Below are 57,671 nucleotides of genomic sequence, written 5' to 3'. Positions count from 1 at the left end.
CCGCCGCCGGTGAGCGGGACCCGGAGGGAGGTAAAGATTCCGGTGTGACCCGGGTAAGGGGCCCGTCCCTGCGGCCCCCCGGACGCCACGGCCTTCGGCCCGACGTCCCTGCCTCGGTGGCCCGGGCCAGATGGCCCTGCCTCGGCGACCCGGGTCCTGCGGTCCTGCTTCGGCGGTCCCCGGTTGTGCGGCCCCTGCCTCGGCGGTCCTCGGTTGTGCGGCCCCTGCTTCGGCGGTCCTCGGTTGTGCGGCCCCTGCTTCGGCGGCCCTCGGTTGTGCGGCCCCTGCCTCGGCGGTCCCCGGCCTTGTGTCCCCCCGGCCCTGCCTCGGTGGCCCCGGTCTTACGGACCCGCCCGCCCCGGCGCCCGGCCTCACGGTCCCGCTCCCGGCGCCCCGCCCCTCCAGCCCCGGGGGGCCTCAGTACACGTCCCGCACGTACCGCTTCTCCGCCGCGAGCTGCTTCACGTACGCCGCGGCCTCCGCCTCTCCCAGCCCGCCGTGCGTCATCGCGACGTCCCTCAGGGCCCGGTCCACGTCCTTCGCCATCCGGGACGCGTCGCCGCACACGTAGAAGCGGGCCCCGTCGCACAGCCAGTGCCACAGCTCCGGCCCGTGCTCGCGCATGCGGTCCTGCACGTACACCTTGTTGCGCTGGTCCCGGGAGAAGGCGGTGTCCAGCCGGGTGAGGGTGCCCTCGTCGAGCAGAGCCGTCAGCTCGTCCTCGTAGTAGAAGTCCGTCGCCCGGTGCTGCTCCCCGAAGAACAGCCAGTTGGGGGCGCGGTGGCCGAGCGCGCGCCGCTCCTCCAGGAAGCCGACGAAGGGCGCCACACCGGTGCCCGGGCCGACCATGACCATCGGCGTCGTCGCGTCGGCCGGGGGCCGGAAGTGCGGCGAGCGCTGCACGAACACCGGCACCTCCGTGTCCGGTCCGGCGTCCGCGAGGTACGGCGAGCAGACCCCGCCGCGCGCCCGGCCGTGCAGGTTCTCGTACCGCACCACGGACACCGTCAGCGCCACCCGACGGGGGTCGACCAGCGGACTGGACGATATGGAGTACAGCCGCGGCTGGAGCCTGCGCAGCACCCCGGCCCACTCCTCGGCACCCGCCCGCACCGCGTACTCGGCGAGCACGTCCACGGCCTGCCGCCCCCAGCTCCACTGCGCCAGCCCGTCCTTGTTGTCGGGCCGCATCAGCCTGCGCAACTCGTGCTTGTCCCGGGCGCGTTCGGCGACGAAGCGCAGCAGGTCGGGGGTGATCCGGGTGATGTCGAGATGCCGGTGCAGCGCGTCCCCGAACGGCACCTCACCGACACCCTCGACCGTCACGGCCGACCCGGCGTCCACCCCGGTCACCGCCAGCCACTCCGCCACGAGGGAGGGCGCGTTGACCGGCCGCACCCCGAGCGCGTCCCCGGCCTCGTACGCCAGGTCCGTGCCGCTGGTGTCGAAGGTGAACCGCCTGACCTCCTTGCCCGCACCGTCCCTGCTGAGCAGCCGGTTGCCGACCAGCCGGGCGGTGGCGACGGGCTTGGACCTCGTCCTGGGCTTCTCGGCCGGGGCGGCGGGCTTGTCGGCCGGGGCGGCGGGCTTGTCGGCCGGGGTGGCGGGCGTATCGACGGTGGCGGCGGACCTCTCGGCCGGGGCGGCGGGCCGCTCACCCAGAGCCGACAGCACCTGGTCGAGCCACTCCCCGGCGGACGGCTCGAAGTCCGGTTCGCAGTCCGTGCGCGGGGCCAGCCGTACCCCGCCCAGCTCGTCGAGTCGCGCGTCCAGCCGCCGTCCGTGCCCGCAGAAGTCGTCGTACGAGGAGTCGCCGAAGGCCAGCACGGCGTACCGCACCCCGTCCAGCCGAGGGGCCCGCTCGCCGGAGAGCGCGTCCCAGAAGCCGGAGCCGTTGTCGGGCGCGTCGCCGTCCCCGAAGGTGCTGGTGATGAACAGCAGGTCGGCCGTGCGGGCGAGCGTCCCGACGTCGGCGTCGTCCATGCCGAGGAGCGTCGTACGGTACCCGGTCGAGGTCAGCCGCTCGGCGGTGGCGGTGGCGAACTCCTGCGCGTTCCCGGTCTGCGAGGCCCACAGCACGACGATCTCCCGGCCCGCGGACCGGTCGTCCTGCGGCACGGCCGCCCCGGTCCGTGAGTACATGCCGGCCAGGACCCCGTTCACCCACAGCGCGTGCTCGGGCGAGAAGGGCGCGTCGGGCGGCAGCACCGGCACCCCGGGGGCGCCCGAGCCGAGCCCCGCGAGGAAGCCGGTGAGGTACCGGCGCTCCTGGGCGGAGAGCACCGGGGGAGGGGAGGGCACGATCCCGAAGGGGTTCGCGGCGCTCGGCGTCACGGTCGTGGGCGTCGGGGCCGGTACCTCGGGCTCCTGGGGCGCCACCTCCGGTGCGGGCGCCGGCGACGCCACCCTCGTCAGCGACACCGCGCACACCTTGAACTCCGGCTGGAACGACACTGGATCCACCGCGTCGCTCGTCACCGCGTTGATGCTCAGGTACTCGCCGAACAGGTCGTTCCAGTGGAACGGGGCGAAGCAGCCTCCCGGCCGCACCCGGTCGGTCACCACCGCCGGCAGCACCGCCCGCCCGCGCCGCGAGGCCACCTCCACCAGATCGCCGTCGGCGACCCCGAGCGCGGAGGCGTCCTGGGGGTGCATCTCCACGAACGGCCCCGGATTCAGCTTGGTGAGCTTGGCGACCTTCCCGGTCTTGGTGAGCGTGTGCCACTGGTGCTGCACCCGCCCGGTGTTGAGCACGAACGGATAGTCGTCGTCCGGCATCTCGGCGGCGGGCAGATGCGGCCGCGCGAAGAACACGGCCCGCCCGGAATCCGTCGGGAAGCGCAGCCCCTCGTCCCCCACGTACCGGACCGGATTGCGCTCCGGCCCGTCCTCCCGCGCCGCCGGCCACTGCACGGGAGTCTCCCGCAGCCGCTCGTACGTGACCCCACGCAGGTCCCACCCCGTCCTGGGGTTGTGGAACCGCCGGATCTCCTCGAAGACCTGCTCGGCGCTGTCGTAGGAGAACCCCCGCTCGTACCCCATCGCGCACGCCACCTCCGCGATGATCCGCCAGTCGGCCATCGCCTCCCCGGGCGGGTCCGCGGCGGCCCCGGTCAGGGTGAGGTTGCGCTCGCTGTTGACGAAGACGCCCTCCGCCTCGGTCCACATCGCCCCGGGCAGGACGACGTCGGCGTACGCGTTCGTCTCGGTGTCGGCGAACACGTCCTGCGTGACGACGAACTCGGCGGCCTCGAGCCCCTCGATGACCGTACGGCGATTGGCGACCGAGGCGACCGGGTTGGTGCAGATGATCCAGCAGGCCTTGATCTCCCGGTCCGCCATCCGCCGGAACATGTCGACGGTGCCCTGCCCGGACCCGTCGGCCCGCAGTGTCCCCGGCGGCAGCTCCCACACCTCCTCGGTGAACGCCCGCTCCTCCTCGACGAGCACCGACCGCTGCCCCGGCAGCCCCGGCCCCATGTAGCCCATCTCGCGCCCGCCCATGGCGTTGGGCTGCCCGGTCAGGGAGAACGGCCCGGCGCCCGGACGGCAGATCGCCCCCGTCGCCAGATGCAGGTTGACCAGGGCGTTGGTGTTCCAGGTGCCGTGCGTGGACTGGTTGAGGCCCATGGTCCAGCAGCTCATCCACCGCTGCCCGGCCGCGCCGATCAGCCGGGCGGCCTCCCGCAGATCGTCCTCCGCGACCCCGGTGACCTCCGCGACCGAGGCCGGGGCGTAGTCGGCGAGGAACCCGGGCAGCGCCTCCCAGCCCTCGGTGTGCGCGGCGACGAACTCCTCGTCCACGTGCCCGCCGTCGTGCAGCAGCCGCAGCAGGCCGTTCAGCAGCGCGAGGTCGGTCCCCGGCCTGACCTGGAGGAACAGATCGGCCTTCGCCGCGGTCGCGGTCCGCCGCGGATCGACGACGATCAGCTTGGCGCCCGCCTTGACCCGCTCCATCATCCGCAGGAAGAGGATCGGATGGCAGTCGGCCATGTTCGACCCGATGACGAGAAAGGCGTCCGCCCGGTCGAAGTCCTCGTACGACCCGGGCGGCCCGTCCGCCCCCAGGGACAGCTTGTAGCCGGTGCCCGCGCTCGCCATGCACAGCCGAGAGTTCGACTCGATCCGGTTCGTCCCCACGAACCCCTTGGCCAGCTTGTTCGCCAGATACTGCGCCTCCAGGCTCATCTGCCCGGAGACGTAGAAGGCCACCGCGTCCGGCCCGTGCTCGTCGACGATCGCCCGCAGCCGCGCCGCCGTCTCGGCGAGCGCATCGGCCACGGGCACCGGGACCGCCTCGTCGCCCCGGTCGTCCCGTACCAGCGCGGTGGCCAGCCGCCCGGGCGCGGCCAGCATGTCGGCCGTGGTCGCGCCCTTGGTGCACAGCCGTCCCGCGTTCGCCGGATGCGTCTTGTCGCCGGACGCCTTCAGTACCGTGCGCCGCCCGTCCGGACCCGCCCCCACGTCGAGCACGAGACCGCAGCCGACCCCGCAGTACGAGCAGACGGTGCGCACCTGCCGCGTGTCCGGCCGGCTTCCGGGGGTCGAGTTCATACCCCGACGGTACGAATCGCCCGTTACGCCTCTGTCACACGGCTTGATCATCGGGCGTTACGCCCGTCACACAACCGCCTTCCGGCCGTTGTGAGGTGCATTGAGGTCGCGGAGCGTGTCGCTGTTGGGCCGAACGGGTGACTCTGCGCAAGAATTGCCCGATGCAGACAGCACGTACGATCCAGGACGGAGCATGCCGGTGAACAGCCACGATGTCACCGACGAACAGTGGGAGGGGCTCGCCCAGGTCGTACCGCTGCGGGGCCGGGACGCCTGGCCGTCCGCCGTCGGCCACCGGTCCATACCCGAGGCCGAGACGGAGACCCGCCGCCGTTTCGTCGTCCTGCGCGTGAACGTCTTCGCCGACGCCCGCGACGTCGCCGAGCGGCTGATGGCGGGCGTCCCCGTCCTCCTCGACCTCACCGGCGCGGAGACGGAGGTCGCCAAGCGCGTCCTCGACTTCAGCACGGGTGTCGTCTTCGGCCTGGCGAGCGGGATGCACCGGGTGGACCGCAACGTGTTCCTGCTGACGCCGGCGGGAACCGAGGTGACGGGGCTGATGGAGGGAGCGGGCCTCCCCGTAGTGTGACCGCAGACGTGCCCGTGGGTGTGACCGCAGGCGTAGCCGCAGACGTGCCCGTGGGTGTGACCGCAGGCGTAGCCGCAGACGTGCCCGTGGGTGTGACCGCAGGCGTAGCCGCAGGCGTGCCCGTGGGTGTGGTCGCAGGCGTGCCCGTAGCTCGATCGTAGGAAGCCTTCAGAGACGGAACGGTTCGTCCTGTCGGCGGAGCCCTACCGTCCGGACATGACCCAGCCCGCCCTCCCCGACCGTCCCCGCATCACCGAACTGCGCCTGTCCGCCTTCACCGCCCACCGCCGCGCCGCGTTCCCGCTCGGGCCCCTCACCCTCCTCGCCGGGCCCAGCGGCTGCGGCAAGACCAGCGCGCTGCTGGCGTACGAGGCCCTCGCCCGGCTCGGGGGCGGCGCGGAGCTCGGCGAGGCGTTCCCCGACCCCGTCGCCTGCGTACCGGAACGGGCCCGGCCCGACGCGCAGCGCCGCCGCGGCTTCCGCATCGGCTGCACGGCCGACGGTCCCGAGGGCCCGGTCCGGCTCGACATGGCCGTACAGGCCGAACCCGAACTGCGCGTCGTGGGCGAGCGGTTGTCGGCCGACGGACTGGTCCTCCTGGAGACCGCCCTGCGCGACCCGGGCAAGCGTGCCGTGCAGGCCGCCTGGCACACGGCCGGGCCGACACCGGTGACCCGCGGCCCGCTCCCGGACGACCGGCTCGGCACCGCCCTGCTGCCGCTGCGCGTGGCGGGCAAGACACCCGGGCAGCGCAGGGTGCTGGCGGCCGCCGAACAGATGGTCGTCGCCCTGCGCTCCGCCTTCGCCTGCGACCCCGAGCCCGCCCGCATGCGCGGCCCGGTGGCGGCCGGTTCCGGGCGCCTGCTCGGCGGCTGCGGCAATCTCGCCGACGTGCTGTGGCGCACCCGCGCCGAGTGCGGGCGGCGGCACGCGCAGTTCGTGGCGGCGGTGCGAGCCGGCTGTGCCGGACCCGTGGCGGATGTGCTCGCCCGGGCGGAGGAGACCACGGGGACGATCCGCGCCGCGCTCGACCGGGGGGACGGCGTCCGTACGGACCTGTGCCGGCTCGGCGACGGCGAACTGCGCTACGTGGCCCTCGCGCTGGTGCTGCTCACCGGGCCGGGCGTGCTGGAGGTCGACCCGGCGGGCGAGGTGCCCGCCGCGCTCCAGACGCTCACGGTCCTCGCCGACGGCTTCGACCGGGGCCTGGACGGGCGGCAGCGGCTGGAACTGCTGCGGCTGGCGGCCCGGATGTGCGAGCGGGGGCACATCCGGCTGGTCGGCGCGGTCAGCGACGGCTCCTGGGCCACCGGGACGCAGGGAGTCACGGTGGTACACCTGGACCGTGACTGATCCCCTGGACGTGGCCGGACTGCAACGGCGCCTGGCCGATTTCGCGGCCGCGCGGAACTGGCAGCAGTACCACACCCCCAAGAACCTGGTCGCCGCGCTCAGCGTGGAGGCCTCCGAACTGGTCGAGATCTTCCAGTGGTTGACGCCCGAGGAGTCGGCCGGGGTCATGGCCGACCCGGACACCGCGCACCGCGTCACCGACGAGGTGGCCGACGTGCTCGCGTATCTGCTCCAGCTGTGCGAGGTGCTCGGCATCGACCCGTTGGCCGCGCTGAACGCGAAGATCGACCGGAACGAACGGAGGTTCCCGATCTAGCGGCACGCCCCGGCCACTGTTTCCATCACCTGGAGCGAAAGAGTCCACTTGCACGCTGCGTAGCTGAATAGCGGCTCGAATCCGAATCGTTGTCCGCAATTTTCCGCCTTCCTCTGGCTTTTCGTCTCGCACTCCTTCACTCTGGGTAGTGAACAAGGGAGTGTGGGCAGACGGACGCGCGCAGCGCGTCGGACAAGACGGGGGCAGCGCATGGACGCGGTGCGGCTCATCGTGACGAGCAGGCGGTCCCTGGCGGCGGGCGGCGACGCGCGGGAGACCCTGGCCGAGGTGTGGCAGGCGCAGGCCCTCGCGCAAGCCATAGGCAGCCGCCTGGCGGTCGCCGGACCACCCGAACTGCGTGGCGAGGCACTGGGGTTGACGGAGCTTGCGGGCCGGGGCTGTGGCGTCCTCGACCCGCCCGAACTGGGCCCCGGTGAGCTGCGGGCGGGCCAGCTCACCGAGTTGGGCGACGCCCGCCACACCCTGATGTACCTCGGCGGTCTCCTCGGCGAGGTCGGCATCGCCCTCGTCGCCCTGGCCAGCGCCGCCGGCGACGAGGGCACGTACTGGCAGTGCATGGAGGCCATCGACGCGGCGGACGAGTCCCGTGACCGCGTCCTGGAGATGCTCCGCAGACTCGCGGACCGGGAACAGACGCTGCCGGAGAGGGAGGCGGGGTGAGGCGGGGCGGGGAGAGCCCCTGACCCGCCCGCCCCTGACCCGCCCTCTCCTATCCCGCCTGCTCCTCCTCGACGACCCCGCGTTCGGCATCCCCCGCCGACCGAAGATCCGCGTCCAACGCCGACAGGTCCGCGTTCAACGCCGCCATCAGCTCCTCCATCTGCTGCAACAGCCCTTTCGGCTGCCCGGTCCCGCCCTGCTGCGGCACGGTCTCTTCGGACATGACGGCCTCCTCGGCCCCCGGCCCCCGGGGAGGCCGACGCGGGTGACGCCCCGGCGGTCCACCCCCCGGCGCGGAAGCCGGGGGCTCCGGCTCCGCCCGAGCAAACGATCACCGTCGGGGCCGGTCACCGGCCGGGTCGGGCGGCGGCTGCGGTATTGACGTCATTTCACCCGACCGGGGACCGGTGTGGACGGGGGACCGGTCTCGTGATCGTCCGCCGGGGCGGTGCAGGATGGAGGACATGGATCTTCGCATCTTCACCGAGCCCCAGCAGGGGGCCACCTACGACACTCTGCTCGCCGTCGCCAAGGCCACCGAGGACCTCGGCTTCGACGCCTTCTTCCGTTCCGACCACTACCTCCGCATGGGCACCGTGGACGGCCTGCCCGGCCCCACCGACGCCTGGATCACCCTGGCCGGACTCGCCCGCGAGACCAAGCGCATCCGGCTCGGCACCCTGATGACCGCCGGCACCTTCCGGCTGCCCGGCGTGCTCGCCATCCAGGTCGCCCAGGTCGACCAGATGTCCGGCGGCCGGGTCGAACTCGGCCTCGGTGCAGGTTGGTTCGAGGAGGAGCACAAGGCCTACGGCATCCCCTTCCCCAAGGAGAAGTTCGCCCGCCTCGAGGAGCAGCTGGAGATCGTCACGGGTCTGTGGGCGACGGACCCCGGCAAGACCTTCGACTTCCACGGCACCTACTACGACCTCACGGACTCTCCCGCCCTGCCCAAGCCGGCGCAGCGGAAGATTCCCGTGCTCGTCGGCGGCCACGGCCCGTCCCGCACCCCGCGGCTGGCAGCCGAGTACGCCGACGAGTTCAACATGCCCTTCGGCTCCGTCGAGGACAGCGAGCGCCAGTTCGGCCGGGTCCGTGCCGCCGCGGTGGAAGCCGGCCGCGGCGACGAACTGACGTACTCCAACGCCCTCGTGGTCTGCGTGGGCCGGGACGACGCGGAGGTCGCCCGCCGGGCCGCCGCGATCGGCCGCGAGGTGGACGAGCTGAAGCTCAACGGCCTGGCCGGCTCCCCGTCCGAGGTCGTCGACAGGATCGGCCGCTACGCCGAGGCCGGCTCGAGCCGCGTCTACCTCCAGATCCTCGACCTGGACGACCTCGACCACCTGGAGCTGATCTCCGCGCAGGTGCAGTCGCAGCTGTCGTAGGGGCCGCCGAGGCGCCCTCGATAAACGAAGGCGCTGGTGGGCACGGGTGTGCGAAGCTGAGGGCGTCGTCCTGCCGGGCCCCCAGGATCACCGTTCCTGGGGGCTCGCGCACGTACGGCACGGAAAACGTCCACCCAGCCGGAGAGGCCCTCCGCATGTTCCTGACGATCACCACCACCGGCACTCCCGAACGCCCCGCCACGGACCTCGGCTACCTGCTGCACAAGCATCCCGACAAGGCGCAGGCGTTCTCCACCTCCTACGGCACGGCTCACGTCCTCTACCCCGAGGCCGAAGCCGGGCGCTGCACGGCGGCGCTGCTGCTGGAGGTCGACGCGGTGGCACTGGTCAGGCGCGGCAAGGGCAAGGGCCGCGGCGGCGCCCCGGACGCGGCACTCGCGCAGTACGTCAACGACCGCCCCTACGCGGCCTCCTCCCTGCTCGCCGTGGCGCTGAGCGGCGTCTTCTCCAGCGCGATGAAGGGCGTCTGCCATGCCAAGCCGGAGCTCCCCGGCCAGGTGAGGCCGCTGCGCGTCGAGGTGCCCGCGCTGCCCGCCCGCGGCGGCCCCGACCTCGTACAAAAGCTCTTCGATCCGCTCGGCTGGACGGTCACCGCCGAACCCGTGCCGCTGGACACCGAGTTCCCCGCGTGGGGCGATTCGCGGTACGTGCGCCTCGTCCTGGAATCGGACGCGCTCACCCTCGCCGAGGCCCTGCGCCACCTCTACGTCCTGCTCCCGGTCCTCGACGACGCCAAGCACTACTGGGTCGCCCCCGACGAGGTCGACAAGCTGCTGCGCGTCGGTGAGGGCTGGCTGCCCGGACACCCGGAGCAGCGGCTGATCACCAGCCGCTACCTCTCGCGCCGCTGGGCCCTGACCCGGCAGGCCACCGAGCGCCTGGAGCTGGTGCGGCTCGCCGAGACCGACGACAGCGAGGTCGAGGAGATCGACAACGCCGTCGAGGCGGAGACCGAGGCCGAGGAGAAGCCGACCCCGCTGGCCGTGCAGCGCCGCGAGGCGATCGTCACGGCGCTGAGGCAGTCCGGAGCCGCCCGGGTCCTCGATCTCGGCTGCGGGCAGGGCCAGTTGGTGCAGACGCTGCTCAAGGACCCGGCCTTCACCGAGATCGTCGGCGTGGACGTGTCCATGCGCGCGCTCACCATCGCCTCGCGGCGCCTGAAGCTGGACCGCATGGGCGAGCGGCAGGCCTCCCGCGTCCAGCTCTTCCAGGGCTCGCTCGCGTACACCGACGCCCGGCTCAAGGGCTACGACGCCGCCGTGCTCAGCGAGGTCGTCGAGCACCTAGACCTGCCCCGGCTGCCCGCCCTGGAGTACGCGGTGTTCGGCTCGGCGCGCCCGAGGACGGTCCTCGTGACCACCCCGAACGTCGAGTACAACGTGCGCTGGGAGTCCCTCCCGGCCGGCCACGTCCGGCACGGCGACCACCGCTTCGAGTGGACCCGCGCGGAATTCCGCGCCTGGGCCGAGGCGGTGGCCGAACGGCACGGCTACGGCGTCGCGTTCGAGCCCGTCGGCCCCGACGACCCCGAGGTGGGGCCGCCCACCCAGATGGCCGTATTCACCCTGACCACGCCGAAGGAGGCGAAGGCGGCATGACCGACACACAGCAGGGGCGCGTGCTGCCCGTCACCGACCTGTCCCTGGTGGTGCTGGTCGGGGCCACCGGCTCCGGCAAGTCCACCTTCGCCCGCAGGCACTTCAAGCCCACCGAGGTCATCTCGTCCGACTTCTGCCGCGGCCTCGTCTCGGACGACGAGAACGACCAGGGCGCCACCAAGGACGCCTTCGACGTCCTGCACTACATCGCGGGCAAGCGCCTGGCCGCCGGCCGCCGCACGGTCGTGGACGCGACCAGCGTGCAGTCCGACGCCCGCCGTCAGCTGATCGACCTGGCCAAGCGGTACGACGTGCTGCCGATCGCGATCGTGCTCGACGTGCCCGAGGAGGTGTGCGCCGAGCGCAACGCGGCCCGCACCGACCGCGCCGACATGCCCCGCCGGGTCATCCACCGCCACACCCGCGAACTGCGCCGCTCCCTCAGGCACCTGGAGCGCGAGGGCTTCCGCAAGGTGCACATCCTGCGCGGCGTCGACGAGGTCGAGCACGCCACGGTCGTCACCGAGAAGCGCTTCAACGACCTGACCCACCTCACCGGCCCGTTCGACATCATCGGCGACATCCACGGCTGCGCCGCCGAACTGGAGGCGCTGCTCGGCAAGCTGGGTTACGTCGACGGGGTCCACCCGGAGGGCCGCACGGCCGTCTTCGTCGGCGACCTGGTCGACCGCGGTCCGGACAGCCCCGGCGTGCTGCGCCGCGTCATGGCGATGGTGAAGTCCGGCAACGCCCTGTGCGTGCCCGGCAACCACGAGAACAAGTACGGCCGTTACCTGCGCGGCCGCAAGGTCCAGCAGACCCACGGCCTCGCCGAGACCATCGGGCAGATGGCGGGCGAGAGCGAGGAGTTCATCGCCGAGGTACGGGAGTTCCTCGACGGCCTCGTCAGCCACTACGTCCTCGACGGCGGCCGGCTGGTCGTCTGCCACGCCGGTCTGCCCGAGAAGTACCACGGCCGCACCTCCGGCCGGGTCCGCAGCCACGCCCTGTACGGCGACACCACCGGCGAGACCGACGAGTTCGGCCTGCCCGTGCGCTACCCGTGGGCGGAGGACTACCGGGGCCGGGCCGCGGTCGTCTACGGCCACACCCCGGTGCCGGAGGCGACCTGGCTCAACAACACCATCTGCCTGGACACCGGCGCGGTCTTCGGCGGCAGGCTCACCGCGCTGCGCTGGCCAGAGCGCGAACTGGCCGACGTCCCGGCGGAGCAGGTCTGGTACGAGCCGACGAAGCCGCTGCGCAGCGAGGCGCCGGGCGGGCAGGACGGCCGTCCGCTGGACCTGGCGGACGTGCGGGGCCGCAGGGTCGTCGAGACCCGGCACCAGGGCCGCGTCTCGATCCGCGAGGAGAACGCGGCGGCGGCCCTGGAGGTCATGAGCCGCTTCGCGGTGGACCCGCGGCTGCTGCCGTACCTCCCGCCGACCATGGCCCCGACGGCCACGAGTCACGTCGGGGGCTATCTGGAGCACCCCGCGGAGGCGTTCGCCCAGTACAAGGACGACGGTGTCGCGCGCGTCGTGTGCGAGGAGAAGCACATGGGCTCGCGGGCGGTGGCCCTGGTGTGCCGCGACGCGGAGGCGGCCCGCAAGCGCTTCGGCGTGGACGGCCCCACGGGGTCCCTCTACACCCGCACCGGACGCCCCTTCCTCGACGACGACGCGCTCACCGAGGAGATCCTCGGCCGGGTGCGCACGGCGGCCGGCGAGGCCGGCCTCTGGGACGAGCTGGAGACGGACTGGCTGCTGCTGGACGCCGAGCTGATGCCCTGGTCGTTGAAGGCGTCCGGGCTGCTGCGGTCGCAGTACGCGGCCGTGGGCGCCGCGTCCGGCGCGGTGCTCCCGGAGGCTCTGAGTGCCCTCCAGGGCGCGGCGGCGCGCGGCGTCGACGTGGCGGGCCTGCTGACCCGCACCGGTGAACGCGCCACCGACGCGGCCGCGTTCACCGAGGCGTACCGCCGCTACTGCTGGACCACGGACGGCCTGGAGGGCGTGCGCCTGGCACCGTTCCAGATGCTCGCGGTCCAGGGACGCAGCCTCGCCGGCCTGCCGCACGACGAGCAGCTCGCCCTGCTCGACCGGCTCGTCGAGCACGACGGCAGCGGCCTGCTCCAGACCACCCGGCGCCTCTACGTCGACACCGCCGACCCGGAGTCGGTGCGGGCCGGCGTCGACTGGTGGCTGGAGATGACCGGACGCGGCGGCGAGGGCATGGTCGTCAAGCCGGTCGGCGCGCTCGTCCGCGACGGCCAGGGACGCCTGACTCAGCCCGGCATCAAGTGCCGCGGACGCGAGTACCTCCGGATCATCTACGGCCCGGAATACACCCGCCCGGAGAACCTCGCCCGCCTGCGCTCGCGGTTCCTCAACCACAAGCGGTCCCTGGCGATCCGCGAGTACGCCCTGGGCCTGGAGGCCCTGGACCGCCTGGCCGAGGGCGAGCCGCTGTGGCGGGTGCACGAGGCGGTGTTCGGGGTGCTGGCGCTGGAGTCGGAGCCGGTGGACCCGCGGTTGTGAACCGGAGGGGCACACGATGCCGGCCGGGCTTGTCCCGCCTGGGACGCTCCTGGCCGGACGTCGCCCTTCCGGTCCCATTCGTCCCTGGTTGACCGCTGGTTGCCGCACCAACTTCGCTGGTCGGTCAGGCAGGTGTACCGGCTCAAGGGGGAAAGTCGGTGGAGACACACGCGGTGTTCGGCGAACCCGGGGGCGAGTCCGGGCGTGCGGACGGCTTTCGGCTGCTGCTCGGGCTGACCTACGCCCTGTGCGGCCTCGGCTGTATGGAGGACGCCCAGGAGCGGCTGCACTTCGGTGTCGTTCTCGGGGACCTGCTGGGACGTCAGATCGACCTGCACCCCCGACTGACTGCCCCTGCGCACGCTCACCCACCGCACCCCCGGCGGCCCGATCGCCATCCCGCTGGAAGACCTCGACCCGTACCGCGACCTGGACCATCCCCGCCCGCCCGCCCGCCCGGCTCGACCTCGACGAAGCCGAGGCCTGGCGGCGACCGTCAGACGAGGCCGCCGCGCTGCTCGCCGCGCCGGGCGGTGACGGGCCCGGCCGGTTCGACCCCGCGAGATCCGGGCAGTGGTGCCCTGGGGGCGTACCGGCACGCTGCCGCCCGCCCCGGCCGCCGACCCTTCCGATCTCCGCTTACGGCGCGACCGCACCGTCTGGCCGGACGGGCGCACCCACGCCTTCGCCACGCGGCCCGCCGTCCCGCGCACCGCCGACGAGCACCTCGGCGCCGGGGACGCGGCCGCCGCGCTCGTCCGGTACGCCGACGCCTTGGCCGACGCCCCGGCCGGGCAGCATGCCCTCGCTGGCTGGATCGTCGCCCGGAGGATCCTCGAGCCGGGCCGCGCCGCCCGCCGGATGCCGGCCCGGCCGGAGGAACTGCTGGAGCCGGCGCCCCGGGTATGAGGCCGGTCCCGCCGCTTGTCGTCGGAGCGACGAGAACTGGCGGTGACGGAAACGGTCGAGGAGCGCGTCAATCCGCCCTCCGATGGTGAGGATGGAGGCATGGCATACCACGTCCACTCCGAGGCCGGGCGGCTGCGCCGCGTCATCCTGCACCGGCCCGATCTCGAGCTCAAAAGGCTCACCCCCAGCAACAAGACCTCGCTGCTCTTCGACGACGTGCTGTGGGTGCGCAGGGCCCGCGCCGAGCACGACGGGTTCGCCGACGTGCTGCGCGACCGCGGCGTCGACGTCCACCTCTTCGGTGACCTGCTGGCCGAGACGCTCGAGGTCCCGGCGGCCAGATCCCTCGTCCTGGAGAGGGTCTTCGACGAGAAGGAGTACGGCCCGCTGGCCACCGACCCGCTCAGAGCCGCCTTCGAGAACATGCCCGCCCCGGAGCTGGCCGAGGTCCTGATCGGCGGCATGACGAAACGCGAGTTCCTCGACGTGCACCCGGAGCCGACCTCCGTGCGCTTCCACGTCATGGAACTGGACGACTTCCTGCTGGGCCCGCTGCCCAACCATCTCTTCACCCGCGACACCTCCGCCTGGATCTACGACGGCGTGTCCATCAACGCCATGCGCTGGCCCGCCCGGCAGCGCGAGACCGTGCACTTCGAGGCGATCTACCGGCACCACCCGCTGTTCCGCGACGAGACCTTCCACGAGTGGTCCGAGGGGCAGAGCGACTACCCGTCCACGATCGAGGGCGGGGACGTGCTGGTCATCGGAAACGGGGCGGTGCTCATCGGCATGAGCGAGCGCACCACCCCGCAGGCCGTGGAGATGCTCGCGCACAAGCTGTTCGCCGCCGGGTCCGCCGAGACGATCGTGGCCCTCGACATGCCCAAGCGGCGCGCCTTCATGCACCTCGACACCGTGATGACGATGGTCGACGGCGACACCTTCACCCAGTACGCGGGCCTCGGCATGCTCCGCTCGTACACCATCGAGCCGGGCGTCGGCGAGAAGGAGCTGAAGGTCACCGATCATCCGCCGGAGCACATGCACCGCGCGATCGCCGCCGCCCTCGGCCTGAATCAGATCCGTGTGCTGACCGCCACCCAGGACGTGCACGCGGCCGAGCGCGAGCAGTGGGACGACGGCTGTAACGTCCTCGCCGTCGAACCCGGGGTCGTGGTCGCCTACGAACGGAACTCCACCACCAACACCCACCTGCGCAAACAGGGCATCGAGGTGATAGAGATCCCGGGCAGCGAACTGGGCCGGGGCAGGGGCGGTCCACGGTGCATGAGCTGCCCGGTCGAACGCGATCCCGTATAGGCATGCTGGAGCTCGTATAGTATTCCAGCGTCCCGTCCTCGTATCCCTGGAGTGCCCTCATGGCGACTGTCCCGACCGCCCTCGCCGGCCGCCATCTCCTCAAGGAGCTGGACTTCACCGCGGAGGAGTTCCGCGGTCTGGTCGAGCTGGCCGCCGACCTGAAGGCCGCCAAGAGGGGCGGGATCGAGCCCCGGTACCTCCAGGGCCGGAACATCGCGCTGATCTTCGAGAAGACCTCCACCCGCACCCGCTGCGCGTTCGAGGTCGCGGCCGTCAACCAGGGCGCCTCGACCACGTACCTCGACCCCTCCGGCTCCCAGATAGGGCACAAGGAGTCGGTCAAGGACACCGCGCGGGTGCTGGGCCGGATGTACGACGCGATCGAGTACCGGGGCGACAGCCAGCAGAAGGTGGAGGAGCTGGCGGCGTACGCCGGGGTGCCCGTCTACAACGGGCTCACCGACGAGTGGCACCCCACCCAGATGCTCGCCGATGTGCTGACCATGACCGAGCACTGCGCCAAGCCGCTGACCGAGGTCGCCTTCGCCTACCTGGGGGACGCCCGCTTCAACATGGGCAACTCCTACCTGGTCACCGGCGCCCTGCTCGGCATGGACGTACGGATCGTCGCGCCGAAGGCGTACTGGCCCGCCGAGGAGATCGTCGACCGGGCCCGCGCGCTCGCCGCGACCAGCGGCGCCCGCATCACGCTCACCGAGACCGTGGACGAGGGCGTCCGCGGCGCCGACTTCGTCGCCACGGACGTCTGGGTCTCGATGGGCGAGCCGAAAGAGGTCTGGGCCGAGCGCATCACGGCCCTGGCCCCCTACGCGGTGACCATGGACGTCCTGCGCGCCACGGGCAACCCGGACGTGAAGTTCCTGCACTGCCTGCCCGCCTTCCACGACCTCGGCACCAGGGTCGGCCAGGAGATCCACGCGGCCTACGGCCTGGACTACCTGGAGGTCTCCGACGAGGTCTTCGAGTCGGCCCACTCGGTGGTCTTCGACGAGGCGGAGAACCGGATGCACACCATCAAGGCGGTCATGGTGGCAACCCTCGCCTGAACAGGCCTTATGCTGACCGGCGGCCCGGAACCACCCCTCCTTCGCGGCCGCCGCGCGACGAACCCGTCGCACTCCCGCACCACCAGAAACGAGCACCACCCGCATGCCCGCTCCCCGTATCAAGCCCCCCGCCCTTCTCGTGGCGGAGTCGGGCGCCGACCGTGAGGGTCACGGTCTGAAGCGCACGATGGGTCTCTTCCAGTTGGTCTGCTTCAGCGTCGGCGTACGAGACGGGCGCGACGACCTCGATCCAGTTCGCGGGATTCCTGCTGGTCGGGATCGCCCTGTACCTGCTCTACGGGCGCCGGAACTCCCGGCTCGCCGCGGTCACGCCGGCGAACGCCGCTGAGCGGGAACCACAGGCAGTCTGAACCAGACCGCCTTGCCGGACTCGGTCGGGCGGTGCCCGCAGGAGGAGCTCAGGGCGCGGATCAGCAGCAGCCCGCGTCCGTGCTCCTGCCAAGGGTCGGGCGGCCCGCCGGCCGGACGGGTGAGGTCGCCGGGCGGGGCCGGGTCGGTGTCGTGCACCTCGACCTGACATCCCGACGGCATCAGCTCCACGACCAGCTCTATCGGCGTCCCGCCCGTGGTGTGCTCCACGGCGTTCGCCACCAGCTCCGCCGTCAGCAGCTCCGCGGTGTCGCAGTCCGCCCCGTGCTCCAGCTCGGCCAGCGCCGTACGGACCAGGGCACGGGCCACGGGCACCGCCGCTGCGGTGTGCGGCAGCGCGATGCGCCAGGAGGCGGGGGCTGAGGAGAGTTCGTACACGGCGGGTCCGTTCATGGAGCAGGACATCCTGCTTTCAACCTTATGAATGGTACGGCGCCGCTCTTCCGAGGCGTCGGAGGGGCACCGTCGGAGGCGCCCTCGCCTCCTTGTCGGACGGCTTACCCAGGTGAACGCGCCGCCGCGCACAGCTGCTCCCGCCGTTACGCCGGTGTGGACGATCTGTGACGGATGTAACCGGCCCAGGTCACGCCGGGCCCACATGCGAGTCCTACCCGGACGGCCTATCGCGCACTCCTGACGACAGTCACGGATGAGTGATAGCTTCGGGGGGTAGAGCTCTGTGAGGCAGTGCCCGCCCGAGGAGGCCGCACGTCATGAGTCCCTTCACCGGCTCCGCCGCCCGCACCCCAGGCTGGGAGCATCTGCGCGTCGGCCTCGCCGACGGCGTCGCCACCGTCACCCTGGCCCGCCCCGAGAAGCTCAACGCGCTCACCTTCGGCGCCTACGCCGACCTGCGCGACCTGCTCGCGGAGCTGTCCCGGGAACGGTCCGTACGGGCCATGGTGCTGGCCGGGGAAGGCCGCGGCTTCTGCTCCGGCGGCGACGTCGACGAGATCATCGGCGCCACCCTCGGCATGGACACCGCCCAGCTCCTGGACTTCAACCGGATGACCGGCCAGGTGGTCCGCGCGATCCGCGAGTGCCCGTTCCCCGTGATCGCGGCGCTGCACGGCGTGGCCGCGGGAGCGGGAGCGGTCCTCGCTCTGGCCGCGGACTTCCGCGTCGCCGACCCCACCGCCCGCTTCGCCTTCCTCTTCACCCGCGTCGGCCTCTCCGGCGGCGACATGGGCGCGGCCTACCTGCTGCCCCGGGTCGTCGGCCTGGGCCACGCGACGCGCCTGCTGATGCTGGGCGACCCGGTCCGGGCCGTCGAGGCCGAGCGCATCGGCCTGATCAGCGAACTGACGGAGGAAGGCGCCGCCGACGAGGCCGCACAACAGCTGGCCCGCCGCCTGGCAGAGGGCCCGGCTCTGGCCCACGCCCAGACCAAGGCACTCCTGACATCCGAACTGGACATGCCCCTGGCAGCCTCGATCGAACTCGACGCCTCGACCCAGGCCCTCCTGATGACGGGAGAGGACTACGCCGAGTTCCACGCGGCGTTCACGGAGAAGCGCCCCCCGAAGTGGAGCGGACGATAGTGGATGCACCCGAAGGGGCGCGGCGAACTGCGCGACAGGCCACCGAGGACCCGCACCCGCACACGGGTGAGGACCACCCCCTACGCGTGGCCGTCATCGGCGGCGGCCCCGGCGGCCTCTACGCCGCCGCCCTCCTCAAACGCCTCGACCCGGCACGGGAGATCACCGTCTGGGAACGCAACGCCCCCGACGACACCTTCGGCTTCGGCGTGGTCCTCTCCGACGAAACCCTCGGCGGCATCGAACACGCCGACCCCAAGGTCTACGAGGCCCTCCAGCGGCACTTCACCCGCTGGGACGACATAGACATCGTCCACCGCACCCACCGCCACATCTCCGGCGGACACGGATTCGCGGCCCTGGGCCGCAAGCGGCTGCTCGAGATCCTCCACACCCGCTGCCGCGAACTCGGCGTCGACCTCCGCTTCCGCACCGGGGCCCCGCACGACCTCCCGCACACCCATGACCTGGTCATCGCCGCGGACGGCATCCACAGCGCCACCCGCGAGACCCACGCGGACGTCTTCCGCCCCCGCGTGACCACCCACCGCTGCCGTTACATCTGGCTCGCCGCCGACTTCCCCTTCGACTCCTTCCGCTTCGAGATCGCCGAGACCGAACACGGCGTGATGCAGCTCCACGGCTACCCCTACGCCCCCGACGCCTCGACCGTGATCATCGAGATGCGCGAAGAGGTCTGGCACGCGGCCGGCTTCGACGAGCTCGGTGAAGCGGAGTCGATCGAGCGCTGCGGCAAGATCTTCGCGGAGGCGCTCCGCGGCCGCCCTCTGAAGTCGAACAACTCCACCTGGACGACGTTCCGCACGGTCGTCAACGACCGCTGGTCGCACGGCAACATCGTGCTCCTCGGGGACGCCGCCCACACCGCCCACTTCTCCATCGGCTCCGGCACCAAACTCGCCGTCGAGGACGCGCTGGCCCTGGCCGCCTGTCTGGAGGAGCGGGATTCGCTGCCCGAGGCCCTGACCGCCTACGAGGAGGAGCGGCGCCCCGTCGTCGCCTCCACGCAGCGCGCGGCCCGGGCCAGCCTGGAGTGGTTCGAGAACATCGCCCTCTACCTGGACCAGCCGCCCCGCCAGTTCGCCTTCAACCTGCTCACCCGCAGCCGCCGCGTCACGCACGACAACCTGCGGCTGCGCGACGCCCGCTTCACGGAGACGGTGGAGCGCGAGTTCGGCTGCCCGCCCGGCACGCCCCCGATGTTCATGCCGTTCCGGCTGCGCGGCTTGACTCTGCGCAACCGGGTCGTCGTCTCGCCCATGGACATGTACTCGGCCGTCGACGGCGTCCCCGGCGACTTCCACCTCGTCCACCTGGGCGCGCGGGCGCTGGGCGGGGCCGGGCTGGTGATGACGGAGATGGTGTGCGTCAGCGAGGAGGGCCGGATCACGCCCGGCTGCGCCGGCCTCTACACCGGCCGGCAGGCCGAGGCGTGGAAGCGGATCACCAACTTCGTGCACGACCGGGCCCCCGGCACCGCGATCGGCGTGCAGCTCGGCCACAGCGGCCGCAAGGGCTCCACGCGGCTGATGTGGGAGGGCATGGACGAGCCACTGGACGAGGGCAACTGGCCGCTCGTCGCCCCCTCGGCGCTGCCGTACAAGGAATTCAGCCAGACGCCGCGTGAGCTGTCCCGCGCTCAACTCACCGACATCCGTGAGCAGTTCACAGCGTCCGCGGTGCGCGCCGCCCGGGCCGGTTTCGACCTGCTCGAACTGCACTGCGCGCATGGCTACCTGCTGTCCGGGTTCCTCTCCCCGCTGACCAACCGGCGCACCGACACCTACGGCGGCTCTTTGGAGGAGCGGCTGCGCTTCCCGCTGGAGGTCTTCGACGCCGTACGGAACGTGTGGCCGGGGGAGCGGCCCATGACTGTCCGTGTCTCCGCCACCGACTGGGCCGAGGGCGGCACGACCGCCGAGGACGCCGTCGAGATCGCGCGGGCCTTCGCCGCGCACGGCGCCGACGCGATCGACGTGTCGACGGGCCAGGTCGTGGCCGACGAGCGGCCGGAGTTCGGACGGTCGTACCAGACGCCGTTCGCGGACCGGATCCGCCACAGCGCCGGCATCCCGGTGATCGCGGTCGGCGCGATCTCCTCCTGGGACGACGTCAACTCCCTGATCCTCGCGGGCCGAACCGACCTCTGCGCCCTGGCCCGCCCCCACCTCTACGACCCTCACTGGACCCTGCACGCGGCGGCCGAGCAGGGCTACACCGGCCCGGGCGCGCCCTGGCCGGCCCCGTACCGCGCGGGAAGCCGCCGCCCCCAGACGGGCCGAACCGACGCCCCGAAACCGCGACTGAGTCTGGGAGGCGGCGCCGCCGACGGCGGTTGAGATCCGTGGCATGGCCCTGACCATGGACGACGTGGACCGGTTCGAAGCCTTCAGGCCGCGCCTTGAGACGGTGGCCTATCGGTAGCTCGTGTCCCCCATCGGCGACGCGGCCCTGGTGATGGGCCCCGGGGACAAGCCGCTGCGGATGTCGTGCGCCTCGGGCGTCCCCACCGCCTGGCAGGCCGCCGACGCCATCGCGGCCCGGCTGACCGGCGGGAAGGTTCCCAGCGTGCCGGTGCGCTACCTCACCCAGTGCATCTCCCCGGGCCGCAGGGACGGACTGATCCAGTACGTCACCGCCGACGACCGCGCGGTGTCGGCGGCCCTGACCGGCCGGCTCGCCGCGCTCTGCAAGGAGATCATCTGCAAGGGCGCGGCCTGGGGCGTCGCCCACCCGACACTCCTGCCGGCCCGGCGCCGCCGCCTCGTGCGGGAGACAGCCGTCGTCCCGGAGGGCGCGCCGGCCGGGACGACGGCCTGACCCGTGGGGACGCCGACCGCCTCAGACCGGATAGGCGTGGGTCTGCGTCGCCTTCACGGTGGCCCAGACCTCCGCGCCCGGGTGGAGGCCGAGTTCGGCCGCGGCGAGTGTCGTGAGGTCGGCGGCGAGGGGGAGTTCACCGGTGAGGTCGGCGCGGATCTGGTCGCCGTGGGTCTCCAGGCCCGCCACCTCACAGCGCCACAGGTTGCGGGCGCTGGAGCCCGAGGGCCGCTCCCGGTGCAGGGTGACCGCGCTGGGCGGGAACGCCACGAAGACCGGGCCGGACAGGACCTCCGTGGTGGTCAGGCGCGGGCCGTCGGCGAGCCGCACGGTATGGCCGTCAGCCTCGCCCCGGTAGAGGTTCAGGCCGACCAGCTGCGCGATGTAGTCCGTACGGGGATGGCGGGCGATGTCGCCCGGGGTGCCCTCCTGGACCACCCGGCCGTGCTCCACGACCACCAGCCGGTCGGCCAGCACCATGGCGTCGAGCGGATCGTGGGTGACGAGCACGGCGACCGCCTCGAAGTCGGCCAGATGGCGCCGGAGCCGGGCACGGACCTCCAGCCGGGTACGGGCGTCCAGGGCCGCCAGCGGCTCGTCCAGGAGCAGCAGCCGGGGGCGGGTCGCCAGGGCGCGGGCGAGGGCGACGCGCTGGGCCTGGCCGCCGGAGAGCCTGCGCGGCTTGGCACCGGTGTGCGCGGCGAGGCCGAGGCGGTCGAGCCACTCGGCGGCCTGCGCACGGGCCTCGGCCTTGGTGGCGCCCTGGCAACGGGGGCCGAAGGCGACGTTGTCGAGGGCCGTGAGGTGCGGGAAGAGCAGGTAGTCCTGGAAGACGACGCCGACGGGACGGGCCTCCGGCGGCGTACGGTCCAGCTCGGCGCCGTCCAGCCGCAGATGGCCGCCGGAGAGCGGGGTCAGACCGGCGAGGGCGCGCAGCGCGGTGGTCTTGCCGGCGCCGTTCGGCCCGAGCAGGGCGACGACCTCGCCGGGCGAGACGGTCAGTTCCACGTCGAGACGGAAGCCGCCCCTGTCCACGACGAGACGGGCGTCGAGTCCGTCCATGGAGGGGCCGGTGGCGGCGTGGGTCTGGGTCATCCGGCGCTCATCCATCGGTCACGCAACCCGGCGAGCACCGCGATCGACACCGCCAGCAGCACCAGGCTGAGGGCGATCGCGGCCTCCGGGTCGCTCTGCAGGGCCAGGTAGACGGCCAGGGGCATGGTCTGGGTGCGGCCGGGGAAGTTGCCGGCGAAGGTGATCGTCGCGCCGAACTCGCCGAGCGCCCGCGCCCAGGCGAGGACCGCGCCCGCCGCGATGCCCGGCGCGATCAGCGGCAGCGTCACCCGGCGGAACGCGGTGAAGCGGGACGCGCCCAGGGTGGCGGCGGCCTCCTCGTAGCGCGGATCGGCGGCCCGCAGGGTGCCCTCGACGCTGATCACGAGGAAGGGCATCGCCACGAACGCCTCCGCGATCACGACCCCGGCGGTGGTGAAGGGCAGCGTGATGCCGAACCACGCGTCGAGCCACTGCCCGACGATGCCGTTGCGGCCGAGCGCCGTCAGCAGCGCCACACCGCCCACGACCGGAGGCAGGACGAGGGGCAGGGTGACGAGGGCGCGTACGAGGCCGCGGCCGGGGAAGTCGACGCGGGCCAGCAGCCAGGCCAGCGGCACGCCGATGACCAGGCTCACGCCGGTGGCGAGGGTCGCGCAGATCAGGGAGAGCTGGAGAGCCTGCCATACGTCCGGGCTGGTCAGCTGCGTGGGCAGGCTGTGCCACGGGGTCCGCACGAGCAGGGCGATCAGCGGCACCGTCAGGAAGGCCACGCCGATCAGCGCGGGGATCAGCAGGGGCAGCGGGACGCCCGTCCGGACGCGCCGGAGCCGCGGACCGCCCCGGAGGGTGTCGGCCGCGGCGCGAGGCTTGCCGGTCGGGAGCGTCACGGCTTGAGGAACCCGGCCCCGCTCAGGACCTTCTGGCCCTCGGCGGACCGCACCAGCGCGATGAACGCCTTGGCGGTCTCGGTGTTCCGCGCGTCCCTGAGCAGGGCGATCGGGTAGTCGTTGACGGCGTCGGCGGACTCGGGGAACTCCACGCCCTCCACCTTGTCACCCGCCGCGCGCACGTCCGTCCTGTAGACGACGGCGGCGTCGGCCTCCTTCAGCTCGACCTTGGTGAGCGCGGCCTTCACGTCCTGCTCGTAGGAGACGGGCGTGAGCTTCAGCCTGCTCGCGTCCAGGGCCTTCTGCGCGGCGGCGCCGCACGGCACCTCCTTGTCGCAGAGCACGACCTTCCGGCCCGCCTCGGTGAGGTCCTCGAGCGAGGCGATCTTCCCGGGGTTGCCGGGCAGGGTGGCGATCTCCAGCTCGTTGCGGACGAAGGTCGCGGGGGTGCCCGAGGCGTCCCCGGCGTCCGTGACGATCTTCATCGTCTTGGGGCTGGCCGAGGCGAAGACGTCCGCCGGGGCGCCGCCGGTGATGCTCGCGGCCAGCGAGTCGCTGCCGCCGAAGCTGAAGGTGACCTTCGTGCCGGGGTGTTCCTTCTCGAACTGCTCGCCCAGCGTCGTGAAGCTCTCCTTCAGCGAGGCCGCTGCGAACACGGTCACCTCGCCGGAGAGCGTGCCCGACCCGGAGGAGTCCGGCTTCGCCGAGGAAGCCGAGCCGGACGTGCAGGCACTCAGGGCCAGCAGGGCTGCGGCTCCTCCCGCGGCCACCTGGAGCGGGCGGCGGGTCCGGCGCGCGGTACGGGTCATCACGGAGCTACTCCCTCGGTTCGGTCTGCGCCGATGATAATGCCGCAGATGCGAGGGGGAAGGCCCCTGTGGATTCGCATGAGCGTGGACAGGGATCCTAGGGGGTGGCATGTGCGTTCGTACGGCAGCGCCGGCGGGGGCCGGATCTACTCGGTGTGGTCCCGGGGTCCGTGATGCTCCAGCACCCAGCGGCCGACGAGCGCGCCGCCGTAGACGACGTAGCCCACGCCGATGAGCCAGGACTCCACTACGAGGACGACGCCCATCGCTCCGTAGCTGATGGCGTTGGTGACGATGAGCGGGGTGAAGACGAAGTAGGAGAACGTGCGCAGGCCGACCAGGCCGGCCATGGTGGCCAGTGCCCCGGGGAGCAGAACGCTCCAGCGGACCTGTCCGCCCAGCAGGAAGCGCTGCCCCCACCAGAAGAACAGCACACCGGACGCCGAGCTCAGCGCGATCCGCTGCGGCCCCGAGACGATGCTGTGCGTCTGCACCTCCTGGTACAGGTACGCGGTCATCGCGATCATCCACACCGCCTGCCGCCAGACGCGGTGCCACGGACCCGAGGGCAGGCCCCAGATCCGCTCGTAGCCGTTCTGCACGCTCCCGCCGAACGCGACACCGAAGACCGCGAGGGCGACCCCGCCGAGCACGCTCGTGGTGCCGATGACCTTGCGCGGCGGGCTGATGGTGTCCGTGAGCAAGTGCGCGGACCGCCCGGACAGCCCCATGCCGTCCGCGAGCCACAGGGCGAATCCGCCCCGTTCCAGGGGGTCGGCGGCGGCGACCACGATGAGCAGCGGCGCCAGGGTGACCAGGGCGAGCGTGGCGAACCCCGTGGCCCGGTGCAGCAACTCCACCTCGCGGCCCTGCCGGACGAGAGTGGGCGCACCGGCCCGGTGCCACCCGCCGAGCACCGAGCGCCCCCACCGCCTCACGGGAGCCGGTCCGCGCGGGCGCCTGTCGTCCTCGCTGGTGTGGTGACGGTCATCCCTCGGTCCGCCTCCCGGTGCGCGCTCCGTCCAGTCGCGGACATCGTTGACCGTTCCATGGCAGAGCAAACGCCGCAAACCGTGCGGCGTCCGGGTGGGTCAGAGACCCACGAACGCCGCCCCCGCGTCCCGCAGCCGCTCGTGCAGCCCGCGGAACACCGCGGAGGAGCGGACCCCCGGCCAGTCCGCGGGAAGCAGCTCGGACGGCAGGCCCGGGTCGGTGTAGGGCAGGTGGCGCCAGGAATCCAGGGCGAGGAGGTAGTCCCGGTAGGCCTCCTCCGGCGGGGTGTCCTCGCGCTTGTCCCAGTCGCGCAGCACGCGCGCGTGGCGGTCGAGGAACTCCTCGTGCTCCTTGGCGATGGCCGCCAGATCCCACCACCGGGCGACGGCCTCCGCGGTCGGGGCGAAGCCGAGGTGGTCACCGCGGAAGAAGTCGACGTACGCGTCGAGCCGCAGCCGCTGGAGCGTGTGCCGGGTCTCCTCGTACAGCCGCGCGGGCGCGATCCACACGCCTGGAGCGGCCGTGCCGAAGCCGAGCCCGGCCAGCCGGGAGCGCAGCACGTGCCGCTTCTGCCGCTCCGACTCCGGCACGGAGAACACCGCGAGCACCCAGCCCTCGTCCTCGGGCGGAGCGGAGGCGTAGATGCGGCGGTCGCCGTCGTCGAGCAACTGACGGGCGTCCGGAGACAGTTCGTAACCGGCCGCGCCCTGTGCGGTGCGGGCCGGCACGAGCAGGCCGCGTCTCTTGAGCCGTGACACCGAGGAGCGTACGGACGGGGCGTCCACGCCGGCCGCGGCCAGCAGCCGGATCAGTTCGGCTACCGGCACGGGGCCCGGCACGAAGCGGCCGTACGCGCCGTAGAGCGTGACGATGAGAGACCGTGGTGCATGGTGGTCGGACACGTTGATCATCTTAGGTCGTACGGATCATTCCCGGTCGCCTTCCGGTACCCCCGGGGCGCGCAGTCTGAACCGCTGGAGCTTGCCGGTGGCCGTGCGGGGCAGCGCGTCCAGGAAGACGATCTCGCGCGGGCACTTGTACGGCGCCAGCTCGCTCTTCACGAAGGCGCGCAGCGACTCGGCGTCCCGCGGCGCGCCCTCCTTGAGGACGGCGAAGGCCAGCACGACCTGCCCGCGGGACTCGTCGGGCCGCCCCACGACCGCCGCCTCCACCACGTCCGGGTGCCGCAGCAGCGCGTCCTCCACCTCGGGTCCGGCGATGTTGTACCCGGCCGAGATGATCATGTCGTCGGCGCGGGCGACGTAGCGGAAGTAGCCGTCGGGGTCGCGGACGTAGGTGTCGCCGGTCACGTTCCAGCCGCCGCGCACGTAGTCCCGCTGCCGCGGGTCGGCCAGGTACCGGCAGCCGACCGGCCCCCGCACGGCGAGCAGGCCCGGCTGCCCGTCGGGCACGGGCTCGCCGTCCGCGTCCTGCACGCGCGCCTGCCAGCCCGGCACCGGAACGCCCGTGGTCCCGGGCCGGATCCGGTCGTCCGCCGCGGAGATGAAGATGTGCAGCAGCTCGGTGGCGCCGATGCCGTTGATGACGCGCAGGCCCGTCCGCTCGTGCCAGGCATGCCAGGTCGCCGCCGGCAGGTTCTCGCCGGCCGAGACGCAGCGGCGCAGGGAGGAGACGTCGTGCCCGTCGAGCTCGTCGAGCATCGCGCGGTACGCCGTCGGCGCGGTGAACAGCACGGAGACCCGGTGCCGGGCGATGGCGGGCAGCAGCTGCCGGGGCCCGGCCTGTTCGAGCAGCAGCGCACTCGCGCCCGCCCGCAGCGGGAAGACCACCAGCCCGCCGAGACCGAAGGTGAAGCCCAGCGGGGGACTGCCGGTGAACACGTCGTCCGGGCCCGGCTTCAGGACGTGCCGGGAGAACGTGTCGGCGATCGCCAGCACGTCCCGGTGCAGGTGCATGCAGCCCTTCGGGCGGCCGGTGGTGCCGGAGGTGAAGGCGATCAGTGCCACGTCGTCGGCCGCCGTCGCGACCGCCTCGTACGGGGTCGCGGGCGCCGGGCGGTTGAGCAGGTCGTCCGGGGCGTCACCGCCGTAGGCCGTGATCCGCAGGCCCGGGATCTCGGCCTTGACCAGGTCGTCGACGGCCCTGATGTCGCACAGGGCGTGCTTCACCCGCGCGATCTCGCACATCGTGCTCAGCTCGTGCGGGCGCTGCTGGGCGAGCACCGTGACCGCCACCGCCCCGGCCTTCAGCACCGCCAGCCAGCACGCCGCGAGCCAGGGGGTGGTGGGGCCGCGCAGCAGCACCCGGTTGCCCGGGACGACACCGAGCTCGCCGGTCAGCACATGGGCGACGCGGTCCACACGGGCGCGCAGATCGCCGTACGTCCACGGCTCGTCGGTGGCGGTGAGGAAGGCCGGGCGGTCGTCGGGCGGGCCGGTCAGCAGTTCGGCGGCGCAGTTGAGCCGTTCGGGGTAGTGCAGCTCCGGCAGATCGAAGCGGAGCTCGGGCCATTGGTCCGGGGGTGGCAGATGGTCCCGGGCGAAGGTGTCGACGTGGGCCGTGCGCCGTGCGGTCATACGGTTCGCCCCCTTGGCGTGGTGGGCTCGCACCTGGAGCGTATCGTGTTGGTGACGACAGTCAACGGTCCGCGATAGCCTCGGAGTGGCCCGGCCGGAACGCAGGGTGGCGGAGAAGGGACCGGCGATGACCGCATTCTCACTCGAACCCGCACAACTCGCCTGGTGCGCGGAGCTGCGCACCCTGGCGGCGGAACGCCTCCACCCGCTGGCCGACAAGGGTGAACCGGGGCATGTGAACCGTGCCCTGGTCGCCGAGCTCGGCAGCCTCGGCCTGCTCGGCCGCCTGTTCACCTCGGGCGCGCTCGACCTGTGCCTGATGCGCGAGTCCCTGGCCTACGCCTGCACGGAAGCGGAGACGGCCCTGGCCCTCCAGGGCCTCGGCGCCCATCCGGTGCACGCGTACGGAACCGAGGCGCAGCGCGCCCGTTGGCTTCCCCGGGTCACCGCCGGCACGGCGATCGCGGCCTTCGCACTGAGCGAGCCCGGGGCGGGATCGGACGCGGCGGCGCTGCAGCTCCGGGCGGAGGCGGACGCGTCGCGGACCGGCCGGTCATCGGACGCCGGGCGGGCGGGCCGGTCGTCGGACGCCGGGCGGGCGGGCCGGTCGTCGGACGCCGGGCGGGCGGGCCGGTCGTCGGACGCCGCGCGGGTAGGCCGGTCGTCGGGCGCCGCGCGGGCGGGCCGGTCGTCGGGCGCCCCGGTGCTCGCCGCCGCCTCCGACGGGCCCGCCCGCTGGCGGCTCACCGGAGAGAAGTGCTGGATCTCCAACGCCCCCGAGGCCGACTTCTACACCGTCTTCGCCCGCACCACCCCGGGTGCCGGGGCGCGGGGCGTCACCGCCTTCCTCGTGCCCGCCGACCGGCCTGGACTGACCGGCCGCGGACTCGACATGCTCTCGCCGCACCCCATCGGCGCCCTCGACTTCGATGCCGTGCCGGTGACGGCCGACGACGTGCTCGGCGAAACAGACCGCGGCTTCCGGGTCGCCATGGGGACGCTCAACCTGTTCCGGCCCAGCGTCGGCGCGTTCGCGGTCGGCATGGCGCAGGCGGCCCTCGACGCCACTCTCGCCCACACCGCCGGGCGTGACGCCTTCGGGGGCAAGCTGCGGGATCTGCAGGCCGTCTCGCACCAGGTCGCCGAGATGGCCCTGCGCACCGAGGCGGCCCGGCTGATGGTGCACGCGGCGGCGTCGGCGTACGACGCGGACGATCCGGACGTGCCCCGGCGCTCCGCCATGGCGAAACTGCTCGCCACCGAGACCGCGCAGTACGTCGTCGACACGGCCGTCCAGTTGCACGGCGCCCGGGCGCTGCAACGCGGCCACCTTCTCGAACACCTCTACCGCGAGGTGCGCGCCCCGCGCATCTACGAGGGGGCCAGTGAGGTGCAGCGCGGCATCATCGCCAAGGAGTTGTACGCCCGTCAGGAGGCCCGGTGAGCACCGAGCGCGTCAACCCGTCCGAGCTGTCCCCGCCGACCGGCTTCTCCCACGCCGTCGTGGCGTCCGGGTCGCGGGTGGTGTTCCTCGCGGGGCAGACCGCCCTGGACGCCGACGGCAAGGTGGTCGGCCGAACCCTGCCCGAGCAGTTCGAGCGGGCCCTCACCAATCTGCTGGCCGCCCTCGCGGCGGCCGGTGGCACGCCCTCCGACCTGGCCCGCGTCACCGTCTACGCCACGGATGTCGAGGCGTACCGTACGCACGCATCCGAACTGGGCCGGACCTGGCGCCAGTTGGCCGGTCGGGACTATCCCGCCATGGCGGTCGTCGAGGTCGTCCGGCTGTGGGACGCGGAGGCGATGGTGGAACTGGACGGCTTCGCGGTCCTGCCGTAGCGAGGCCGTCGTGCCGCCCGTGAAGCGGCCCTCGGGCCGCCGACGGCACCGTCACCCTGTCCGGCACCTACCGCTGCGCGAGTTCCAGCGGCCCGGTCTTCGTCAGTTCCTCCATCAGTCAGGGCGTCTCGACGGCCCGTCACGGCATCGGCGGCACCCGGGCCGTGTGCGACGGCGCGGAGCACCGCTGGGTGAACACCGGCCAGGTCACGCCCGGCGTGCTGGTGGCCGGGGCGGCCCACGTCGAGGCCACCCTGATGGAGCTGTGCACCTTCAGCGGTCTGCCGCTGCCCAGCTTCCACGCGGTCCAGGGACAGGACGTCACCCTGACCTGGGCCTGAGCGCCAGGCTGAAGGAAACGGCGGGCGACCCGGGTTCGGGCCGTCCGCCGATCCTGTTTAATTGCGATAGCTTTGCAACAACCTGACTAGAGCAACAAGGGTGTGAGGTCACATGTCGACCCGTCGGATACGAGGGGCCGCCGTCGCGGCGGCGCTGGCCGCGGCGGTCACCGCCTGCTCGGCCCCCAGCGGCGGCGGCTCGGGCGACGGCAAGTCCGGGGACTCCGTCGTACTCGGGGTGGCCTCCGAGCCGGACACCCTCAGCCCCCTGCTCGGCTACGGCAAGGACGGCAACTCCAAGATCTTCGACGGGCTCCTCGCCCGCGACGCCGACCTGAAGCTGAAGCCCGCGCTGGCGTCCGGACTGCCGAAGATCACCGACGGCGGCCGCACCTACACCTACACCCTGCGCGACGGGGTCGAGTTCAGCGACGGCGAACCGCTGACGGCCGCGGACGTCGTCTACACGTACCGGGCCGCCCTCGACCCGAAGACCAACAACACCTTCAAGAGCGAGCTGGACGCGGTGAAGGAGGTCAAGGCCAGCGGCGACGACAAGGTCGTCTTCACGCTGAAATACCCCTACTCACCCTTCGCGGCCCGCACGGTCCTGCCCATCGTTCCCGAGCACATCGCGGGGAAGCAGGACCCCAACACCGGCTCCTTCAACACCGAGCCGGTCGGCACCGGCCCGTACGTCCTCACCGGCTGGAGCAAGGGAGAGAAGCTCTCCTTCGAGGCCAACCCCCGCTACTGGGGCGGCAAGCCCGCGGTGAAGAGCTTCACCATGGCGGTCATCGCCGACGACGACGTACGCGCCACCCGCCTGCGCTCCGGCGACCTCGACGGCGCGGTCCTCCCGCCCAACCTCGCCGCCACGTTCAAGAGTGACGACGCCAAGCGCACCTACGAGGCACACTCCTACGACTTCCGGGCCGTCACGCTCCCCACCGCGAACAAGGTCACCGGCGACCGCGCGATCCGGCGGGCCCTCGACGCGGCTGTGGACCGCGAGGCCATGACCGCCAAGATCCTCGACGGCGCGGGCCGCCCCGCCTACGGGCCGCTGCCCGTCGACGACCCCGCCTTCAGCAAGGGCATCGAGCGCGCCCAGGACCTCGGCAAGGCCGGAAAGATCCTGGACGAGGCCGGCTGGAAGCCCGGCAAGGACGGCATCCGCAGCCGGGACGGACAGCGGGCGTCCTTCGGCCTGCTCTACCCCTCCGGCGACAAGGTCCGCCAGGACCACGCCCTCGCGTACGCCTCCGACGCCAAGAAGGCCGGCATCGACGTGAAGGTGGAGAGCGCCACCTGGGAGGTCATCGAGCCGCGCATGAAGGACACCGCCGTCCTCGCGGGCTTCGGCAGCACCGGCGACCCCGACTTCGGCCTCTACACCCTGCTGCACTCCTCCCTCGCCGGCGACGGCTTCAACAACATGGCCCGCTACGACAACCCGGCCGTGGACCGGGCCCTGGACAAGGGCCGCCGCAGCCAGGACCCGGCCGCGCGCACATCCGCCTACGACACACTGCAGCGCGCCCTGGTGCAGGACCCCGGCTACACCTTCCTCACCCACATCGACCACCTCTACGTGCTGGCCGACCGCTGGGACGGCCTGAACACCCAACTCGAGCCGCACGAACACGGCTTCGCCAGCGGCCCCTGGTGGAACATCGAGGACTGGCAGCCGAAGAAGTGACCCGACTCCCCTGGGGAGCGATGGCACGACTGGCGGGACGGCGGGCCCTGTTCGCCGTCCCCGTCCTGCTCGTCGTCACCTTCGGCGTCTTCGCCATCGCCGCCGCCTCCCCGTTCGACCCCGTCAAGGCCTATGCCGGCACCGCCGCGCTCGGCGCCGACCAGCAGACCCTGGACCGGCTGCGCGAGAACCTCGGCGTGGACCAGCCCGTCGCCGCCCGCTGGTGGCACTGGCTGACCTCCGCGCTCACCGGCGACCTCGGCCACTCCGGCGTCATGCGGCAGCCGGTCGCCCAGGTCATCGGCGAACGGCTCGTGTGGTCCGCGCTCCTGTGCGCCGTCGCCTTCGCCGCCGCCGTCCTGGCGGGCACCCTGCTCGGCGTGCTCGCCGCCCGCCGCCCCGGCTCGCTCGTCGACCGGACCGTCACCTCCCTCGCCTACACCCTGGAGGCGGCACCGGTCTTCTGGATCGCGCTGCTCGCCGTCTGGCTGTTCGCCCTCCAGTGGGACGTCCTGCCGGCGGGCGGGCTGACCGACACCGGAAGCGCACAGGTCACGCCCGGCCAGGTCACCAGCCATCTCGTCCTGCCCGCCGGTGTCCTCGCCGTGTCCCAACTGCCGTGGTTCACCCTGTACGTCCGCCAAGGCGTCGGCGACGCCCTCGCGGAGGACCCGGTGCGCGGCGCCCGGGCCCGGGGCCTGAGCGAACGCACCGTCCTGCTCGGCCACGCCCTGCGCTCCGGGCTGCTGCCGGTGCTCACGCTCATCGGTTCCCGAGTCCCCGAACTCATCACCGGCGCCCTGCTGGTGGAGAGCGTCTTCAGCTGGCCGGGCATCGCCGCCGCCACCGTCGAGGCGGCCACCGCCGTCGACTTCCCGTTGCTGGCCGCCCTGACCACGCTGGCCACCGCCGCGGTGCTCGCCGGGAACCTGCTCGCCGACCTGCTCTACGGACTGTTCGACCCGAGGGTGAAGCTCAGTGACATGTGACGCACCGGCGCCCGCCGGCGCCCCGGCCGAGCCCGAGTGGCGCGCGCACGGCCCGAAGCGCCGCTCCACCCGCGCCCTGCGCGTGCGCACCTCCGCCGCGCTCGTGGCCGCGACCGTCCTCGCCGTGCTGCTCGTGCCGCCGCTGGTCCAGCTCGACCAGCAGGCCGTCGACCTCGCCGCCGAGCTGCAACCACCCTCCTGGGCGCACCCGTTCGGCACCGACGACGTCGGCCGCGACCTGCTGCTGCGCTGCGTCTACGGCCTGCGCGTGTCGCTGCTCGTCGGAGTGGCGGCGGCGCTGACCGCGACCGTGGTCGGCACGGCCGTGGGCGCCGCGGCCGGGGCGCTGGGCGGCTGGGCCGACCGGGCCCTGATGCGGGTGGTCGACACGTTCTCGTCCGTGCCGCACCTGCTGCTCGGCATCTTCATCGTCGCCATGTTCCGCCCCGGGGTAGGGCCGGTGGTGGTCTCGGTCGCGCTGACCCACTGGCTGTCCACGGCCCGGATCGTGCGCGCCGAGGTGCTGTCGCTGCGGTCGCGGCCGTACATCGACGCGGCCGTCTCCGGCGGGGCGTCCCGGTGGCGAGTGGCCGTACGGCACCTGCTGCCCGCCGTCCTGCCCCAGGCCGCCCTCGCCGCCGTGCTGATGGTGCCGCACGCCATGTGGCACGAGTCGGCCCTGTCCTTCCTCGGCCTCGGGCTGCCCACCCACACGGCGAGCCTCGGCACCCTGATCCAGGGCGCCCGCGGCTCCCTCCTCGCCGGCCAGTGGTGGCCCACCCTCTTTCCCGGCCTCTTCCTCATCGTCCCCACCCTCGCCATCGCCGGACTCGCCGGGGCCTGGCGGGAGCGGATCAACCCACGTCACAGATCGGAGCTGATGCTGTGAGCGCCGGTACGCGGTCCACGCCCCCCCTGCTGTCCGTGCGCGGCCTGTCCGTGCGGTTCCTCCTGCCCGGCGGGCGCCGCGTCGCCGCCGTCACCGACGCACGATTCGACGTGGCGCCCGGCGAGTGCCTGACCCTGATCGGGGAGAGCGGCTGCGGCAAGTCCGTGCTGGCCTCCGCCCTGCTCGGACTGCTCCCCGGCAACGCCCGGACCGCCGGCTCGGCCCTGCTCGACGACCTGGACCTGCTCACGGCCGACGAGCGGACCCTCGCCCGCACCGTACGAGGACGGCTCATCGGTCTCGTACCGCAGAGCCCGGCCGCCCACCTCACCCCGGTCCGCACCGTCCGCTCCCAGCTGGAGGAGACGGTCGCCGCTTTGACCGCGACCCGGGGCCGCGCCGCCCTGCGTGCCGCCGCGGAGGCCGCCGCCGAACGGGCCGCGTTCCCCGCCGACCACCTCGACCGCCACCCCCACCAGCTGTCCGGCGGTCTCGCCCAGCGAGCCGCCACCGCCCTCGCCCTGGTCGGCGGCGCGCCCCTGCTGCTCGCCGACGAACCGACCACCGGACTCGACCGCGACCTCGTCGACCGCACGGTCGACGAACTGCGGCGGCACATCGACGACCCGGGCGACCACGGCGGCGGACGGGCCCTGCTGATGATCACCCACGACCTGGCGGCAGCCGAGCGCATCGCCGACCGGGTCGCCGTCATGTACGCGGGGCGGATCGTCGAACTCGCCGACGCCCAAGCCTTCTTCGGCGCGCCCGGCCCCCGCCACCCCTACAGCCGCGCCCTGCTCCAGGCCCTGCCCGACCGCGCCTTCACCCCCGTCCCGGGCATGCCGCCCGAACTGGGCGACCTCCCGGCCGGCTGTGCCTTCGCCGCCCGCTGCGACCGGGTCACCGACACCTGCGCCGCCCCGCCGCCCGCCGGCCCGGTCGCCTGCCACCACCCGCACGTGCCGGAGGACGTCCGTGCTTGACCTGCGCTCCATCACCGCCGGATACACCAGGAACGCGCCGGTGGTCCAAGACGTCTCCCTCACCGTCGCCGCGGGCGAGTCCGTCGGCCTGCTCGGCCCGAGCGGCTGCGGCAAGTCCACCCTCGCGCGGGTCGCGGCCCTGCTGCACCGCCCCGACTCCGGCACCCTGCTCCTCGACGGCGAGCCCGTACGGCACTGGCGGCACCGCGCCCCACGCGCCCTGCGCACCGCCTTCGGGGTCGTCTTCCAGCAGGCCAGGCTCTCCGCGGACCCCCGGCTGCCGCTCGCCGACCTGATCGCCGAGCCCCTGCGGGCCACCGGCCGCGGCAGGGAAGCCGACGACCGGACAGCCGAACTCGCCCCCATCGTCGGCCTCACCCCCGACCTGCTCACCAGGCGGCCGCACGAGGTCAGCGACGGTCAGCTGCAACGCGCCTGCCTCGCCCGGGCTCTGGTGCTGCGCCCACGCCTGCTGGTGTGCGACGAGATGACCGCGATGCTCGACGCCTCCACCGCGGCCGCCCTGGTCGCGGCCGTCGAGAGCTACCGGGCCTCGACCGGAGCCGCCCTGCTGGCCGTCGGCCACGACCGCACCCTGCTGGAGCGCTGGTGCGACCGCACCGTCCACTGGGACGTCCTGGCCTGAGCGCGCCGGACGGCGTCCGGCACGGGCCGCGTCAGTGGTCGTCCCAGTGACCCTCGTGGGCGGCGTGGCGGTGGCCGTCGTGCACGTAGTCCGTGTGGTCGCCGTGCCGTACGGCCAGGTGGCCGCAGTCGTCGCCGTGCTCGTGGTCGTGGTTGCGGTGCACCGTGTGGCGGCCGTCCGCGCACTCGTCGGCGTGGCCGTCGTGCATCCGGTGGATGTGGCCGTCGTGGGCGTAGTCGGTGTGGTCGCCGTGGGTGAAGGCGAGGTGGCCGCAGTCGTCGCCGTGGGCGTGCGCGTGGTTCTCGTGGGTGGTGTGCTCGGCGGTGGTCATGGGTGCTCCTCGCGTGGGGGGTGCCGCTCGGGGCGCTTCCGCCGGGCGCGGCCGTCGACATCACCATAAGGCGACATCTGCATTCATGGCCGGAATGTCCGCCCCTGCCCGCCATCCGGCGCAGACCGCCCGGGTGACGCGCGGGACGGTGCGGACGTGGCTCAGCGCACCGCCACGACCACGCAGCTGTCGCCGTACTGCCACACCGGTCCGGCCGTGTCGAAGCCCGCCTGCCGGAGCAGTTCCAGATGGGCGCAGAGGGGGAGTTCGGCGGGGCGGCCGGCGCCGAGGAGGGCCTCACGCCGTCGGCGCTCCGCGAGGAGGTCGGCCAGCTCCGGGTCCTCGCCGACGGCGGCCCACCAGGAGCCCCAGTCCTCGTGGGTGAACGCGCGCTGCCGGTCGGCCCGGCACCGCCCGACGTGGGCCGCGATCCCGGCCGGGCCCGTCTCGCCCTGGGGGAGGTGGTCGCCGTTGACGAGGACGCCCCCGGGGCGCATCAGCGTGGCGAGCTGCCGGTAGGTGCCGAGCAGGGTGTCGCGGTCGAGGTAGTGCAGGGCCGTCGTGGAGACCGCCGCGTCCAGGGGCCGGTCCAGATCCAGCGCCCACGTCCAGCCGGGCGCGCCGATCTCGGCGTCGACGTAGCGGGCCGCGTCCGGGTGGTGGGTGCGGCCCAGTTCCAGCAGGACGGGGTCCCGGTCCACGGCCACGATCTCGGCGTCCGGCAGCCGCCGGACCAGCCGGGCCGCGAGGGAGCCGGGCCCGCAGCCCAGGTCCACCACGAGGGGCGGGGCCGTATGCCCCGCCGTGACGTGCTCGACGACATCGGCGATCACCGTGAACCGCTCCTCGCGGTCGACGGCGTACCGCTGCTGCTGGAGCTCCCAGCGCTCCACCCATCGCTCCGCCGTCGCCAGACTCAGCCCCATCCGGTCGCGCACCTCGCCGTCTCGCATCTGACTCCTGCCGGCCCGAGCCTACAGGTGGAAACGGTTCCCATTACGCCTGGCGTGCCCCTCGCTCGGCACCTGGCGGGTGATGTCACTGGAGCGAGGCGAGAACGGACAGCAGCCGGTCGATCTCCTCACCCGTGTTGTACACATGCAGACTCACCCGCACCGAACCGGTCTTCTCGCCCGCGTCGCCCTGGCAGTGATGGTCGGAACGGACCATGAAACCGTGGCTGAACAGGATGAATCCCAGGTCGCCCGAGTCGATGGCACGGTGCCGCAGGGTCACGATGGACTGCCGCCGCTGGACGTCCGAGTCGGCGGCCAGACTGAGCGGGCAGCCGAGGATCTCGTAGGCGTCCAGCCGGCGCAGCCCCTCGGTGAGCCGGGCCGCCAGATCGGCCGTCCAGCGCTCGATCCGGTCGACACCGGCCGCGTCCAGCCAGTCCAGGGCCGCTTCGAGCGAGGCGATGCCCACGGTGTTCGGGGTGCCGCTCCAGCCGCCGGGCGCGAAGACGGGCCCGCGGGCCTGCCGGGCCCACACCGCCCCGGAACCGGGCAGGGCCAGCGCCTTGTGCCCGGAGAACACGACGAAGTCCACGTCCAGCTCGGCCACGGACACCGGCAGATGACCCACGCTCTGCGCGGCGTCCAGGCAGATGACCGCGTCGGGGCCGACGGCCTCACGGATGCGGTGCACGTTCATGTCGCCGCCGTACACATGGTGCACATGGGTGGTGGCCACGAACCGCGTGCGCGGGCCCGCCCGTTCGGCCAGCGCCCGGTGGTCGTAGTCCCCGGAGCCGCTCTGGTAGGGCATCGGCACCACCCGCACGTGCACGCCCTCGCGCGCGAGCGACTCCCTGGCCTCCAGCCAGGGCACGATGTTGGCCTGGTGGTCGGCGTCCGGCACGACGATCTCGTCGCCGTCGCGCAGGAACCCCGGCAGCCAGTCGCGGGCGACGGTCCGCAGCCCCTCGGTGGTGCCGCCCGTGAAGTGGACGGCGGAGCGTTCCGGCCGGGAGTCCCCGAGGAACCGGGCGACGCGCTCGCGGGTGCGCTCCACCAGCTCCGTCGTCCGGTTGCCCCAGGTGTAGGTGCCGCGCGCGGCGTTGGCGTTGGACGTGGTCAGATACGTCTGCACCGCGTCCAGCACGGCCCGCGGCTTCTGCGCCGTGGCCGCACTGTCCAGGTAGGCCAGCTCGGGGTGCCCGGTGACGATGGGGAACTCCTCGCGCAGCGCCCGCTGCCACGGGCGCAGATCCTCGCGGGTGATCGGTGCGGTCATCCCGGTCAGTCCCGCACCAGGGGGGCGCCCGCGTCCCGCCAGGCGATGATGCCGCCGGCCAGGCTGCGCACGTCCGGGTGGCCCATCCGGGTCAGCAGCGCCGCGTACCGCGCGGACTGCTCACCGACCGGGCAGGCCAGCAGCACCGCTTGACGCCGGCTGAACGGCAGCCCGCCCCGCAGGAGTTCGGCGAACAGCTCGTCGACGATGTTGACCGACCCGTCGATGTGCAGCGCGGCGTACGCGAACGGGCTGCGCAGGTCGACCACGAGCGGCCGGTCGGTCTCGATCCAGCGCCGGGCCTCGGCCACGGTGACCGACGGCGCCCCGCCGACCTCGGCCTCGGACAGGTCGGCCGGTGAGTTCTTCCGGGGCGGGCGGCCCAGCAGATCGGGCCGCCGCTGCCGGACGTAGCTCAGATAGCTCTCCACCCGGTCGCAGACGATGAACACCGCGGTCCGCCGCTCCTCCGACTCCTCGTCCAGCGCCCGCAGATGACGGACGGCGCCGAAGTAGGCCGCCCCGCCGGTGGGCCCGCCCAGGATGCCGCAGCGGCGGTTCAGGGTCAGCATCCCCTCGATCGCCTCGTCGGCGCTGACCGACTCCATCGCGTCGTACGTCTCCGGGTCGAACAGACCCACCTCCTGCACCTCGTCGATGGTGCGGATCCCGGGGATGAAGTCCGACTTGGCCGCCACCAGCCCGACCACCCGCACGGAAGGGTCCTCCTCCCGCAGTGCGCGGGCGACGCCCGTGGAGGACCCGGCCGTGCCCACGCAGGCGACGAACCAGTCCGGGACCCGGCCGTCCAGGTCCTTGACGATCTCCGGTCCGGTGCCGGTGAGATGGGCCTCGGTGTTGCGCGGGTTGAAGTACTGGTCGGTGTGCAGATAGGCGCTGCCCGAGGCGGCGAGCGTGCGGTGGAACAGGGTCAGCGGATCGTCCGTGGCGGTCGGGTCCAGGCACTCGCTCTGCCCCGGCAGCTCCTCGATCTCCGCCCCGAGAAGCAACAGCAGATCCTTGATCTCGGGGACCCGCATCCGGTTGGTGACGCTCTTGAAGCCCAGGCCGTGCATGCCCGCGATGACCGCGAGGGCCTTGGCCGTGTTGCCGCTGGACAACTCGACCACCTGGCTGCCGTGTTCGACCGCCTCGTCCAGCAGGGGCCCCGCCATGCTCCAGGCGGCCCGGTCCTTGACCGAGCCGAAGGGGTTGAGCATTTCGAGCTTCGCGTACAGATCGATGGTGCGCAGGCCGTGCACCGCCGGGTCTATCCGCACCAGAGGGGTGTTGCCTATCGCCTCTGTGATGCTGTCGTACCTCACTGAGCTCCCCTCGCGGGCGTGATCGGCCAGAACTGGTCGTCGAGGCACCAGCGCCACGCGTCGCCGTCCTGCCACGCGGCGACCTTGCGGGCGGCGGGCTGGTGCTGGGCGCGCGTGGCGTGGAAGTCCATGGCGTAGCCCGCGGTGTTGGCGAAGGCGAGCAGGTCACCGGGTTCCGGGCGGCGCGGCAGGAACACCGTGCGCCGGGTGATGAGGTCGGTCTCCATGCAGAGGCTGCCGAAGAGGTGCACGGCGACGGGCCCCTCACCCGGCCCGGCTCCGCTTCCGGGGACGACGACCGGGTCCATCAGCACTCCGTGGTCCTCCAGGGCGATGTCGTCCGCCTTCGCGGCCAGCCGTACGAGCAGTTCCCCGCCGGGTTCCGGGCCGCGGACCTCCAGCACCCGCGCCAGGGTGAGCCCGCACTGGTCCAGCAGGGCCCGGCCGGGCTCGGTGTGCAGGTCGTACAGGTGCTCCAGCAGCAGCGCGGCCAGCGGGCGTCCGCCCAGCGAGGCGGCGGGCTGGGCCAGCAGCTCGTCCAGGTAGGCGGCGCCGGCGACGGAGCGGTGGGCGGGGTAGAGGCCCAGCGTGCCGCGCAGGGTGCCGGACTCGTTGCGCAGCCCGTAGCCGTGCCCGCCCCACGTCAGAGGCGGACGCCGGCCGAGGACGGCCGCGGTGAGCCCGCTCGTGTACGCCTCCCACTGCTCCCGCTCGGCGAGGTAGCTGATGCCGAACCCACCGCCGACGTCCACGGCCCGGGGCCGCAGACCCCGGCTCCGGCACAACTCCAGCGCCGCCAGGCACCCTTCGAGGGCCGTCGCCTTCTCCGCGACGCTCGTCGTGTCCAGATGGAAGGCCACCCCCGTCGGATCGACCGCGTCACCGTGCCGCTCGGTCGCCTCCAGCAGCGGCTCCAACTCCCGTACCGGCGTACCGAAACGGCTGCGCCGGCTCAGCACCTTCACGCCCGGCGTCTCGAAGCCCGACAGCCGCAGCAGCACCCGCACCGGGGCGAGTTCGTGCTTGCGCACCAGGGCGGCGAGCCGGTCCAGCTCGGCGACGCCGTCGACGCTGACCGTCACACCCGTCCGCGCCGCCAGCCACAGGAACTCGGGGTTCTTCGGCCCGGTGGCCGTGATCCGGTCGGCGCCGAAGCCGGCACCCAGCGCGTGCTGCAACTCGCCCAGCGACGCGACGTCCACGCCCGCGTCCGTCGCCGCGAGCCGCCGCAGCAACGCGCTGGAGCGGTTGGCCTTGTGGGCGTAGAAGACCTGCCCCGACAGGTGGTGCGCCCGGTACACCGACCGGAACCGCTCCAGGTTCTCGGCGATCTGGTCCGGCACCACGACGTGCACGGGTGAACCGAGTGCGTCGACGATCGAGTGCAGCGTGCCGTGCGCCGCCAAGAGCGACTTCAGCCGTGGCTCCAGCCGCGGTTCGAGATACAAGGGCCGGCCGTCCATGCGCGCTCCCCCTCCTGAAGCCGCTGCGCCCGGCATCCGGGCACGTCGGACACTCCCCGCGTTTCGCCGTATAGCCCATATCCATTCTTCGGTCGCTTTACGCCCTGTACAGCCCGGATCTGTCCGGTTGTCAGTGTGACGCGAATCACGGCCCCGAGGCGCGGCGCGCGCCGGGCGCACAGGGCCCGGTTCGCCCGGAAGCCGTCCCGGGGCGGGAGTGAGAGGTGCCACCTGCCTCGGATCCGGTGGCAGGACGGTGACATTCGGGACGGATCCGTAGCGGGCGTACAGGGCGACGGTCGCGGGGGGCGTACGGGGGGCGTACGGGGGGCAAGGGCGAAGACCCGCGCATTCGACCGGGGAACCCGATCGACGAAGACCAACGGTGGAGACCATGCAGACCCGCACCCGAGCCGTCCGTGCCCGAGGCATCCGTACCACCGTGGCCGCGCTGGCGGCCGTCGCCGGTGTCGCCGCGGCAGCCGTCCCGGCCGCCGCCACCGCACCGGCCCTCCGGCACCCCCCGGTTCCTGGAGCCGGTCGAGCTGCCGCCGCACCCTTCCCGCAGGTGCGGACTGTCCCGCTCCGGAGGGGCCACACCTGACCACGTGCGCCTGGTGGGATCTGCTCATGCCTGTTGATGTAGCCGACAGTGCCAGTATGGTTTCTGGGGGTGACCTCCAGAACCACTGGCCCGGCCACGGGGGCAGGCGACCGGTGTCGGGGCGTTCTTACGGGCGGGGTGTGATGCGGGGGGCGTCATATGAAGATCTTTCTGAGCTGGTCCGGATTGCCGTCACGGACCTGTGCCGAACGGCTCGCCTCCTGGTTGCGTTACTTCAGCGACGAGATCGAGCCGTTCGTCTCCTCGGAGAGCATCAGGAAGGGCGCGCGCGGGCTGGACGAGATAAAGAAGCAGCTCGACGAGAGTTCCTTCGGAATCGCCTGCGTCACCCGGGCGAACCTCGGCGCCCCATGGATCATCTTCGAGTCGGGAGCCTTGTCCAAAGAGGTCGACGAGCGCAAGGGCCAGCTTGTGCCCTTCCTGCTGGAGGGCAGTCACGACGACCTGGAGGCGGCGAGCAGTCCGCTGCGCCAGTTCCAGTCGACTCGGGCGCACGACGAGGAAGACGTGCTGAACATGGTCAGGACCATCAACTCCGTCCTGCGCGAGTCGGTCAACCGATACCCCGACAACACCCGGGTCGACAGCCTCTTCCGCAAGGTGTGGCCCGAGTTACGCGATGGCCTTGCCGCGATCGACCTGACGGCGGACACCGCCGAGCAGGCACCGCCGCGCCGCTCCGCGGAGGAGATCCTTGAGGACCTCACCTCGCTCATGCGGGAGCAGATCAGCAGGATCACCGATCTGGAACAGAGGGTGGAGGCGCTGCGCGACGAGCAGACCAGCCTGCCCAGGAAAAGATCCAGGTTCGCCGGCGTCTACGAGGAAACGCCCACGCCGCACACCCAGTACGTCCCGCCGCCGGGTACGAACACCGAGGGGCCGGCATGAGCCGGATGGCCGGACATCAGGCACGGACCCTCTTCGGCACCCGTCTCGGCCTGTCCACCGCGGGCCGCGCCTGCGCCGTTCAGTTCACCCTGCTGTCCGGGCTCGTCCAGTTGTACCTGGCCTTCTGGCCCGACAGCTCGCTGCCGCGCGTCCCGGCGTTCCTCGGTGTCGTCGGCATCTCGCTGGTGGGTGGCATCCTGCGCTCATGGCCGCGGACCCGGGTGAGCCACGAGTTCCAGCACCCGGGATTCGAAGTGACCATCAAGGTCGGCGACCTCTTCGAGCAACCGGGCCACCTGGTCATCGGCAGCAACGACGTGTTCGACACCGACACCCGGGATGATCTGCTGATCGTCCACCGCAGTGTGCAGGGCCAGTTCCTGCGTCGTCTCTACGCGAGCGAGGCCACCCGGCTCGACCGCGACATCGACACCGCGCTCGCCGGAGTACCACCGGTGCGGGTGGAGGACCGGGCTGCGAAGCGGGCGGGGAAACTCGCGCGCTACCCGCTGGGCACGGTCGCCGTCCTCGGTTCGCCGCGGAAGCGCTTCTTCCTCAGTGCGTACGGCACGATGCGCAACGACCTGACGGTCGCCTCCGGGCCCGACCAGATGTGGAAGAGCCTCGAAGAGCTCTGGCATGCGATGCATCTGCACGCACGCCGTGAGGCGGTGGCCATGCCGGTGATCGGATCGGGCCTGGCCCGCATCGACAGCATGGATCACACGAGTCTCATCAAGCTGATCCTGCTGTCCTTCGTCACGAGATCGCGGCGGTCGGTCATCTGCAAAGAGCTGACGATCGTGGTCTTTCCGGAGGACTATGTGCGGGTCGACATGCTCGAGTTGGCCATGTTCCTGCGGACCCTGTGACCGCCGGACGTGTGGGGGGAGGCCTTGGTGTGAACCAGGAACCGGAGCGGACGGACCCACACGTTCCGTACTTCTTCCTCAGCTACGCGCACACCCCGCCGCGTGCGACCGACGGGCCGGATCCGGACATGTGGGTGCGCCGGCTCTACCAGGATCTCTGCGAGCACATCCTGATGCTGACGGACCTGCCGGAGGGCGAGTCGGCCGGGTTCATGGACCGCGCCATGCGGATCGGCGAGGACTGGAGTTCGCGCCTGTCCGCCGCCCTTGCCACATGCCGGGTGTTCGTACCGTTGTACTCACCGCGCTACTTCGTGAGCGACCACTGTGGCCGTGAGTGGCGGGCCTTCGCCCTGCGCCAGACGCGGAGCCGGTCGTCACAGGACAGCGCCCCACCGGCGATCGTGCCGGCACTGTGGACGCCCGTGCATGCCGAGCGTCTTCCCTCGACGGCGAAGAGCCTGCAGCACGACCACGAGCGGTTCGGTCCGCACTACGCCTCCGAGGGCCTGTACTCCCTCATGAAACTGCGCAGGTACCGGGCCGAGTACGAGCATGCCGTCCTGCTGCTGGCCCAGTCGATCGTCACCACGGCCCACGAGAATCCGGTACCCAGAGGCGAACCGCTGGACCTGACGGACCTGCCCAACGCTTTCGGGCCGCCCCCCGTGCTGCGCCGGGTTCGCATCGTGGTGGCCGCGCCCAGCAGCCGCGCATTGCCGCCGGGACGTTCGGAACGCTGCTACGGCCCCTCCCCGGTCGACTGGAACCCTTACCGGGACAGCGACGTCGACGCCGGTCGATCGCTCGCGGATTTAGCCGCGGAGCAGGTGCGAGGGCTCGACTACCTCACCACCGTCGAACCCCTGGACGAGGCGGCCGGCAGTCTGCTGGCCGAGGCGCATCCCTCGGCGCCGACGGTGATGCTGCTCGATCGTTGGGCGGTCGCCGACCCTGAACAACGGGAGCTGCTCACCAGGGTGGACGCCGCAGCTCAGCCGTGGGTCGTGGTCGTCGTGCCGTGGGACCACTCGGACCCGGACAACGAGTCCTCGGGGGCGGAATTGCAGTCGGCCTTGGAGAAGACCCTGCCACGCACGTTGCAGCGAGGCCGCAGCGTCTCCCGGGCCGCGACGGGCGGGGTGCCCTCGCTGTCCGCGTTCGCCGACATCCTCCCGACCGTGATCCAGTGGGCGGCCGCCCAATTCCTCCGCTACGTGTCGCCCGTGTACCCGCCCGCCGGCCCCCCCGTCGCCCGGCCCAGGCTGCGCGGTCCCGCTCCGGAGCCGGGATCCGCACAGGAGATGCGTGATGACCCCCGGACCTGACGGGCAGATCGTCACCTTCTACTCCCAGAAGGGCGGTACCGGGCGGACGATGGCTGTGGCCAACGTCGCCTGGATCCTGGCTTCCAACGGCTACCACGTGCTGGCCGCCGACTGGGACGTGGAGGCGCCGGGGCTGCACCGCTACTTTCACCCTTTCCTCGATGCCGCGACCTCGGCCGCCACCACCGGCGTGCTCAACTTGTTCTCGGGTTACGTCACGGAGTGGCGCACGAAACCGCACACCGAGTCCGCGGCGGATCTGAGACGGCGCCTCGCCCGGGTCCTGCCGCACGCGGTCTCCGTCGACTGGACGTTCCCCGAAGGCGGAAGCCTGGACTACATGCCCGCGGGACGGCAGGACGGCGAATACCTGACGCACCTCATGGACTTCAGCTGGCGGGAGTTCGCTGAACGGTTCGGTGGCACGCGGTTCCTCGAGGCGCTGCGCCACGACATGAAGAGTCACTACGACTTCACCCTCATCGACAGCCGCTCCGGCGTCAGCGACCTGGTCGGACTGTGCACCATCGACATGCCGGACATCCTGGTCAACTGCTTCACCCTGAGCTCGCAGGGCATCGAGGGCGCGGCACGCATTGCCCGGTCCATACTTCAGGACGTCCATCCACGCCCCCTGCGCATACTGCCCGTCGCCATGCGGGTCGCCGACGACAGGGACAACCGTCTGGCCGCCGCCCGTGAGCTCGTCCGCATGAGCTTCCAGCAGCTGCCGGCCGCCTCTCGCACCGGCGTGGAAGTCCCACACCGGTCGGACTACGCCTATGAAGAGACGCTGGCGGCGTTCGGTGACCCACCGGGCGAACCGAACAGTCTGCTCGCCGCCTTCGAGCTGCTGACGGAGCTGATCACCGAGGGCCGCGTGCGACGTCTGCCACCCCTGGACGACGAACTGCGCCAACGCCATCGCGCTTCCTACGTACGGCCGTTGTCACCCATCGCGACCCCGCTGCGGCTGTGGTACGCCCCCCAGGACAGGATGTGGGCCGACTGGGTCGGCTGGCTCCTCGCTGGTTCCGGCTTCGAGGTGATCACCTCCGGCGGCGGCAGTGAACCAGGCCCTTGGGGCGGAGCCCCTCGCACCTTGGCCCTGCTGTCGTCCTCCTTCCTGCGCTCGCCGCAGGCCCGGACCCTGTGGGAGAGCATGGGAGGGACCGGTTCCGGCGCTTCCGGGAAGCTGGTCCCGTTGCGGATCGAACCCGTCGCGCTCACCCCGCCGTTCAGCGACTACGAAGCGGTCGACCTGACCTCCCTCGACGAGCCCGGTACCGCCGAAGCCCTGCTGCGCGGCGTAGGACTGTCCGGGGAGGTGGCTGAAAGGGTGTTGGGACCGGCCCGTCCGCGGTTCCCGCGCCGTACGCCGGACCTGTGGGAGGCACCGGCACGCAACCCCTTCTTCGTGGGCCGCAACCGGCTGCTGGACCAGCTCGCCGCCACGCTGAAGGTCAGCCGGCAACAGGCTGTGATACTCCCTCACGACGGCCTCGCCGCCACCGGGCGCACCCAGCTGGCCGTCGAGTACGCCCACCGCTTCCGGGCCGCGTACGACCTGGTGTGGTGGATCCGTGCGCACAGCCGGGAATCGGTCCTGCTGTCGCTGGCGCAGCTGGCGGAGCGGATGGGCCTGCGCAACGGGGACGACGTTCCCACGGCCGCGCGCCGGGCCCTCGACGCGCTGGACTCGGGATCGCCGAGCTGCCGGTGGCTTTTGGTGTACGACAACGCGGCAGGCCGGCCGGCCCTGTCGGATCTGTTGCCCGCCGTCCCTCAGGGGCACGTGCTGGTCACCTCCCGTGACCGCACGTGGAGCGAGAGCCTGCCCCCCGTGTGGGTCGACGCGTTCACCCGGGAGCAGAGCATCGAACTCTTGCGGCGGAGGGCTCCGTCGCTCTCCGCCGTGGACGCGGACCGGATCGCGGCCACCGCGAGCGACCTCCCGCTGGCCGTCGCTCAGGCAGGATTGTGGCTCGCGCAGTTCCCGTCGACGCAGGACTACCTGCATCGGCTGACCGTCCGGAGTGACGCCCGGGCCGCGAAGGGCGCGGGCGACGCGCTCGCCCCGGCGATCGCCGCCGGCACCGGAGTGGCCCTCGACGCACTCGCCGAGCGCGCCCCCGCGGCGCTGCGGCTGCTCGCCCTGTGCAGTGTGCTCGCCCCGCAGCCGCTGCCGCTGGCCCTGGTCTACACCGACACCGCGCTGCGCCTTCTGCGTCCGCACGACGACGTCCTGCACGAGCCGATGCTGGTCGACCGCGAGGTGCAGGAACTCAGCCGGCTGGGCCTGGCCGAGGTCGACCAGGCCGGGCACACGCTGAAGGTGCACCGGGTCGTGCAGCGCCTGGTGACGGCTTCGCTGCCGGCCGACGAACTGGACGAGGTCCGCCACGAGGCGCACCGGCTCCTCACGGCCGCCGCGCCCCGGCGGGACGACTCCGCTGCCGAGACGGACGACCTCGCGTTCGAGAGGCTGTGGCCCCACTTCGACCACGCCGGCGCGGATACGTGCAAGGACAGCGACACCCGCGCCGTGCTGCTGGAGCGGGTGCGCCGCACGGCGCAGCACGGCATGCCCGCCCGGGCCCTCGAACTGGGCCGTCGGCTGGACCGGAGCTGGACCGCTGTCGACGGGGGAGACGACGACCAGCACGTGCTGCAGCTGCGTAACCATCAGGCGACCGCGTTGCGGAGCCTGGGAGCCCATAACGAGGCGTACGGCCTGGACGCCCGCACCCTGGCCCGGCAGCGCGAGCTCCTGCCGCCCGGCCACACCCATACCCTGATCACCGCCGCCGGCCTGGCCGCGGACCTGAGAGCGCTCGGCCGGTTCGGCGAGGCGCTGGAGCTGGCGCGTGAGGTGTACACCGGATTTTACGACCTGTTCGGCGAGGAGCACCCGCAGACGCTGACCGCGGCCGAGGCGCTCGCCCGGTCGTTTCGCCTGGTGGGAGACTACTCGGCCGCGCGGGAGCGCAGCCTGGCCACCTGGCAACGACAGTGCCGCGTGCTGGGGGACGGCCATCCCGCGGCGTTGGCGTCGGCACTGGGCCTTGCCCGGGACCTGCGCGAACTGGGCGACTACGCGGGCTCCGTACGCGTGCTGCGCCCCGCCCTGGAGAGCCTTCGCCGCCAGAACTCCCGTGGCGCGCTGCGCGCGACCGTGAGCCTGTCGGTCTCCCTGCGCCGCATCGGAGAGCGTCACGAAGCCGACGAGCTCGCCGCGCATGCCGAGGTGGGCTACACGACGGAACAGGACCGGGACGATCCCGACTGGCTGGTCTGCGGCGTCAACCTGGCGGCCCTGACCGCCGGCGCGGGCGATCTGGCAGCCGCGCGCACCGCGATCAGCCGCCTGCAGCACGGTGTCGCGCAACTGCGCGGCCCGGAACACCCGGACAACGCGGTCTGCGACCACAACCTCGCGGCGTGGCTGCGCAGCGCGGGAGAGACCGACGAGGCACTGGCCGCGGCCACGCGGACCGTCCGGTCCTTCGGCAGGATTCTCGGCGAGGCCCACCCGTACACCTTGTTCGGAAAGCTGACGATGGCCAACGTCCTGGGCGAAATGGAGCAGTTCGCGCCGGCGGAGAGCATGACGCGGGCTTGCGCTCAGGACCTGCGCGCCTGCCTCGGGGAGGGGCACCCGGACACCTTGATCGCCGACCTGTCCCTGGCGGTCACCCTGCGCTCGATGGGCCGCACGGCGGAAGCCGGCCGGTTGCGTGACCGTGCAGTGAGCGCGTTCGACAAGCGACTCGGCCCCGGACATCCCTGGACGGCCGCGGGCCGCGGCTGGCAGCGCGTCGACCGTGATCTGGAATTGCTGTTGCCCGCCTGAACAGTGCAGCCCCGGAACGCCGTTCAGCGTCGCGGTGAACGCCCGGGGCAGCGGTGACGAGAAATCACCGCTGCCGGACGGTGCATTGCGGTACGCATTGCCCACCTCGCGCAGGGGCTGCGAAGATGGCAGAGGCATGCTTGGCGGAACGTCTACGCGCACCGTGTCCACTCCAGCCCCGGACTCTCGCCGTCCCCGGTGTGTGGGAGGCGGCCCTGAACCAAGGTGAAGCCGACGCAGATGAAGATTCCGGTCACGAAACCCGCAGACAAGCCCCCCACGGGAGTCCCGACCTCCGAGAGAACCCCGCTCGCGGAGATCCGCACTCACGGGATCGAGGTCACCACGGTCGTGAGGCGAGTGACTCCGGCTCCGGAAAAGGACGGGGCCCGGACGCACCCCACCTTCAACTCCGCCGTCTGACCGGTCGCCCGATGCGGACGCGCGGCGCAGCCGGCGAGGTGTGAGGACGTGGCCGTACGGGAGCTCGTCCTGAAGGTCCACAGCAGATGCGACCTGGCGTGTGACCACTGCTATGTCTATCGGCACGCGGACCAGAGCTGGCGGAGGATGCCGCCGCTGATCTCCGAGGGGACGCTCCGCCAGGTGGCCCGCCGGCTCTCCGAGTATGTCCACGAGGAGCGGCTCCCGCAGCTCGCGGTCATCCTGCACGGTGGCGAGCCACTGCTGGCGGGTCCGGCCCGGTTGCGGTCGATCTGCGCGGAGCTCACCCGTGCGCTGGCTCCGACGACCGACCTCGATCTGCACATCCACACCAACGGTGTGCGGTTGAGCCGGGCGCACCTGGAGGTGTTCAGGGAATTCGAAGTCAAAGTGGGCCTCTCCCTGGACGGTGACCGGGCTGCGAACGACCGGCATCGGCTCGACCATCGGGGTCGCAGCAGTTACGAACGGGTGCTGCGTGGGCTGGAGTTGCTGCGGCTCCCCGAGTACCGGCATCTCTTCCAGGGGCTGTTGTGCACGGTCGACGTGGCCGGTGATCCGGTCCTCGTGCACGATGCGCTGATCGACCTGGACCCGCCGCGGATCGACTACCTCCTGCCCCACGCCACCTGGGACGCACCACCCCCTCCAGGCCGGCCGGAAGCGTCCACGCCCTACGCCGACTGGCTTCTCAGGGTCTTCGACCGGTGGGAGGAGCAGGGGCGCCCGGTTCCCGTACGGACCTTCGACTCGATCCTCAGCACGCTGCGCGGTGGCCCCCCGCTCACGGAGGCGCTGGGAGCCGCCGACGACAGCATCGCGGTCGTCGACACGGACGGCACCCTCACACGCTCCGACTCACTCAAGGTCGCTTATGACGGCGCACCCGCCACCGGATACGACGTCTTCCGACACGGTTTCCGGGAGTTCACCGAACGCGCGGAGGGGCCCGTCCGCCGCAGCGGGCTCAGCGAGACCTGCCGGCGGTGCCCCGTCCTCGCCACGTGTGGCGGGGGGCTGGTCGCACATCGCTACAGCACCGGCCGGGACTTTGACAACCCGTCGGTGTACTGCGCGGACCTGCGTGCCCTGATCGAGGGAATCGCCGAACGGATCACGGACCGCTCGCTGGCTCCGGCGGTGACGAGCGTCGGCGAACTCAAGCGGGCGCGGCTACGGCTGGACCGCGCGCTGCTCGCAGGAGTGAACGCCAAGCTCGCCGGCCGTGCCTGCTGGGACGAGGCCTGGAGCCTCCTGGTCCGCATGGACTCCGACAAAACCACAGCTCCCCACCTCGACGCGGTCATCTCCCATCCCTATCTCAGGCCCTCCCTGATCCGCTCCTGGGACGGCACGGCGGATCTGCCGCACTTCATGGCGGTCGCGACGGCCGCGGCGCTGCGCGCGGGCGTCGAAGCGACCTTGCGTTGGGAGCAGCCGAGCCCGCTGGTCCATCTCCCGACCCTCGGCACCGTTCGGCTGTCACAGCCCGGGCAGGTGGAATTCCACGTCGGCCAGGGTGATTTGCGCGTACGCGGCGGGCAACACTCGGCGGGGACCGACGCCTCCCCGCTTGCCCTGCGCAGCTGGCGGCCGTTGGCATCGTTGGCTCTCGGCCACGGCCCGCGGCTGCTGATCGACGATGCCGACCCGGGCCGTGACTGTTTCGCCGCGGTCGTCACCCCCCTGCTCGACCCCGGTGCCCTGGCCGCGTTCCGCAACCGGCTGCGGGACGCGTACGGCCTTCTGGACCAGCGTGAGCCCGGTTGGTGGCAGAGTGTCAGCGCTCCCGCCACGACGACGATCACCCCGCTCACCGCAGGTGCCGGAGTGTGCCTGGGAGCCTGCGGCAGCGGCGCGCTGGGGGTGGCGATCGACATTGCACCGGAGGAATTCGTCCGCGAGTTGCCCCGCCTCGGCCGGAAGGGAAGGCTCGCCGCGCTGCGCGAGGTCGTCGACCTTCACCTGCCGGGCAGCCCGGCAGGACGCCTCCTCGATCTGGCCAGCGAGTACGTCGGCAGAGCAGCCCGTCCGTCGCCGGAAGCCGGTCCGGCACGCATCCTGGCGGACCGGGCCCTGCGCGAGTTGGCCGACCTTCCCCCGCGTGAACTCACGGAGAACGGCGCCTACGTGGCCGACGAGCTGCGAGCGGAATGGACGACTCTCCGTGACTGACGGCACCCGACTGGTCCGGTTGCTGAGCGAGTTGGGCGTCCGGCGCGGCGGCATTCTGCTGGTGCACGCCTCCCTGAGGGGTACCGGCCTGCCTCCCGCCGTGGTGCGAAATGCCCTTCTTGCCGCTCTCGGCCCGGCGGGCACGCTGGTCACACCGGCCTTCACCCCCGAGAACTCCGACACCTCCGACTGTCATCGTGCGCTCACCGCAGGGCTGACCGAACAGCAGAAGGAGGTCTACCGGGCGGGCATGCCGGCGTTCGATCCGGACGTCACCCCGTGCCCGGCGGTCGGCGCACTGGCCGACTGTGTGAGGGCCACCCCCGGCGCGGTGCGCAGCGCGCATCCGCAGACCTCGTTCGCCGCGATCGGCCCCCGGGCCCGCGACCTGCTCACCGGCCACGAGCCGGACTGCCATCTGGGAGAACGGTCCCCTTTGGCGCGGCTGTACCAACTCCACGCGCAGATCCTGCTGTTCCGAGTGGGATTCGAGGCGTGCAGCGCACTCCATCTCGCCGAGTACCGCATGACACCGCAGCCTCCGACGCGGACATACCGCTGTGTGGTGGGCGGCGGAGCGTGGATCTCCTACGAGGACATCGTGCTCGACGACAGCGACTTCGCCGCGATCGGAGCCCGGATCCCGCACGAACTCCTGACCAGAGGCGAATACGCCGGAAAGGCGGTCACCCTCGTGGAGATGCGGGACACTGTGGACGCTGCTCAGCGTCAGATGTCCGGATACAGGTGGAGAACGGCGTAAAACGAACCGCCCGTCGGACAGGCGGGTGGGGCACAGTGTTGATTCCGGCCACATGACGCCGTCGGGTGACTTCCCGGGGCTTCGACCGGCAGGGGGACGTGTGGAGATGCGACATCGGATCAGTGCTCACCACCCCTGTCCCCCCTCGGGCCGCGTCAACCCGCGGTGGCGAGCCGCGGTCGCGGTCTCCGAAGCCGGGCCGTTGTGGGGAATACTCAGGTGGGCGTTCTCCCCGCGACCGACGTGCGCACGATTCCGCAGTCTCTCGGAGACGCGGACGGGTGCCCCCACCCCGGCCTCGTCCCATCGAGCCCGCCAACTCCCTGCCTACGTACCAGGGGTCGACAACGGAGGAAAAGCATGATGGCGCGCCGGAGTGGACGTATCATCACGTTCTACTCTTACAAGGGCGGTACGGGCCGCACCATGGCCTTGGCGAACACGGCGTGGATCCTCGCCGCCAACGGCGCGCGTGTGCTGGCCGTCGACTGGGACCTCGAAGCCCCCGGACTGCACCGCTTCTTCCATCCGTTCCTCGACCCCAGCACACTCGAGGCCACACCCGGCGTGATCGACATGATCAGCGAGTACTCGTGGGCGGCGACCAGCGGGAGCCACCGTTCCGGCACTTGGCACCGGCAGTACGCACGCGCCGGCCGGCACGCGGTCTCCCTCAATCCGAAAGCCCTCGGACTGTCGTTCTCCGACGGAGGCTCGCTCGACTTCCTGTCCGCCGGTCAGCAGAACCGCGCGTACTCGGCCACCGTCTCCTCCTTCGAATGGGACAACTTCTACGACCGACTCGGCGGCGGCATCTTCCTGGACGCCCTGCGCGAGGACATGAAGGCGTCGTACGACTACGTCCTCATCGACAGCCGCACCGGTCTGTCGGACAGCGCGGACATCTGCACCATCCAGATGCCCGACGTCCTCGTCGACTGCTTCACGCTCAGCGACCAGGCGCTGGACGGCGGTGCCGCCGTGGCCCGGACCGTCGAGGCCGACTACCGCGACCGGCGCATCCGGGTGCTCCCCGTGCCGATGCGGGTCGACGAGGGCGAGAAGGAGAAGGCCGACGCCGGACGGGCGCTGGCCCGGCTCAAATTCGACGGATTGCCCAAGGGGAAGGACGGCGAACCGCTGGACCCGGCGCAGCTGAACGAGTACTGGGGCGCCGTCGAGATCCCGTACCGCCCGTACTACGCCTACGAGGAGTTGCTCGCGGCCATCGGCGACCAGAGCGGGGTGTCGAGCTCACTGCTGTCCGCCTTCGAGCGCCTCACGGAGGTCATCTCCGACGGAGAGGTGACCCGGCTGCCGCCGATCCCCGAACCGGTACGGCAGCGCTGTCTGGCCGCCTACACGCGGCGCAGGCCGACGACCCTGGCCGCGGACGTCTTCGTGGTGTTCACGGGCGAGGACCGCATGTGGGCCGAGTGGCTGGAGGGGACCCTCAAGCCGTACTGCTCGCGGGTGACGCTGCACGACGTGGCCATCCGCGTTCCGGAGCGCCCGGACCCGGCCACGCGCGCGCTGATCCTCACGTCGGACGCCTTCCTGCAGGCCAGACACGGACGGGCCGCGTGGCGGGCCCTGACCGACTCCGCTCCGGGCCTGCCGGCTCTCCAGGTGACACGCCTGCGACTGGACCGTGCGCAGATGCCCGGCGCCGACGTGGAGTACACCTCGGTGGACCTCCACCGGGCGGATGAGGCCGAGTGCGTCCAGAGGGTCTTCAAGGCGCTGAACCTGACGACCGATCTGGTGCCCACCGGTACGGCGAGCCCTCGATTCCCGGGCAACTGGCCGAGGATCTTCAACGCCCCGAGCCGCAACACCCTCTTCACGGGCCGGGCCGCAGTGCTCGAACAGTTGCGCTCGCAGCTTGGCGAAGGCATCTCCGTGGTGCTGCCCCAGCCGCAGACGCTCTTCGGTCTCGGCGGCGTGGGCAAGACCCAGATCGTCCTGGAGTACGTGCACCGCTTCGTCGCCGACTACGACCTGGTGTGGTGGATCTCCGCGGAGCACAAGGACGCCATCATCGCCTCCCTCGCCGAACTCGGTTCGAGGATCGGTGCCTCCGGAGGCGACGACATGGCACTGGCCAGCGCCGAGGTGGTGCAGATGCTGGCATCCGGTGCGCCGACCACCCGCTGGCTGCTCGTCTTCGACAACGCGGACGACCCCGAGACGCTCAAGCGATACTTCCCGGCCGGCGGCGGGCACATCCTGGTCACTTCCCGGAACCAGGCGTGGGCACAGCAGGGCGCGTCCCTGTCCGTCGACGTGTTCCCACGTGAGGAGAGCATCGAGCACCTCACCCGGCAGGCCCCCGGCCTGACCGTCGACGAGGCGGACCGGGTGGCCGACGCCGTGGGCGACCTGCCGCTGGCCGTCGAACAGGCCGCCGCCTGGCTCGCGGAGACAGCCACGCCCACCGACGAGTACCTGCGGCAACTGACCGAACAGACCACCGCTGTGCTGGGTCTCAACCACCCCAAGGACTACCCGCAGCCGGTGGCCGCCACCTGGAACATCTCCATCGCCCGCCTCAAAGAACGGTCACCGGCGTCGGTACGGCTCCTCCAACTGTGCGCCTTCATGGCGCCGGAACCGATCTCCGTGCGCGTGCTCTACAACAAGGAGATGCTGGACGCTCTGCGGGAGTGGGACCCCTCGCTGCAGGAGAGTCTGCTCCTGGGCCGGGTGATCCGCGAGATCGGGCGTTTCGCCCTGGCCAAGGTCGACCAGAGCAGCGGCAGCATCCAGGTCCACCGGCTGGTCCAGGCCGTCATCCGCTCACAGCTTTCGGAGGCGGAACGGGAAGAGGCGCGGCACGTGGTGCACACCGTTCTCGCCAGCGCCCGGCCCGACGGGGACGAGCCCACCGACGACCCGTCGACCTGGCCGCTCTTCGACTCCATTTGGTCACACCTGCTGGCCTCGGGCATCCAGGACTGCTCAGAACCCGAACCCCGGCGACTGCTCATCGACCGGGTGCGGTACCTGTGGAAGCGCGGTGACCTGCCGAGCGCCCGCCAGCTTGCGGAGGAAGTGCTGGAGCGCTGGATCGAGCGCCTCGGTGAGAACGACATGCAATGCCTCTACCTGCGCTGTCAGCTCGCCAACGTGCTCCGCTCGCAGGGGCGCTACCTGGAAGCCCGCAAGATCGACGAGGAACTGCTGGAGCGGCAGCGCGAGGTCCTGGGCTCCAACCATCCGCACACCTACATCACCGCGTCCAGCCTGGCGAGCGACCTGGCCGCACTCGGCGAGTACCGCTCGGCCGTGGAGCTGGCCGAGGCCGCGCACCGGGGATTCCGCGACATCTTCCACGAGTCGCACCAGCGGACCCTCAGCGCGGCCAACAACCTCGCACTCGCGCTGCGCATGGTCGGCCGCTACGACGACGCCCGCGCCGTGGACCAGGACGTCTACGACCGCCGCTTGGTCGTTCTCGGCCCCACACACCCCTACACCCTCGGCTCGGCCTCCAGCCTCGGCCGCGACCTGCGGGAGATCGGCCGCTACGACGAGGCCGTGGAGATCCTTTCCCGCGTTTACGAGGACCACAAGCGCATCCTGGGCGAGCACTTCCCCTCCACCCTCAGCTGTGCCAAGTCGCTCGCCGTTTCACTGCGCAGAGTGGGACGGGTGGAGGACGCGCTGCGGCTGACGACCGCGACCCTGGCGAGGTACCGCGAGCAGTACTCGTCGCCGAATCCGGACTGGCTGGCCTGCGACCTGAACCTCGCCTCGGACCTGTACGCCGCCGACGAGAAGGAGCAGGCCCGGGAGGTCGCCCGCCAAGCGCTGGCCGGGTACATGAAGGTCCCGGGCGAGGCCCATCCCTACACCCAGGGCGCCCTCAACAACCTCGGTATCTTCCACTGGGGCTGTGGGGACCTGGCAGAGGCCGAAGAGGTGTTCCGGCGGGTCCTGCCGCGCCTGAAGGACATGCTGGGCAAGGATCACCCGCACACGCTGATCTCCGGCCTCAACTTCGCCAACGTGCTCGCCGACCAGGGCCGTTTCGAAGAGGCGTACGACCTGGAGAGCAAGGCCGCCTCCGGCCTCGGCGCGGTGCTGGGGCGGCAGCACCCGGACACCCTGACCGCGGTCGCCAACTCGGCACTGACGCTGAGCTCACTGGGCAGCCCCGAGGCGGACCGCCTGCGCGAGGAGAGCCTCGGCGAGTTGAGGCGACTGCTCGGCGACGAGGTCATGAACATGCGTTCCGTGCGGCACGAACGACGTCTCTACCGCGACCTGGAACCGCTGGCCGTGTAGCGCGCCCCGGTGGGCCGGCCCTCCTGGAACGGGAGCGCCTCGCTCGGCGAGGCGTCGATGAGCGACCATCTCAGCACGTCCGGCAGCACGCGCAGGGCTCCGAAGTGGGCCGCGGACGGCTCGATCACGGACGTGGCCCGTGGGATGCGCTCCGCGAGCCAAGACGAGTGGGCCACCGGTGAGAAGGCGTCGCGGGCACCGTGCCACAGCAGGACGGGCACCTGGATACAGGTCGGGTCGAATCCCCAGGGTTCGGTCAGGGCGAACGAGTCGTCGATCCAGCCGTACGGCGAACTGCGCAGCGCCTCACAGTAGTTGCGCAGCAACATCGAGCGGACGCCGTTGTCGGAGATGATCTTCCGGTCGTCGTCGGTCATCTCCGCGCGCAGTTCCTCCAGCAGCCGCGCGGGGTCGGAGCGGATGGAGTCGGTGCGGGGGATGAGCCGGGCCTCGAACTCCTCGGGATCGGTGAGCGCCGTGCTGTACTCGTCGATGTTGGAAGGGGCCATCCCGGCGAACCAGTCGAGGCCCTTCGCGTCCCGGGGGGCGAGGGTGACGAGGGCTGCCGCACGGGTCACCCGGTGCGGCAGCCGGGCCGCGCAGGCCAGGGCGTGCGGGGCGCCGCCGGAGCGGCCGACGACCGCGAAGCGGTCCATGCCCAGGGCGTCGGCCACAGCGGTCACGTCCTGCACGACATCCACGACACGGCGGCCGGGCTTGCGGTCGGACCCTCCGTATCCGGGACGGTCGTAGCTGATCAGTAGAACTCCGCGCTGATACAGGTACATGGGGCGTGGTCTGGGGCCGACCCGGCTGCCGGGAGTGCCGTGGAGCAGGAACACGGGTCGCCCCCGCGGGTCCCCGGAGCACTCGACCCGCAGTCGCCTCCCGTCCGCCGTCCGGACGTGGTCCAGCGTCGACGCCAGGTCCCGCACGATGTATCCCCTCTCCCAACCCACAGGCCAGGTCCCAAGCTGCCGGAACTTGACCCACTCGTCCAGCCGACACCATCGCTTTCGGCTCCGTGCCGAAGAGGCACAACGAGGGACGGGCGTGCGTGTCACCGCAGCGTCCGGGCCGCGCCCGGATATGCCCGGCTCGACGAAGGCTTGCCCCGGGGCGGCCTCAGATGTCCCGGAACGTCTCGATCTGCGCCCCCACCGAGTTCAGCCGCTCCGCCAGCTCCTCGTAACCCCGGTTGATGACGTACACGTTGCGCAGCACCGACGTGCCCTCGGCCGCCATCATCGCCAGCAGGACGACCACCGCCGGGCGAAGCGCCGGCGGGCACATCATCTCGGCGGCGCGCCAGCGGGTCGGGCCCTCGACCAGGACGCGGTGGGGGTCGAGGAGCTGGAGCCGGCCGCCGAGGCGGTTCAGGTCGGTCAGGTAGATGGCGCGGTTGTCGTAGACCCAGTCGTGGATGAGGGACTGGCCCTGGGCGACCGCCGCGATGGCGGCGAAGAACGGGACGTTGTCGATGTTCAGGCCGGGGAACGGCATGGGGTGGATCTTGTCGATCGGCGCCTCCAGCTTGGAGGGCCTAACGGTGAGGTCCACCAGTCGGGTGCGGCCGTTGTCGGCGAAGTACTCGGGTGTGCGGTCGTGGTCGAGGCCCATCTCCTCCAGGACCGCCAGCTCGATCTCCAGGAACTCGATCGGCACCCGGCGTACCGTCAGCTCCGACTCGGTGACCACGGCCGCCGCGACCAGGCTCATCGCCTCGACGGGGTCCTCGGAGGGGGAGTAGTCCACGTCGACGTCGATGGTGGGCACGCCGTGCACGGTGAGGGTGGTGGTGCCGATGCCGTCGACCTTGACGCCGAGCGCCTCGAGGAAGAAGCAGAGGTCCTGGACCATGTAGTTGGAGGAGGCGTTGCGGATGACGGTGATGCCGTCGTGCCGGGCGGCCGCGAGCAGCGCGTTCTCGGTCACCGTGTCGCCGCGCTCGGTCAGGACGATCGGGCGGTCCGGGCTCACCGCGCGGTCCACCTGGGCGTGGTACTGGCCCTCGGTGGCGGCGATGTCCAGACCGAACCGGCGCAGCGCGATCATGTGCGGCTCGATCGTGCGCGTACCGAGGTCGCAGCCGCCCGCGTACGGCAGCTTGAACGCGTCCATGCGGTGCAGCAGCGGGCCGAGGAACATGATGATGGAGCGGGTGCGGCGGGCCGCGTCCGCGTCGATCGCCTCGAGGTCGAGCTCGGCCGGCGGCACGATCTCCAGGTCGACACCGTCGTTGATCCACCGGGTGCGCACACCGATGGAGCCCAGCACCTCGAGGAGGCGGTACACCT

General features: G+C 72.0%; 42 protein-coding genes and 2 pseudogenes (1 of these 44 only partly in view). 28 read left to right on the top strand and 16 right to left on the bottom strand.

The genetic code is table 11. The annotated features are described in order from the left end of the window. Positions 1 to 417: 417 nt before the first annotated feature. On the bottom strand, positions 418 to 4,554 hold the full coding sequence (locus HDC93_RS15055) for a bifunctional nitrate reductase/sulfite reductase flavoprotein subunit alpha (protein ID WP_185011021.1): 4,137 nt from the start codon (positions 4,552 to 4,554) through the stop codon (positions 418 to 420). Between the two features lie 193 nt (positions 4,555 to 4,747). Between HDC93_RS15055 and HDC93_RS15050 the strand changes: the two genes are divergently transcribed. The 4 genes from HDC93_RS15050 (at position 4,748) to HDC93_RS15035 (ending at position 7,493) form a co-directional block, all read left to right on the top strand. Further along, positions 4,748 to 5,143: a cell division protein SepF gene (locus tag HDC93_RS15050; RefSeq protein WP_185011019.1), complete on the top strand. Its 396-nt coding sequence runs from the start codon at positions 4,748 to 4,750 to the stop codon at positions 5,141 to 5,143. Between the two features lie 216 nt (positions 5,144 to 5,359). Then, positions 5,360 to 6,496, top strand: a complete 1,137-nt coding sequence (locus HDC93_RS15045) for an ATP-binding protein (RefSeq protein ID WP_185011017.1) — start codon at positions 5,360 to 5,362, stop codon at positions 6,494 to 6,496. After that, a complete protein-coding gene (locus HDC93_RS15040; protein WP_185011015.1) occupies positions 6,489 to 6,812 on the top strand; it encodes a nucleotide pyrophosphohydrolase in 324 nt (107 codons plus the stop codon). The genes HDC93_RS15045 and HDC93_RS15040 overlap by 8 nt, the downstream gene beginning before the upstream one ends. Before the next feature lie 210 nt (positions 6,813 to 7,022). After that, complete coding sequence (locus HDC93_RS15035) at positions 7,023 to 7,493, top strand: DUF6099 family protein (protein WP_142158548.1); 471 nt, start codon at positions 7,023 to 7,025, stop codon at positions 7,491 to 7,493. 49 nt (positions 7,494 to 7,542) lie between these two features. Here the strand turns inward: HDC93_RS15035 and HDC93_RS15030 are convergent, their stop codons facing one another. Beyond that, positions 7,543 to 7,716 carry a hypothetical protein gene (locus HDC93_RS15030; RefSeq protein ID WP_185011013.1) on the bottom strand — a complete coding sequence of 58 codons (174 nt, stop codon included), beginning with the start codon at positions 7,714 to 7,716 and terminating at the stop codon, positions 7,543 to 7,545. Between the two features lie 241 nt (positions 7,717 to 7,957). Here HDC93_RS15030 and HDC93_RS15025 point away from each other — a divergent pair, with 241 nt between their 5' ends. The 6 genes from HDC93_RS15025 to argF all read left to right on the top strand — a co-directional run bounded on the left by HDC93_RS15025 (position 7,958) and on the right by argF (position 16,333). Next, positions 7,958 to 8,878: an LLM class F420-dependent oxidoreductase gene (locus HDC93_RS15025; protein ID WP_185011011.1), complete on the top strand. Its 921-nt coding sequence runs from the start codon at positions 7,958 to 7,960 to the stop codon at positions 8,876 to 8,878. A gap of 155 nt (positions 8,879 to 9,033) precedes the next feature. Further along, complete coding sequence (locus HDC93_RS15020) at positions 9,034 to 10,497, top strand: 3' terminal RNA ribose 2'-O-methyltransferase Hen1 (RefSeq protein ID WP_185011009.1); 1,464 nt, start codon at positions 9,034 to 9,036, stop codon at positions 10,495 to 10,497. Then, positions 10,494 to 13,034: a polynucleotide kinase-phosphatase gene (locus HDC93_RS15015; RefSeq protein WP_185011007.1), complete on the top strand. Its 2,541-nt coding sequence runs from the start codon at positions 10,494 to 10,496 to the stop codon at positions 13,032 to 13,034. The genes HDC93_RS15020 and HDC93_RS15015 overlap by 4 nt, the downstream gene beginning before the upstream one ends. A 576-nt stretch (positions 13,035 to 13,610) precedes the next feature. After that, positions 13,611 to 13,943 carry a hypothetical protein gene (locus tag HDC93_RS15010; RefSeq protein ID WP_185011005.1) on the top strand — a complete coding sequence of 111 codons (333 nt, stop codon included), beginning with the start codon at positions 13,611 to 13,613 and terminating at the stop codon, positions 13,941 to 13,943. A gap of 99 nt (positions 13,944 to 14,042) precedes the next feature. Beyond that, positions 14,043 to 15,266 (top strand): arginine deiminase, encoded by a 1,224-nt coding sequence (locus HDC93_RS15005; protein WP_185011003.1) that lies wholly within the window; start codon positions 14,043 to 14,045, stop codon positions 15,264 to 15,266. Positions 15,267 to 15,325: 59 nt separating this feature from the next. After that, positions 15,326 to 16,333 (top strand): ornithine carbamoyltransferase, encoded by a 1,008-nt coding sequence (gene argF, locus HDC93_RS15000; protein WP_185011001.1) that lies wholly within the window; start codon positions 15,326 to 15,328, stop codon positions 16,331 to 16,333. A gap of 327 nt (positions 16,334 to 16,660) precedes the next feature. Here the strand turns inward: argF and HDC93_RS14995 are convergent, their stop codons facing one another. Beyond that, positions 16,661 to 17,116, bottom strand: a complete 456-nt coding sequence (locus tag HDC93_RS14995) for an ATP-binding protein (RefSeq protein ID WP_260419561.1) — start codon at positions 17,114 to 17,116, stop codon at positions 16,661 to 16,663. A 320-nt stretch (positions 17,117 to 17,436) separates the two neighbouring features. Here HDC93_RS14995 and HDC93_RS14990 point away from each other — a divergent pair, with 320 nt between their 5' ends. From HDC93_RS14990 to HDC93_RS14980, 3 genes and pseudogenes are all read left to right on the top strand, one after another. Then, positions 17,437 to 18,264, top strand: coding sequence for an enoyl-CoA hydratase family protein (locus HDC93_RS14990; protein ID WP_185010997.1), 828 nt, complete (start codon positions 17,437 to 17,439; stop codon positions 18,262 to 18,264). Then, positions 18,264 to 20,624: a bifunctional salicylyl-CoA 5-hydroxylase/oxidoreductase gene (locus tag HDC93_RS14985; protein WP_398985102.1), complete on the top strand. Its 2,361-nt coding sequence runs from the start codon at positions 18,264 to 18,266 to the stop codon at positions 20,622 to 20,624. Before HDC93_RS14990 ends, HDC93_RS14985 begins: the two co-directional genes overlap by 1 nt. Before the next feature lie 88 nt (positions 20,625 to 20,712). Then, a pseudogene (locus tag HDC93_RS14980) lies at positions 20,713 to 21,105 on the top strand (oxidoreductase); the annotation flags it as partial. Positions 21,106 to 21,126: 21 nt separating this feature from the next. Here HDC93_RS14980 and HDC93_RS14975 read toward each other — a convergent pair. The 6 genes from HDC93_RS14975 to HDC93_RS14950 all read right to left on the bottom strand — a co-directional run bounded on the left by HDC93_RS14975 (position 21,127) and on the right by HDC93_RS14950 (position 27,387). After that, a complete protein-coding gene (locus HDC93_RS14975) occupies positions 21,127 to 22,200 on the bottom strand; it encodes an ABC transporter ATP-binding protein (RefSeq protein WP_185010993.1) in 1,074 nt (357 codons plus the stop codon). After that, positions 22,197 to 23,048, bottom strand: a complete 852-nt coding sequence (locus HDC93_RS14970) for an ABC transporter permease (RefSeq protein WP_185010991.1) — start codon at positions 23,046 to 23,048, stop codon at positions 22,197 to 22,199. Before HDC93_RS14970 ends, HDC93_RS14975 begins: the two co-directional genes overlap by 4 nt. Then, positions 23,045 to 23,857 (bottom strand): molybdate ABC transporter substrate-binding protein, encoded by an 813-nt coding sequence (gene modA / locus HDC93_RS14965; RefSeq protein WP_185010989.1) that lies wholly within the window; start codon positions 23,855 to 23,857, stop codon positions 23,045 to 23,047. The genes HDC93_RS14970 and modA overlap by 4 nt, the downstream gene beginning before the upstream one ends. 146 nt (positions 23,858 to 24,003) lie before the next feature. Next, positions 24,004 to 24,774 carry a ribonuclease BN gene (locus HDC93_RS14960; protein ID WP_185011079.1) on the bottom strand — a complete coding sequence of 257 codons (771 nt, stop codon included), beginning with the start codon at positions 24,772 to 24,774 and terminating at the stop codon, positions 24,004 to 24,006. Between the two features lie 174 nt (positions 24,775 to 24,948). Further along, complete coding sequence (locus tag HDC93_RS14955) at positions 24,949 to 25,761, bottom strand: PaaX family transcriptional regulator C-terminal domain-containing protein (protein ID WP_185010987.1); 813 nt, start codon at positions 25,759 to 25,761, stop codon at positions 24,949 to 24,951. A 15-nt stretch (positions 25,762 to 25,776) separates the two neighbouring features. Then, positions 25,777 to 27,387, bottom strand: a complete 1,611-nt coding sequence (locus tag HDC93_RS14950) for an AMP-binding protein (protein WP_185010985.1) — start codon at positions 27,385 to 27,387, stop codon at positions 25,777 to 25,779. A 127-nt stretch (positions 27,388 to 27,514) separates the two neighbouring features. Here HDC93_RS14950 and HDC93_RS14945 point away from each other — a divergent pair, with 127 nt between their 5' ends. The 8 genes and pseudogenes from HDC93_RS14945 to HDC93_RS14910 all read left to right on the top strand — a co-directional run bounded on the left by HDC93_RS14945 (position 27,515) and on the right by HDC93_RS14910 (position 34,779). Then, positions 27,515 to 28,831 carry an acyl-CoA dehydrogenase family protein gene (locus HDC93_RS14945; RefSeq protein ID WP_185010983.1) on the top strand — a complete coding sequence of 439 codons (1,317 nt, stop codon included), beginning with the start codon at positions 27,515 to 27,517 and terminating at the stop codon, positions 28,829 to 28,831. Continuing rightward, positions 28,828 to 29,226 carry a RidA family protein gene (locus HDC93_RS14940; protein ID WP_185010980.1) on the top strand — a complete coding sequence of 133 codons (399 nt, stop codon included), beginning with the start codon at positions 28,828 to 28,830 and terminating at the stop codon, positions 29,224 to 29,226. The genes HDC93_RS14945 and HDC93_RS14940 overlap by 4 nt, the downstream gene beginning before the upstream one ends. Positions 29,227 to 29,252: 26 nt before the next feature. Further along, positions 29,253 to 29,567: pseudogene (locus HDC93_RS37810) on the top strand (DUF6299 family protein); the annotation flags it as partial. Between the two features lie 112 nt (positions 29,568 to 29,679). Beyond that, positions 29,680 to 31,269 carry an ABC transporter substrate-binding protein gene (locus tag HDC93_RS14930; RefSeq protein ID WP_185010977.1) on the top strand — a complete coding sequence of 530 codons (1,590 nt, stop codon included), beginning with the start codon at positions 29,680 to 29,682 and terminating at the stop codon, positions 31,267 to 31,269. A 20-nt stretch (positions 31,270 to 31,289) separates the two neighbouring features. Then, positions 31,290 to 32,258, top strand: a complete 969-nt coding sequence (locus tag HDC93_RS14925; protein ID WP_185010975.1) for an ABC transporter permease — start codon at positions 31,290 to 31,292, stop codon at positions 32,256 to 32,258. Next, complete coding sequence (locus tag HDC93_RS14920) at positions 32,248 to 33,147, top strand: ABC transporter permease (RefSeq protein WP_185010973.1); 900 nt, start codon at positions 32,248 to 32,250, stop codon at positions 33,145 to 33,147. The genes HDC93_RS14925 and HDC93_RS14920 overlap by 11 nt, the downstream gene beginning before the upstream one ends. After that, positions 33,144 to 34,133, top strand: a complete 990-nt coding sequence (locus HDC93_RS14915) for an ABC transporter ATP-binding protein (protein WP_311774545.1) — start codon at positions 33,144 to 33,146, stop codon at positions 34,131 to 34,133. The genes HDC93_RS14920 and HDC93_RS14915 overlap by 4 nt, the downstream gene beginning before the upstream one ends. Next, positions 34,126 to 34,779 (top strand): ATP-binding cassette domain-containing protein, encoded by a 654-nt coding sequence (locus tag HDC93_RS14910; RefSeq protein ID WP_185010969.1) that lies wholly within the window; start codon positions 34,126 to 34,128, stop codon positions 34,777 to 34,779. Before HDC93_RS14915 ends, HDC93_RS14910 begins: the two co-directional genes overlap by 8 nt. A 31-nt stretch (positions 34,780 to 34,810) precedes the next feature. Here the strand turns inward: HDC93_RS14910 and HDC93_RS14905 are convergent, their stop codons facing one another. The 5 genes from HDC93_RS14905 to HDC93_RS14885 form a co-directional block, all read right to left on the bottom strand. Further along, the gene (locus tag HDC93_RS14905) at positions 34,811 to 35,110 is read right to left on the bottom strand and encodes a hypothetical protein (protein WP_031110250.1); all 300 of its coding nucleotides are present in this window, start codon (positions 35,108 to 35,110) and stop codon (positions 34,811 to 34,813) included. A gap of 161 nt (positions 35,111 to 35,271) precedes the next feature. After that, entirely contained in the window at positions 35,272 to 36,036 is a 765-nt protein-coding gene (locus tag HDC93_RS14900) for a trans-aconitate 2-methyltransferase (protein WP_185011077.1), read from the bottom strand. A gap of 112 nt (positions 36,037 to 36,148) precedes the next feature. Next, a complete protein-coding gene (locus HDC93_RS14895) occupies positions 36,149 to 37,345 on the bottom strand; it encodes an aminotransferase class V-fold PLP-dependent enzyme (RefSeq protein ID WP_185010967.1) in 1,197 nt (398 codons plus the stop codon). A 5-nt stretch (positions 37,346 to 37,350) separates the two neighbouring features. Continuing rightward, complete coding sequence (locus HDC93_RS14890) at positions 37,351 to 38,670, bottom strand: pyridoxal-phosphate dependent enzyme (RefSeq protein ID WP_185010965.1); 1,320 nt, start codon at positions 38,668 to 38,670, stop codon at positions 37,351 to 37,353. Then, positions 38,667 to 40,133 (bottom strand): Y4yA family PLP-dependent enzyme, encoded by a 1,467-nt coding sequence (locus tag HDC93_RS14885; protein WP_185010964.1) that lies wholly within the window; start codon positions 40,131 to 40,133, stop codon positions 38,667 to 38,669. Before HDC93_RS14885 ends, HDC93_RS14890 begins: the two co-directional genes overlap by 4 nt. 763 nt (positions 40,134 to 40,896) lie before the next feature. On the opposite strand from HDC93_RS14885, the gene HDC93_RS14880 reads away from it, so the two are divergent. From HDC93_RS14880 to fxsT (HDC93_RS14850), 7 genes are all read left to right on the top strand, one after another. Further along, entirely contained in the window at positions 40,897 to 41,649 is a 753-nt protein-coding gene (locus tag HDC93_RS14880; protein ID WP_185010962.1) for a toll/interleukin-1 receptor domain-containing protein, read from the top strand. Beyond that, positions 41,646 to 42,521 carry a macro domain-containing protein gene (locus HDC93_RS14875; protein WP_185010960.1) on the top strand — a complete coding sequence of 292 codons (876 nt, stop codon included), beginning with the start codon at positions 41,646 to 41,648 and terminating at the stop codon, positions 42,519 to 42,521. Before HDC93_RS14880 ends, HDC93_RS14875 begins: the two co-directional genes overlap by 4 nt. A 29-nt stretch (positions 42,522 to 42,550) precedes the next feature. Beyond that, positions 42,551 to 43,849: a TIR-like protein FxsC gene (locus HDC93_RS14870; protein WP_185010958.1), complete on the top strand. Its 1,299-nt coding sequence runs from the start codon at positions 42,551 to 42,553 to the stop codon at positions 43,847 to 43,849. After that, positions 43,833 to 47,702: an FxSxx-COOH system tetratricopeptide repeat protein gene (gene fxsT, locus HDC93_RS14865; protein ID WP_185010956.1), complete on the top strand. Its 3,870-nt coding sequence runs from the start codon at positions 43,833 to 43,835 to the stop codon at positions 47,700 to 47,702. Before HDC93_RS14870 ends, fxsT (HDC93_RS14865) begins: the two co-directional genes overlap by 17 nt. 471 nt (positions 47,703 to 48,173) lie before the next feature. Beyond that, positions 48,174 to 50,321 carry a radical SAM/SPASM protein FxsBH, inactivated beta-hydroxylase extension form gene (fxsBH, locus tag HDC93_RS14860; RefSeq protein WP_185010954.1) on the top strand — a complete coding sequence of 716 codons (2,148 nt, stop codon included), beginning with the start codon at positions 48,174 to 48,176 and terminating at the stop codon, positions 50,319 to 50,321. Then, positions 50,314 to 51,084 carry an AAC(3) family N-acetyltransferase gene (locus HDC93_RS14855; RefSeq protein WP_311774544.1) on the top strand — a complete coding sequence of 257 codons (771 nt, stop codon included), beginning with the start codon at positions 50,314 to 50,316 and terminating at the stop codon, positions 51,082 to 51,084. The genes fxsBH and HDC93_RS14855 overlap by 8 nt, the downstream gene beginning before the upstream one ends. 360 nt (positions 51,085 to 51,444) lie before the next feature. Then, positions 51,445 to 55,374 carry an FxSxx-COOH system tetratricopeptide repeat protein gene (gene fxsT / locus HDC93_RS14850; protein ID WP_185010952.1) on the top strand — a complete coding sequence of 1,310 codons (3,930 nt, stop codon included), beginning with the start codon at positions 51,445 to 51,447 and terminating at the stop codon, positions 55,372 to 55,374. On the opposite strand, the gene HDC93_RS14845 is transcribed toward fxsT (HDC93_RS14850), so the two are convergent. Together HDC93_RS14845 and HDC93_RS14840 are read right to left on the bottom strand one after the other, a co-directional pair. After that, positions 55,344 to 56,309: an alpha/beta fold hydrolase gene (locus HDC93_RS14845; protein ID WP_185010950.1), complete on the bottom strand. Its 966-nt coding sequence runs from the start codon at positions 56,307 to 56,309 to the stop codon at positions 55,344 to 55,346. The genes fxsT (HDC93_RS14850) and HDC93_RS14845 overlap by 31 nt on opposite strands. Positions 56,310 to 56,499: 190 nt before the next feature. Then, a protein-coding gene (locus HDC93_RS14840; protein WP_185010948.1) for a UDP-N-acetylglucosamine 1-carboxyvinyltransferase crosses the window boundary here: on the bottom strand, positions 56,500 to 57,671 show its 3' portion. It continues 358 nt past the right edge of the window; only the last 1,172 of its 1,530 coding nucleotides appear in the window; its start codon lies beyond the right edge, outside the window; its stop codon occupies positions 56,500 to 56,502.

The sequence above is a fragment of the Streptomyces sp. AK010 genome (assembly GCF_014207295.1).
Taxonomy (GTDB): domain Bacteria; phylum Actinomycetota; class Actinomycetes; order Streptomycetales; family Streptomycetaceae; genus Streptomyces; species Streptomyces massasporeus.
The sequence above is the reverse complement of the archived record's forward strand: the minus strand, read 5'-3'. Positions and strand labels throughout refer to the sequence as shown.

Excerpts from the sequence above, each read along its gene's own strand:
- HDC93_RS15055 (WP_185011021.1), bottom strand. The coding sequence starts at position 4,554 with ATGAACTCGACCCCCGGAAGCCGGCCGGACACGCGGCAGGTGCGCACC.
- HDC93_RS15050 (WP_185011019.1), top strand. The coding sequence starts at position 4,748 with ATGCCGGTGAACAGCCACGATGTCACCGACGAACAGTGGGAGGGGCTC.
- HDC93_RS15045 (WP_185011017.1), top strand. The coding sequence starts at position 5,360 with ATGACCCAGCCCGCCCTCCCCGACCGTCCCCGCATCACCGAACTGCGC.
- HDC93_RS15035 (WP_142158548.1), top strand. The coding sequence starts at position 7,023 with ATGGACGCGGTGCGGCTCATCGTGACGAGCAGGCGGTCCCTGGCGGCG.
- HDC93_RS15030 (WP_185011013.1), bottom strand. The coding sequence starts at position 7,716 with ATGTCCGAAGAGACCGTGCCGCAGCAGGGCGGGACCGGGCAGCCGAAA.
- HDC93_RS15025 (WP_185011011.1), top strand. The coding sequence starts at position 7,958 with ATGGATCTTCGCATCTTCACCGAGCCCCAGCAGGGGGCCACCTACGAC.
- HDC93_RS15020 (WP_185011009.1), top strand. The coding sequence starts at position 9,034 with ATGTTCCTGACGATCACCACCACCGGCACTCCCGAACGCCCCGCCACG.
- HDC93_RS15015 (WP_185011007.1), top strand. The coding sequence starts at position 10,494 with ATGACCGACACACAGCAGGGGCGCGTGCTGCCCGTCACCGACCTGTCC.
- HDC93_RS15005 (WP_185011003.1), top strand. The coding sequence starts at position 14,043 with ATGGCATACCACGTCCACTCCGAGGCCGGGCGGCTGCGCCGCGTCATC.
- argF (WP_185011001.1), top strand. The coding sequence starts at position 15,326 with ATGGCGACTGTCCCGACCGCCCTCGCCGGCCGCCATCTCCTCAAGGAG.
- HDC93_RS14995 (WP_260419561.1), bottom strand. The coding sequence starts at position 17,116 with ATGAACGGACCCGCCGTGTACGAACTCTCCTCAGCCCCCGCCTCCTGG.
- HDC93_RS14990 (WP_185010997.1), top strand. The coding sequence starts at position 17,437 with ATGAGTCCCTTCACCGGCTCCGCCGCCCGCACCCCAGGCTGGGAGCAT.
- HDC93_RS14975 (WP_185010993.1), bottom strand. The coding sequence starts at position 22,200 with ATGACCCAGACCCACGCCGCCACCGGCCCCTCCATGGACGGACTCGAC.
- modA (WP_185010989.1), bottom strand. The coding sequence starts at position 23,857 with ATGACCCGTACCGCGCGCCGGACCCGCCGCCCGCTCCAGGTGGCCGCG.
- HDC93_RS14955 (WP_185010987.1), bottom strand. The coding sequence starts at position 25,761 with ATGATCAACGTGTCCGACCACCATGCACCACGGTCTCTCATCGTCACG.
- HDC93_RS14950 (WP_185010985.1), bottom strand. The coding sequence starts at position 27,387 with ATGACCGCACGGCGCACGGCCCACGTCGACACCTTCGCCCGGGACCAT.
- HDC93_RS14945 (WP_185010983.1), top strand. The coding sequence starts at position 27,515 with ATGACCGCATTCTCACTCGAACCCGCACAACTCGCCTGGTGCGCGGAG.
- HDC93_RS14930 (WP_185010977.1), top strand. The coding sequence starts at position 29,680 with ATGTCGACCCGTCGGATACGAGGGGCCGCCGTCGCGGCGGCGCTGGCC.
- HDC93_RS14925 (WP_185010975.1), top strand. The coding sequence starts at position 31,290 with ATGGCACGACTGGCGGGACGGCGGGCCCTGTTCGCCGTCCCCGTCCTG.
- HDC93_RS14905 (WP_031110250.1), bottom strand. The coding sequence starts at position 35,110 with ATGACCACCGCCGAGCACACCACCCACGAGAACCACGCGCACGCCCAC.
- HDC93_RS14900 (WP_185011077.1), bottom strand. The coding sequence starts at position 36,036 with ATGGGGCTGAGTCTGGCGACGGCGGAGCGATGGGTGGAGCGCTGGGAG.
- HDC93_RS14895 (WP_185010967.1), bottom strand. The coding sequence starts at position 37,345 with ATGACCGCACCGATCACCCGCGAGGATCTGCGCCCGTGGCAGCGGGCG.
- HDC93_RS14885 (WP_185010964.1), bottom strand. The coding sequence starts at position 40,133 with ATGGACGGCCGGCCCTTGTATCTCGAACCGCGGCTGGAGCCACGGCTG.
- HDC93_RS14880 (WP_185010962.1), top strand. The coding sequence starts at position 40,897 with ATGAAGATCTTTCTGAGCTGGTCCGGATTGCCGTCACGGACCTGTGCC.
- HDC93_RS14875 (WP_185010960.1), top strand. The coding sequence starts at position 41,646 with ATGAGCCGGATGGCCGGACATCAGGCACGGACCCTCTTCGGCACCCGT.
- fxsT (WP_185010956.1), top strand. The coding sequence starts at position 43,833 with ATGACCCCCGGACCTGACGGGCAGATCGTCACCTTCTACTCCCAGAAG.
- fxsT (WP_185010952.1), top strand. The coding sequence starts at position 51,445 with ATGATGGCGCGCCGGAGTGGACGTATCATCACGTTCTACTCTTACAAG.